General features: G+C 67.7%; 62 protein-coding genes and 1 pseudogene (1 of these 63 running past the window's edge). 42 read left to right on the plus strand and 21 right to left on the minus strand.

Annotation, left to right across the window (positions count from 1 at the left end; all coding sequences use genetic code 11):
• On the plus strand, nt 1-97 hold a 97-nt coding region (locus tag EAT49_RS20375; RefSeq protein ID WP_148078744.1), incomplete at its 5' end, for a transposase domain-containing protein.
• Nucleotides 98-142: 45 nt separating this feature from the next.
• Here the strand turns inward: EAT49_RS20375 and EAT49_RS20380 are convergent.
• From EAT49_RS20380 to EAT49_RS20400, 5 genes are all read right to left on the minus strand, one after another.
• A complete protein-coding gene (locus tag EAT49_RS20380) occupies nt 143-2044 on the minus strand; it encodes a hypothetical protein (protein ID WP_123644154.1) in 1902 nt (633 codons plus the stop codon).
• 41 nt (nt 2045-2085) lie between these two features.
• Nucleotides 2086-2283, minus strand: coding sequence for a hypothetical protein (locus EAT49_RS20385; RefSeq protein ID WP_221181484.1), 198 nt, complete (start codon nt 2281-2283; stop codon nt 2086-2088).
• 229 nt (nt 2284-2512) lie between these two features.
• Nucleotides 2513-2905, minus strand: coding sequence for a hypothetical protein (locus tag EAT49_RS20390; protein WP_123644156.1), 393 nt, complete (start codon nt 2903-2905; stop codon nt 2513-2515).
• Entirely contained in the window at nt 2902-4227 is a 1326-nt protein-coding gene (locus EAT49_RS20395) for a recombinase family protein (RefSeq protein ID WP_123644157.1), read from the minus strand. Before EAT49_RS20395 ends, EAT49_RS20390 begins: the two co-directional genes overlap by 4 nt.
• Entirely contained in the window at nt 4224-4679 is a 456-nt protein-coding gene (locus EAT49_RS20400; protein WP_123644158.1) for a DUF2924 domain-containing protein, read from the minus strand. Before EAT49_RS20400 ends, EAT49_RS20395 begins: the two co-directional genes overlap by 4 nt.
• Nucleotides 4680-5070: 391 nt before the next feature.
• Between EAT49_RS20400 and EAT49_RS20410 the strand changes: the two genes are divergently transcribed.
• The 18 genes and pseudogenes from EAT49_RS20410 to EAT49_RS20490 all read left to right on the plus strand — a co-directional run bounded on the left by EAT49_RS20410 (nt 5071) and on the right by EAT49_RS20490 (nt 20481).
• Nucleotides 5071-7266: a hypothetical protein gene (locus EAT49_RS20410; protein WP_123644160.1), complete on the plus strand. Its 2196-nt coding sequence runs from the start codon at nt 5071-5073 to the stop codon at nt 7264-7266.
• An 84-nt stretch (nt 7267-7350) separates the two neighbouring features.
• Entirely contained in the window at nt 7351-7596 is a 246-nt protein-coding gene (locus tag EAT49_RS20415; RefSeq protein WP_123644161.1) for a hypothetical protein, read from the plus strand.
• A 99-nt stretch (nt 7597-7695) separates the two neighbouring features.
• The gene (locus tag EAT49_RS20420) at nt 7696-8418 is read left to right on the plus strand and encodes an RNA polymerase sigma factor (RefSeq protein WP_123644162.1); all 723 of its coding nucleotides are present in this window, start codon (nt 7696-7698) and stop codon (nt 8416-8418) included.
• A gap of 84 nt (nt 8419-8502) precedes the next feature.
• Nucleotides 8503-8697 carry a hypothetical protein gene (locus tag EAT49_RS20425; RefSeq protein ID WP_018303655.1) on the plus strand — a complete coding sequence of 65 codons (195 nt, stop codon included), beginning with the start codon at nt 8503-8505 and terminating at the stop codon, nt 8695-8697.
• Nucleotides 8698-8735: 38 nt separating this feature from the next.
• The gene (locus tag EAT49_RS20430) at nt 8736-9032 is read left to right on the plus strand and encodes a hypothetical protein (protein WP_123644163.1); all 297 of its coding nucleotides are present in this window, start codon (nt 8736-8738) and stop codon (nt 9030-9032) included.
• Complete coding sequence (locus EAT49_RS20435; protein WP_123644164.1) at nt 9032-9907, plus strand: ATP-binding protein; 876 nt, start codon at nt 9032-9034, stop codon at nt 9905-9907. Before EAT49_RS20430 ends, EAT49_RS20435 begins: the two co-directional genes overlap by 1 nt.
• A gap of 101 nt (nt 9908-10008) precedes the next feature.
• The gene (locus tag EAT49_RS20440; RefSeq protein WP_123644165.1) at nt 10009-10632 is read left to right on the plus strand and encodes a hypothetical protein; all 624 of its coding nucleotides are present in this window, start codon (nt 10009-10011) and stop codon (nt 10630-10632) included.
• 13 nt (nt 10633-10645) lie between these two features.
• Nucleotides 10646-12334 (plus strand): DEAD/DEAH box helicase, encoded by a 1689-nt coding sequence (locus tag EAT49_RS20445; RefSeq protein ID WP_123644166.1) that lies wholly within the window; start codon nt 10646-10648, stop codon nt 12332-12334.
• Between the two features lie 207 nt (nt 12335-12541).
• Nucleotides 12542-12748: a DUF6511 domain-containing protein gene (locus tag EAT49_RS20450; RefSeq protein ID WP_123644183.1), complete on the plus strand. Its 207-nt coding sequence runs from the start codon at nt 12542-12544 to the stop codon at nt 12746-12748.
• Nucleotides 12745-13515, plus strand: a complete 771-nt coding sequence (locus tag EAT49_RS20455; protein WP_123644167.1) for a PD-(D/E)XK nuclease family protein — start codon at nt 12745-12747, stop codon at nt 13513-13515. Before EAT49_RS20450 ends, EAT49_RS20455 begins: the two co-directional genes overlap by 4 nt.
• Nucleotides 13512-15833 carry an AAA family ATPase gene (locus EAT49_RS20460; protein ID WP_246003931.1) on the plus strand — a complete coding sequence of 774 codons (2322 nt, stop codon included), beginning with the start codon at nt 13512-13514 and terminating at the stop codon, nt 15831-15833. The genes EAT49_RS20455 and EAT49_RS20460 overlap by 4 nt, the downstream gene beginning before the upstream one ends.
• Nucleotides 15834-16173: 340 nt before the next feature.
• The gene (locus EAT49_RS20465) at nt 16174-16713 is read left to right on the plus strand and encodes a crossover junction endodeoxyribonuclease RuvC (protein WP_228189155.1); all 540 of its coding nucleotides are present in this window, start codon (nt 16174-16176) and stop codon (nt 16711-16713) included.
• Nucleotides 16710-16910, plus strand: a complete 201-nt coding sequence (locus EAT49_RS20470; protein ID WP_071796301.1) for a hypothetical protein — start codon at nt 16710-16712, stop codon at nt 16908-16910. The genes EAT49_RS20465 and EAT49_RS20470 overlap by 4 nt, the downstream gene beginning before the upstream one ends.
• The gene (locus EAT49_RS20475) at nt 16903-17283 is read left to right on the plus strand and encodes a DUF6362 family protein (protein WP_099649490.1); all 381 of its coding nucleotides are present in this window, start codon (nt 16903-16905) and stop codon (nt 17281-17283) included. The genes EAT49_RS20470 and EAT49_RS20475 overlap by 8 nt, the downstream gene beginning before the upstream one ends.
• A gap of 416 nt (nt 17284-17699) precedes the next feature.
• Nucleotides 17700-19064 carry a site-specific DNA-methyltransferase gene (locus EAT49_RS20480; RefSeq protein ID WP_093359550.1) on the plus strand — a complete coding sequence of 455 codons (1365 nt, stop codon included), beginning with the start codon at nt 17700-17702 and terminating at the stop codon, nt 19062-19064.
• 1 nt (nt 19065) lies between these two features.
• A pseudogene (locus EAT49_RS21645) lies at nt 19066-19575 on the plus strand (DNA cytosine methyltransferase); the annotation flags it as partial.
• A gap of 202 nt (nt 19576-19777) precedes the next feature.
• Nucleotides 19778-20260 carry a hypothetical protein gene (locus EAT49_RS21650; RefSeq protein ID WP_177208252.1) on the plus strand — a complete coding sequence of 161 codons (483 nt, stop codon included), beginning with the start codon at nt 19778-19780 and terminating at the stop codon, nt 20258-20260.
• Nucleotides 20257-20481: a DUF7220 family protein gene (locus EAT49_RS20490; RefSeq protein WP_028720220.1), complete on the plus strand. Its 225-nt coding sequence runs from the start codon at nt 20257-20259 to the stop codon at nt 20479-20481. Before EAT49_RS21650 ends, EAT49_RS20490 begins: the two co-directional genes overlap by 4 nt.
• 53 nt (nt 20482-20534) lie before the next feature.
• Here EAT49_RS20490 and EAT49_RS20495 read toward each other — a convergent pair whose 3' ends face one another.
• Together EAT49_RS20495 and EAT49_RS20500 are read right to left on the minus strand one after the other, a co-directional pair.
• The gene (locus EAT49_RS20495) at nt 20535-21107 is read right to left on the minus strand and encodes a DUF3489 domain-containing protein (RefSeq protein ID WP_028720221.1); all 573 of its coding nucleotides are present in this window, start codon (nt 21105-21107) and stop codon (nt 20535-20537) included.
• 95 nt (nt 21108-21202) lie between these two features.
• Complete coding sequence (locus tag EAT49_RS20500; protein WP_028720222.1) at nt 21203-21475, minus strand: hypothetical protein; 273 nt, start codon at nt 21473-21475, stop codon at nt 21203-21205.
• A 111-nt stretch (nt 21476-21586) separates the two neighbouring features.
• Here EAT49_RS20500 and EAT49_RS20505 point away from each other — a divergent pair, with 111 nt between their 5' ends.
• The 8 genes from EAT49_RS20505 (at nt 21587) to EAT49_RS20540 (ending at nt 29321) form a co-directional block, all read left to right on the plus strand.
• On the plus strand, nt 21587-22183 hold the full coding sequence (locus tag EAT49_RS20505) for a hypothetical protein (RefSeq protein ID WP_028720223.1): 597 nt from the start codon (nt 21587-21589) through the stop codon (nt 22181-22183).
• Nucleotides 22131-24134, plus strand: a complete 2004-nt coding sequence (locus EAT49_RS20510; protein WP_123644169.1) for a phage terminase large subunit family protein — start codon at nt 22131-22133, stop codon at nt 24132-24134. The genes EAT49_RS20505 and EAT49_RS20510 overlap by 53 nt, the downstream gene beginning before the upstream one ends.
• 2 nt (nt 24135-24136) lie before the next feature.
• Nucleotides 24137-24346, plus strand: coding sequence for a phage head-tail joining protein (locus tag EAT49_RS20515; protein ID WP_177208251.1), 210 nt, complete (start codon nt 24137-24139; stop codon nt 24344-24346).
• The gene (locus tag EAT49_RS20520; RefSeq protein ID WP_123644170.1) at nt 24346-25914 is read left to right on the plus strand and encodes a phage portal protein; all 1569 of its coding nucleotides are present in this window, start codon (nt 24346-24348) and stop codon (nt 25912-25914) included. Before EAT49_RS20515 ends, EAT49_RS20520 begins: the two co-directional genes overlap by 1 nt.
• Nucleotides 25915-25919: 5 nt before the next feature.
• Entirely contained in the window at nt 25920-27974 is a 2055-nt protein-coding gene (locus tag EAT49_RS20525) for a prohead protease/major capsid protein fusion protein (RefSeq protein ID WP_062563542.1), read from the plus strand.
• Nucleotides 27975-28048: 74 nt separating this feature from the next.
• A complete protein-coding gene (locus EAT49_RS20530; protein WP_062563543.1) occupies nt 28049-28384 on the plus strand; it encodes a DUF2190 family protein in 336 nt (111 codons plus the stop codon).
• Nucleotides 28384-28695, plus strand: coding sequence for a head-tail joining protein (locus EAT49_RS20535; protein ID WP_123644171.1), 312 nt, complete (start codon nt 28384-28386; stop codon nt 28693-28695). The genes EAT49_RS20530 and EAT49_RS20535 overlap by 1 nt, the downstream gene beginning before the upstream one ends.
• Complete coding sequence (locus EAT49_RS20540; protein WP_123644172.1) at nt 28692-29321, plus strand: DUF6441 family protein; 630 nt, start codon at nt 28692-28694, stop codon at nt 29319-29321. The genes EAT49_RS20535 and EAT49_RS20540 overlap by 4 nt, the downstream gene beginning before the upstream one ends.
• 50 nt (nt 29322-29371) lie before the next feature.
• On the opposite strand, the gene merA is transcribed toward EAT49_RS20540, so the two are convergent.
• Genes merA through EAT49_RS20560 form a run of 4 tightly spaced genes read right to left on the minus strand, consistent with a single transcriptional unit; the run spans nt 29372 to nt 31752 of the window.
• Entirely contained in the window at nt 29372-30796 is a 1425-nt protein-coding gene (gene merA, locus EAT49_RS20545; RefSeq protein WP_246003932.1) for a mercury(II) reductase, read from the minus strand.
• Between the two features lie 4 nt (nt 30797-30800).
• Nucleotides 30801-31034: a mercury resistance system transport protein MerF gene (gene merF, locus EAT49_RS20550; RefSeq protein WP_123644184.1), complete on the minus strand. Its 234-nt coding sequence runs from the start codon at nt 31032-31034 to the stop codon at nt 30801-30803.
• Nucleotides 31035-31038: 4 nt separating this feature from the next.
• Nucleotides 31039-31344 (minus strand): heavy-metal-associated domain-containing protein, encoded by a 306-nt coding sequence (locus EAT49_RS20555; RefSeq protein ID WP_062563548.1) that lies wholly within the window; start codon nt 31342-31344, stop codon nt 31039-31041.
• Nucleotides 31345-31362: 18 nt separating this feature from the next.
• Nucleotides 31363-31752 (minus strand): mercuric transporter MerT family protein, encoded by a 390-nt coding sequence (locus EAT49_RS20560; RefSeq protein WP_062563549.1) that lies wholly within the window; start codon nt 31750-31752, stop codon nt 31363-31365.
• 76 nt (nt 31753-31828) lie between these two features.
• Between EAT49_RS20560 and EAT49_RS20565 the strand changes: the two genes are divergently transcribed.
• The 14 genes from EAT49_RS20565 (at nt 31829) to EAT49_RS20625 (ending at nt 45030) form a co-directional block, all read left to right on the plus strand.
• Nucleotides 31829-32254 (plus strand): MerR family transcriptional regulator, encoded by a 426-nt coding sequence (locus EAT49_RS20565; protein ID WP_062563550.1) that lies wholly within the window; start codon nt 31829-31831, stop codon nt 32252-32254.
• Nucleotides 32251-32667, plus strand: a complete 417-nt coding sequence (locus EAT49_RS20570) for an acyl-CoA transferase (RefSeq protein ID WP_083548833.1) — start codon at nt 32251-32253, stop codon at nt 32665-32667. Before EAT49_RS20565 ends, EAT49_RS20570 begins: the two co-directional genes overlap by 4 nt.
• Before the next feature lie 24 nt (nt 32668-32691).
• Nucleotides 32692-33633, plus strand: coding sequence for a phage tail tube protein (locus EAT49_RS20575; RefSeq protein WP_083548834.1), 942 nt, complete (start codon nt 32692-32694; stop codon nt 33631-33633).
• Entirely contained in the window at nt 33633-34070 is a 438-nt protein-coding gene (locus EAT49_RS20580) for a hypothetical protein (RefSeq protein ID WP_083548835.1), read from the plus strand. Before EAT49_RS20575 ends, EAT49_RS20580 begins: the two co-directional genes overlap by 1 nt.
• Before the next feature lie 68 nt (nt 34071-34138).
• Nucleotides 34139-34297, plus strand: coding sequence for a DUF7697 family protein (locus EAT49_RS21370; protein WP_419181863.1), 159 nt, complete (start codon nt 34139-34141; stop codon nt 34295-34297).
• Nucleotides 34290-36707 carry a phage tail tape measure C-terminal domain-containing protein gene (locus tag EAT49_RS20585; protein WP_123644174.1) on the plus strand — a complete coding sequence of 806 codons (2418 nt, stop codon included), beginning with the start codon at nt 34290-34292 and terminating at the stop codon, nt 36705-36707. The genes EAT49_RS21370 and EAT49_RS20585 overlap by 8 nt, the downstream gene beginning before the upstream one ends.
• Nucleotides 36707-37333: a DUF2460 domain-containing protein gene (locus EAT49_RS20590; RefSeq protein WP_083548837.1), complete on the plus strand. Its 627-nt coding sequence runs from the start codon at nt 36707-36709 to the stop codon at nt 37331-37333. The genes EAT49_RS20585 and EAT49_RS20590 overlap by 1 nt, the downstream gene beginning before the upstream one ends.
• Nucleotides 37330-38214, plus strand: a complete 885-nt coding sequence (locus EAT49_RS20595; RefSeq protein ID WP_093359545.1) for a DUF2163 domain-containing protein — start codon at nt 37330-37332, stop codon at nt 38212-38214. The genes EAT49_RS20590 and EAT49_RS20595 overlap by 4 nt, the downstream gene beginning before the upstream one ends.
• A complete protein-coding gene (locus EAT49_RS20600; RefSeq protein WP_093359544.1) occupies nt 38211-38657 on the plus strand; it encodes an NlpC/P60 family protein in 447 nt (148 codons plus the stop codon). Before EAT49_RS20595 ends, EAT49_RS20600 begins: the two co-directional genes overlap by 4 nt.
• A 9-nt stretch (nt 38658-38666) precedes the next feature.
• The gene (locus EAT49_RS20605) at nt 38667-42632 is read left to right on the plus strand and encodes a baseplate multidomain protein megatron (RefSeq protein WP_123644175.1); all 3966 of its coding nucleotides are present in this window, start codon (nt 38667-38669) and stop codon (nt 42630-42632) included.
• Nucleotides 42633-42642: 10 nt separating this feature from the next.
• Nucleotides 42643-43719 (plus strand): DUF2793 domain-containing protein, encoded by a 1077-nt coding sequence (locus EAT49_RS20610; RefSeq protein ID WP_093359542.1) that lies wholly within the window; start codon nt 42643-42645, stop codon nt 43717-43719.
• Between the two features lie 19 nt (nt 43720-43738).
• Nucleotides 43739-44026, plus strand: a complete 288-nt coding sequence (locus EAT49_RS20615) for a DUF6127 family protein (RefSeq protein ID WP_075784372.1) — start codon at nt 43739-43741, stop codon at nt 44024-44026.
• Between the two features lie 75 nt (nt 44027-44101).
• The gene (locus EAT49_RS20620) at nt 44102-44776 is read left to right on the plus strand and encodes a YcbK family protein (RefSeq protein ID WP_062563563.1); all 675 of its coding nucleotides are present in this window, start codon (nt 44102-44104) and stop codon (nt 44774-44776) included.
• On the plus strand, nt 44776-45030 hold the full coding sequence (locus EAT49_RS20625) for a hypothetical protein (protein ID WP_203561091.1): 255 nt from the start codon (nt 44776-44778) through the stop codon (nt 45028-45030). Before EAT49_RS20620 ends, EAT49_RS20625 begins: the two co-directional genes overlap by 1 nt.
• A gap of 192 nt (nt 45031-45222) precedes the next feature.
• Here the strand turns inward: EAT49_RS20625 and EAT49_RS20635 are convergent, their stop codons facing one another.
• From EAT49_RS20635 to EAT49_RS20665, 8 genes are all read right to left on the minus strand, one after another.
• Nucleotides 45223-45702, minus strand: coding sequence for a DUF411 domain-containing protein (locus tag EAT49_RS20635; RefSeq protein WP_045685040.1), 480 nt, complete (start codon nt 45700-45702; stop codon nt 45223-45225).
• A 39-nt stretch (nt 45703-45741) separates the two neighbouring features.
• Nucleotides 45742-48075, minus strand: coding sequence for a heavy metal translocating P-type ATPase (locus EAT49_RS20640; RefSeq protein WP_062563565.1), 2334 nt, complete (start codon nt 48073-48075; stop codon nt 45742-45744).
• A gap of 67 nt (nt 48076-48142) precedes the next feature.
• A complete protein-coding gene (locus tag EAT49_RS20645; protein WP_045681289.1) occupies nt 48143-49453 on the minus strand; it encodes an APC family permease in 1311 nt (436 codons plus the stop codon).
• The gene (locus tag EAT49_RS20650) at nt 49450-50124 is read right to left on the minus strand and encodes a TVP38/TMEM64 family protein (RefSeq protein WP_045681287.1); all 675 of its coding nucleotides are present in this window, start codon (nt 50122-50124) and stop codon (nt 49450-49452) included. Before EAT49_RS20650 ends, EAT49_RS20645 begins: the two co-directional genes overlap by 4 nt.
• 1 nt (nt 50125) lies before the next feature.
• On the minus strand, nt 50126-50512 hold the full coding sequence (locus tag EAT49_RS20655; protein WP_045681285.1) for a DUF302 domain-containing protein: 387 nt from the start codon (nt 50510-50512) through the stop codon (nt 50126-50128).
• Between the two features lie 16 nt (nt 50513-50528).
• Nucleotides 50529-50657 carry a hypothetical protein gene (locus EAT49_RS21755; protein ID WP_264224588.1) on the minus strand — a complete coding sequence of 43 codons (129 nt, stop codon included), beginning with the start codon at nt 50655-50657 and terminating at the stop codon, nt 50529-50531.
• A gap of 120 nt (nt 50658-50777) precedes the next feature.
• Entirely contained in the window at nt 50778-52331 is a 1554-nt protein-coding gene (locus EAT49_RS20660; RefSeq protein WP_062563567.1) for a multicopper oxidase family protein, read from the minus strand.
• A gap of 72 nt (nt 52332-52403) precedes the next feature.
• Nucleotides 52404-52802, minus strand: coding sequence for a hypothetical protein (locus EAT49_RS20665; protein ID WP_045681279.1), 399 nt, complete (start codon nt 52800-52802; stop codon nt 52404-52406).
• 81 nt (nt 52803-52883) lie between these two features.
• Here EAT49_RS20665 and EAT49_RS20670 point away from each other — a divergent pair, with 81 nt between their 5' ends.
• Complete coding sequence (locus EAT49_RS20670) at nt 52884-53345, plus strand: c-type cytochrome (RefSeq protein ID WP_082724933.1); 462 nt, start codon at nt 52884-52886, stop codon at nt 53343-53345.
• A 53-nt stretch (nt 53346-53398) separates the two neighbouring features.
• Here the strand turns inward: EAT49_RS20670 and EAT49_RS20675 are convergent, their stop codons facing one another.
• Both EAT49_RS20675 and EAT49_RS20680 read right to left on the minus strand, forming a co-directional pair.
• Nucleotides 53399-53665 carry an ion channel gene (locus EAT49_RS20675; protein WP_123193413.1) on the minus strand — a complete coding sequence of 89 codons (267 nt, stop codon included), beginning with the start codon at nt 53663-53665 and terminating at the stop codon, nt 53399-53401.
• A 230-nt stretch (nt 53666-53895) separates the two neighbouring features.
• On the minus strand, nt 53896-54800 hold the final stretch of the coding sequence (locus tag EAT49_RS20680; protein WP_208997431.1) for a heavy metal translocating P-type ATPase. It continues 1327 nt past the right edge of the window; only the last 905 of its 2232 coding nucleotides appear in the window; its start codon lies beyond the right edge, outside the window; the stop codon is at nt 53896-53898.

Here is a 54800-nt window from a genome sequence, read left to right on the forward strand (position 1 = left end):
CGCGTATCTCAAGGCCACGCTCGAAGCGATCGCCAACGGTCACCCTCAGTCCGCCATCGACGATCTGCTGCCCTGGAACTTCAAGCCGTCAAGCTGAAACGCCTCGTGGGCAGCAGACGCCGCTTACTCTCTTCTGAAAACCTCATGCCGGCGTTTCCTCGACTTCCGCGCGGCTCACGGCGATCAATTCTATCGGGCCATCGTATGGTTCATCGAACGAAACTGTCACCTTGCAGCGTTCGCCGTCCTTGACGTCAACAGTGAGCACGCCAGAACCCGGGGTGCCCGCGTCTGCAGCCGTCACGATAAGGCCCTCGGGCGCGTTCACCCCCGTGGCCTGGACCATCAATTCGATCGGTCCTGAGGCTTCCGGCGTGAAGTGAAGCTCACGGGATGTGGCTGCTCCGGAGCTGTCTGAACGGATAAGGTTACGTACCTCGCGGAGAACAACCGGCTCCCGATCTCCAGCTGTGCCACGGCCGCCTGTGCCCTGGCCGGTTCCGGAGCCGCTGCCTCCACCTTTACCGCCAGAACCCGTCCCGGTCTGGCTCCGACCGCCCTGCTCGCCTCCAGCAGGGCTCGGAGCCTTTCGAGACTTCGATTTTCGTCTTTTGGACTCGTAGGTATACCGCTCGGGATCATGCTCGGCGTTCGGATCGTCGGGTGTGTCGGTCTTGCCGGTCTCGGCGAAGAAACGGCCCAGTTCGTCCAGGACGACGGAGCCTTCATGCTTGACGCCCGTCGTTGCCTTGATGATCTCCCTAAGTTCTTTGCCGAGACGCTTCATGGCCGATGAAGCGTCTGCTCGCTTGCCGGCATCAGGCAGCCTTTCGGCGGAGAAGCCGTCATGTGCTGGGTTCTCAAGCTTCTTCAGCAGAACGCCAGCTTCAGTGTCATCCGGTTCCACGACCACGACGAAGTCGCGCGATCCGCGGAACTGTGCCAAAGGATGTCCGAAGTGCCGGAGGTTGTCCGTGATCAGCATCCCATTTCGGATGAAGCCAACGCGGCAGGGCATTCCCTCTTCGATCAGCACTCGGACCCGCATCTTACCAAGCTTTGGGATCGTGAGGACCTGCTCTTCCGCATTGTCTGAAACGAGGCAACGATAGAGCTGCCCTGCAAAGGTCAGATCGGCCTGATGCCCCGTGCGCTCTGCGGCATCGATGATGTCCTGCCTCGCGAACAGCCCCTCGAGCGTGTTGCGATTGATGTTGATCCTCCCGTCGTCTACCTCGAATACCATCTGTTCGCGGTGAACGGCGCCGAAGAAGTTCGAGACGAGCGAATAGGTCATGCGCTCAGCCCAGTCGTCAGCCGCCCGGAAGCCCATGCAGAAGATCGAAGTGCCGATTTCGGTACGCGCCATCCATTCCGGCACTAGCGCGCGGTCAGTCACAGCCCGGAACCCCTCGGGATCCCCCCAGTAGCCCGTCGCCCTCTGCTTCTTGCCGTCCGGGTCTGTATGCGAAACCAGCTTCACCTTGCCTTGAGCGGCAAAAGCTTCGCTCTCTCCGTTCTTGTAAGTCGTAGCGTAAAACACCGTCTGGAGGTCGGATACGGCAAAGGACGCATTCTTGCCGATGCCGAAGGAGCCGCCGGAGTCGACAGTATCCTTGGCCGTCACGCCCGAGGCCTTGACGAGGGAATGAAAAGGCGTTTCTTCCTCGTCAGGTGGGCCAACGAGGCCGGTCGTGCTGCGATCGGCGATCTCGAGCACGGCGATCCTATCCGCGCCGATCACTTTGGACGCGTTCGCGAAAAACTCCTTTTCCCGGTCCTGTTTGGCCTCGGCGCTGCAAGCAGCAATCGTGCTCCTCAGGATTTCATGGGAAGGAAAGTCTGCGTGGTTGAGACCGAAAACATTGAACGACATTCTAACGGGATGCTCAGGCAATCCCGTTGCGGCATCACGGCTGTTTTGCCCGGCCTCCCTGGCGCAGCTGGCATAGGGCTCGTCTCGAAAGGTTTCAATTCCGGCATCGCCGAGCCCCTCCTTCTCGCCAGCCTCGTTGGCCAAGAACCTAAGAACTGGTTCAACCATCGCCGCTAAATCTCCATTGTGCTGCCCTGTGCAAACGGCGCCTAGAGCTTGAAATCTCCGGACCCGCTGCTGTCTCCGTCGCCAAACTTCGACCGAGCAAACTCGATCTCCCGCTGCAAGGCGCGAAACATCTTCTTCACGTCCTCTTCGGTGTAGCTGTAGGCCGATTTGTTCGACAGGTTACCGATCAGTCGGATGTCCTTGAGGGCCCGGTTCACCCGGGCCTCAGCCAACCTCACAAAGCTCTCTCGCTTGTCCTTCATTTGGCTTATATAGCAACAGATCGGATATGTTGCAATATGGTGCAAATATTCTGCTGATGTTGGATGTGGCGATGGCCCGTGCCACGAATCTGAGCGGTCCAGCAGCCTTGGGCTCGTCTAGAAGATTTAGGAAGGATGCCAAGCACATGGATCGAGGAGTCGAGTCAGGACCTAGTTCCACGAGACACGGCTAGTGAGACCCCGCCTAGAGATCGGCACCTAGGTGTGCACGTTGTTCTGCCCAATCGGCAGGGATCGGCTCCAGTACGCGCGCCAACGTCACCGCCGGCCCCTGCTTCCCATCCAGGATCGCCTCCGCGATGTCGGGCGCAAGTAGCGTCAGGCGCAGAACGCGGGTCATGTAGGACGGCGCGATCCCCTCGCGGTCGGCCAGTTCGGCGATGGTGGCGAACTCGCCCAACTCCAGCATGCGCTTCCAGCGGAAGGCGCGCGCCAGCGCTTTGATAAGTGCGCTGTCGGGCCTTCGCGGCTGCGCAGCGCCCTCTGGCAGCTGCATCTCCTTCCGCCCGCCGCGCTTCACGACGCGGAACGGGACGTGGAGCGTCACCGTCTCGGGAACCGGCTTGCCGCGGGTCATGCAGCCGCCCCCATTTCTCCTGCCAGCATCTCGCGCGCGAGGCCGCCAAGGCCATCGACGCGCAGCCGCACGTTCAAGCCGTCCGCCCCGATATCGACTCGCGCGACCAGCAATCCAACGATGCGGGCCTGTTCTGCTGGGAAAAGCTCGTCCCACAGCGGATCGAGCTGCTGCAGCGCCGCGCGGGCATCAGCCTCGCTGATGTCGTCGGCATGGCCGCGTGCCGCCTTCCACGTCCCTGCCACGATCTCGGGCTGGCGAAAGACCGCGCGAAGCTGGTCGATCACCGCCGCCTCGATATCGCCCGCGGGCACGCGGCCGACCGGGCACGACCCGGCACCATGCTTCAGCACCGTCTGGCTGACATAATAACGGTATAGCCTGTCGCCCTTCCTGGTGTGCGTCGGCGAGAACGCAGCGCCATCGGGGCCAAAAAGCAGTCCCTTCAGCAGCGCCGGTGTCTCGGCGCGGGTCCGCGCGGCGCGTTTGCGGGGGCTTTCCTGAAGAATGGTGTGGACGCGGTCCCACATCTCGCGGTCGATGATGGCGTCGTGCTCGCCGGGATAGCTGTCGCCCTTGTGGACCGCCTCGCCGATGTAAGCGCGGTTGCTCAGCATGCGGTAGATGTACTTCTTGTCGATCCGGTTACCGCGCGGGGTGCAGATGCCACGTGTGCCGACCTCCCGCGCCAGTTCCGTGCAGGACCCGATCTCGAGGAAGCGCTCGAAAATCCAGCGCACATTTACAGCGCTTTCGTCGTCGACCAGCAGCTTGCGGTTCTCGACCCGATACCCGAAGGGCGGGACGCCGCCCATCCACATCCCCTTCTTGCGGCTCGCGGCGACCTTGTCGCGGATGCGTTCGGCCGTCACTTCCCGCTCGAACTGGGCGAAGCTGAGCAGGATGTTCAGCGTCAGTCGCCCCATGGAGGTGGTGGTGTTGAACGACTGCGTGACCGAGACGAACGTCACGCCGTTCCGGTCGAATACCTCGACCAGCTTGGCGAAGTCCGCCAGCGAGCGGCTGAGGCGGTCGATCTTGTAAACCACCACCACATCGACCAGCCCGTCCTCGATGTCTTCCATCAGCCGCTTCAGGCCGGGCCGGTCCAGCGTGCCGCCCGAGATGCCGCCGTCGTCATACTGATCGCGGACCAGCACCCAGCCTTCCGACCGCTGACTAGCGATGTACGCCTCGCAGGCCTCTCGCTGGGCGTGGAGGCTGTTGAACTCCTGCTCCAGCCCTTCCTCGGAGGATTTGCGTGTGTAGACCGCGCACCGCAGCTTGCGGACGACCTTCGACTTCTCGGGCGGCTTCGTCATGGCCGCCCCCTGTGGTTCTTGAGGCCGAAGAAGACCCAACCGTTCCAGCGCGTGCCGGTGATGGCGCGGGCGATGGCGGACAGCGACTTGTAGGGCCGCCCCTGCCATTCGAACCCGTCGGCGGTGACGGTGACGACCTGTTCGACGCCCTGCCATTCGCGCAGAAGGCGCGTACCGGTGATGGGGCGGTCGCGATCGGCGCGGATGCCGCGCTTCCTCTTGTCGCCGCCGTCCAGTTCCTCGCCCAGCCGCTCCAAGCGCCGGATCGTTTCGGGCTTCAGCCCGCCGTAGGCGAGTTCCTGGATGCGGTAAGCCAGGCGGGACTCGAGGTAGCGGCGGTTGAATGGTGGCGGCTCGCTGTCGAACAGGTCGCGCCACTGTTGCTTCAGGTCGGGTGTCGGCGTGCTCTTGAGCGCGGCCAGGCGCGCGGGGATGGGATCGGGCTTGTTCATGCATTTCTCCGGCGAGTTGGAGTTGCATGACGGCATCGGTCGGGCGGATAGTGTAGGCAACGTTCTCCAGTATCGTCAGATACTTCGCCCGTCTCCCGCATCCGCAACCGAAGCAGCCCGAGTGCCAGCAGGCCGCACAGCTCGGCGCGGCGCTCGGCGGCGGTCATCTGGTCGGGCGGGAGCGGATTGGGTCGTTTCATGTCTTGGTAGCCGTGATCGGTGGTGCTGTTACCGATCAAAAGCCACCCGGCCGCCCGGGACGGGACATCTCAGAAGAACGGAATGCAGAAATGCGAACAGGGAGAGAACATCAGGGGTTGCCGATCACGGATATGTCCATGATTATCGTGGGTTGAATCAATCGAGAGCAGTTGTTCATTGAGGTGAGTTCATGGCGCGGAGGAAGAGCGAATTCGGACCGAACCTCGGGAGTATCCTTCAGGGCGCCCCAGCTGCGCTGGTCCGGCAGTTTCTCGCCAGCTTCAAACGGCCCGACGACACTCTTCTCGCTCCGCCGGAAATCATTGATGGCACGACCGATGATCAAGGCAAGGCCGCGCTGAGTGCGTACCTGCGTTCGGAGGACAAGGAAATCATCGGGCTACTTGAGGGCATCGCTGGCGCTCTGCTCGACATGGGCCAGGACAAGGGAGCGACCTCACTCGACACGGTTGCGGGGCAACGGCTGCAGAATGTCGACTACGACCATTATGAGTCCCAGCCTGACCTGCTGTGCAAGAGCATCTGGATGCGCACGGTCTTCCCGATGCACTTTCACGACGCCCAGAGCTTCTATGCCGCGCGGCGCTATCGAGAACGGCGGACGTACTACACATGCTGCGAGGTGGACTTCGACCACGATTCTGTTGCCGACGCAGAGGGAATCCCTGACGAGAAGCTCTGTGACGCTGTTCAGGAAGCTCTGGGACTGAAGGGCAAGGTCACCGCGTCCGTCCTCGAATTGCCCGAGACCGCCAACTACCCGCCGTCCTTCATGGTCGCCCTGCGCCATCCCGGGCCCCTGTCAAGTATCGACAATCATCGCGAGGAAGGGGGCTGGACCGTCCACTACTACAGGCCATCACACGAGGCTGTCCTGATCTACACGCCCAAGCTGAAGAAAATCGAGGTCGCATCAGCCAGCGGCGAGGTTCGCGAAAAAACCTCGAAAGTCTTCGCGGAGGTCGTTCTAGGGCGCCCGCCTTCGGCCAAGCCGCTGACCCGCCGAGAGTTTAACCTCGAACGCTTCAGGTCCTCCTTCGATCTGGATCGCCCGGATTTCGACGATGTCGAGATCACGCTGGCGGCGGTAGTCGAGGCCGAGGTGCGCCTCGGCTCGTGGGGCCGGCGGCTGAACATCAAGGTGACCATAGAAGACACGATGGAGGACGTTGTCCGGAAATACGTCGCCAATTCAGCCACCCTGATCCGGAGTTTCGGCTTCACAAAAATCGCCATCGCAATTGGTTACACCCGTCGATCAGACGGCAAGAAGGGAACCTTCCGGGTCTCGATCTCGAATGGCAGCAGTTCGGACGTGCAGAGCATGCGCGATCCGTTCCTTCGGGACCTTGGGTTCCGACTGCTCGAACACTGGGGTCTTACGCAGAACCTGCGGACGCTCACCGATCAGGAACGGGCGCAGTGGTTCGGCTTTCTTCTGTCGCTGTACGACCTGCCCGGCGACACTGTTGCAGGTGCATTCTTCAACTCCGCGGGCGTCGATCCAGCCCGCTTGGTGAGTGCGAGATTGATTGCCCGCAAAGGGCGGCAGGTGATTGGGCTCGCCGAGGATGACGATGAGGTTGTCGAAGTTGAGCAGGAAACGGGTCCGGAGCCGGGGACGGTTCGACAAACCGGTTCCTTTGGGGAGGCGGACGGATTGCGTCTCGACACCAATGCGATCGAGTACGGGATCGATCGAGCATGGCTCGCCGAAACCATCCACCAGGCGATAGCTGGCTCTCTCGGTATCAGGAACATCGAAACCATCAACGAGTTCCTCGTCTCGCTTGGGCCGATTGCACTGGGTGAGCGAAAGGTCCCGCTTTACCTGGCGCGCCGCCTTGCCGATCTGAAAGCCCGCGAGAATGTCGAGAATGCGCTTCGGTCGCGACATACGGCGGGTCCTGGTCTCGTACTCGCCGTGTCCAATGATCCACCACGATTCCTCGGGCCGAACGTCGTGATCGCGCTACGCGACCTGTTGCTTCAGGACGGAAGCCTCGGCGATCTGGACCAGGAGGAAATGGCTCGGCGATTCGAGGCGAACCGAACGCTGGCGTCCTCCGCGCAAGTCGCCCAAGTTGTACGACACACGCCTCGCTCTGCGACGCTCATCATCCCGGGTCTCGATCCGCTAACGCTTGACGGCGCGGGCCAGATCCAACTCTTCGAAAGCCTTGTTGAAGCGGCGACCGATGGCACAGGCCAGCGGCTGACCAAGGTCCTGATGGACGGGATGGGGTCTGACAATCCCAGACAGCTGTTCTCTTCCGGCGCATGGGCGAAGGCGCATCCGACTTACATCCGGCACGGCTCGAGCAATCGCTATTGGCGTCTCGGCGAGGCGACCGACACCGCGTGATCTAGAGTTCATCTAGGGTTTCGGGCGGGACGGTCTAACAAACCGCTGATTATTGGAAGGGCTCCACATCAGAGGAGCACTTTCATGCCGACTCCCTTCCCCTCGCGCCAGGCAGCCCAGACGAGCTGGTCCGGCGCCGCGAAGACCAAGCCCACCACCTCCAACTCGGAATGGCGCTGCACGCGCTGTGAGAAGCTGCTCGGCGTCTGCCGGGACGGCCGCATGCACCTGCGCTTCGCGCGGGGGCACGAGTATCTCGTGGGCTTTCCGGTTCAGGCCACCTGCCGGGGCTGCGCCACGCTGAATAACGCAACGGCACCCGCGCGCTGACGCGCGCATTCACCCAACCCCCTGAAATCGCAGAGACGCGCGACGTCCTGACCTGGCCACGAGAAGGCGCCGGACGCCTGGCCGCAAGGCAGGCGTCCGATGTCCTTCGCGTGGCACGAGATCCGTGATCACCTCATGCAATCTTCCTCCAATCTTCACTTCCAGCGCAGTTTCGACGCCATCCGGCGCACGCAGGCCGCCCTTGCAGCGTTCCGGGATCCGGCGGCCCTGCTGGACGGGCTGCACCGCACCCCCGGCGATCAGGGCCAGAAGAACCTGATCCTCGCCGCTCTCGTGAGGGCAGCGCAGGGCGACGGGCCCGCGTCCGACAGCGCCCTGACAATGCTGTTGCTGGCGCTCTGGCCCGGCCTCGACGCCATCCGGCGCCGGTCGCTCTGGCGCAGGCTCGGCACCGCTGACGAGGTCGCGTCCGACGTGCTGGCGCGCACTACCGAGGCGGTCCGCGGCCTCGACCTCGGGCGCGTCAACTGGATCGCGGCCACGGTGCTCCGCAACGTCGAGCGCGACATGATCCGCGTGCGCCAGCGCGACACGGCGCGCGAACATCTCGCCAGCGGCGCCGACCCCGACGAGGTGGCGGACAGCGGCGACAGCGGAATCGGCGCGGATGGGTACGCCCGGCTGAACGGCGCCGTGCGGAAGCTGCTCGGCGACGACGCCGTGCTGGTGATCCGCGTGGCGATCGAGGGTTTTTCCCAAGCCGAGGCGGGAGCTGACCTGGGGCTGACCGAGGCCGCCGCCCGCAAGCGGTACCAGCGCGCGATGCGCCGGCTGCACGACGCCCTCGAGGAAATCCCCTGAACCGATGTCCCGATCCGGTCCCGCCGGTGGCTTTTTCCATTCGAGCGCCCCGAGCGCCTTCCCTCAAACCGAAAGCAGACACGCATGAACCGCACTGCCGATCTGTCGCTCGAGGATTTCAGGCGTCTTCCGGGGCTCTATCGCCGCTGGGAGCTGACCGAGGTCTGCGAGCCCAACCGCAACTATCAGATCGAGGACGCCGGCGCCCATGCCGACGGGACGCCGCTGCTGGCGATCTACGTCGCCGAGCCCGCGCCCGACGTCCGCGAGGCCGCGTGATGCGCCTCCTCGATCACATCATCTCACGGAGAACCGCCATGCCGGACCAGTCGGACGCCATCACCCGTCTTCGCAAGGTGAACTACGCCCTCGAAGATCTCCCCGAAACCATCTCCCTCCCGCAGCGTCCCGGAGACGAACCGCGCGAGCCGCTGCCGGTCGTCGAGGCGACCGTCGACGAGATCGCCTTCGCGATCGTGGAAGCGGAGCGCGAGAGCACGGCCGCCTACCGCCGCGCCGACGCGCTGAAGCGCCTCTACAAGCTCGCCCGCGAGGCGGGGTGCATCGGCGCAGATCGCGCCGCCACGGCGGTGATGAAGAAGGAGGGCCAGTGATGGCCCTTCCCATCATCGGCGCCGATGAGCGGCTCGCGCAACGCAAGGGCATCAAGGGCGTCATCTTCGGGCGGTCCGGCATCGGCAAGACCAGCCTGCTCTGGACGCTGAACGCCTCGAACACGCTCTTCCTCGATCTCGAGGCTGGGGATCTGGCGGTCGAGGGGCTGGAGATCGACACGCTCCGGCCCCGCACCTGGAAGGAATGTCGCGACTTCGCGGTGTTCATCGGCGGGCCGAACCCGGCGCTGCGCGAGGACCAGCCCTACAGCCAGGCGCATTTCGACGAGGTCTGCGGCCGCTACGGCGATCCCACGGTGATCGGGAAATACGAGACCGTCTTCATCGACTCGATCACCGTCGCGGGACGGCTCTGCTTCCAGTGGTGCCGTGGGCAGCCCGAAGCGTTCTCCGAGAAGACCGGCAAGCCCGACATCCGCGGCGCCTACGGGCTGCATGGCCGTGAGATGATCGGCTGGCTGACCCACCTGCAGCACACGCGCGGCAAGCACGTCTGGTTCGTCGGCATCCTTGACGAGCGGCTCGACGACTTCAACCGCAAGGTCTTCCAGCCGCAGATCGACGGCTCGAAGACCGGGCTCGAGCTGCCGGGGATCGTCGATCAGGTCATCACCATGGCCGACATCCCGGACCAGGGCGGCCAGCCGCAGCGCGCCTTCGTCTGCCAGACGCTGAACCCCTGGGGTTATCCGGCCAAGGACCGTTCCGGCCGCCTCGACAGGGTCGAGGCCCCGCATCTCGGCCGGCTGATGGAGAAGATCCAGCGTCCCGCGGCGCCAGCCTCCGAACGCCTGACATGGCCGCCGGTGACCCCGGCCGATCCCGCGCCCGCGCAGGAGCCCGGCCATGGCTGAGCGCCTCTCGCCACGCCCGGTGTCCCGATCCGGTCGCTGGGGTGGCTTTTCCCCTCTGACGCCACTGCGCGTCCCATCCTCCAACTGAAAGGAGCCGCGCAATGTCCGGACCCTGGAACGACTTCAACTCCGCCCAATCCAACACCAACGTCATCCCGAAGGGCACGCTCGCCAAGGTGCGGGCCTCACTGCGCCCCGGCGGCTACGACGACCCCTCGCAAGGCTGGACCGGCGGCTGGGCGCGCCGCGCCGCCACCGGCGCCGTCTATCTCGACGTCGAATACACGGTGCTCGAAGGGCCCTATGCCCGGCGCAAAATCTGGTCGCTGATCGGCCTCTACAGCCCCAAGGGTCCAGACTGGGCCAACATGGGGCGCGGCCTGATCCGCGGCATCCTCAACTCGGCGCGCGGCGTGTCGGACAAGGACAACTCGCCGGAGGCGCAGGCCCGCCGCCGCATCAACGGGTTCGGCGATCTCGACGGCGTCGAATTCATCGCCCGCATCGACATCGGCACCGACACCAACGGCGAGGACAAGAACGAGATCCGCAATGCCGTCACGCCCGACCATCGCGACTACGCCGCGCTGATGGGCACGGTCGCGCCGCAGTCCTCTGCTGCCCCGGCGCAGGGCCACGCCCCGCAGCAGCCCACCACGTCCACCCAGCCCAGCCAGCCCGCGTCCGCCCCCGGCGCCGCCGGTCGGCCGAGCTGGGCGCAGTAAGGGGAGACCGGCCATGCGCCTGCGCCCCCGCCAGAAGACCTTCGTCGAGCGCAGCGTGGCTGCGCTCGCTTCCCGCGGCAACACGCTGGGCGTGGCGCCCACCGGCGCGGGCAAGACCATCATGCTCTCGGCGGTCACCGGCGAGATGATCGACGACGGGGCCAAGGCCTGCGTGCTGGCCCATCGCGACGAGCTGACGGCGCAGAACCGCGCCAAGTTTCAGCGCGTGGTGCCAGGCGTCGCTACCTCTGTCATCGACGCAACGGAGAAGTCCTGGGGCGGTCAGGTCGCCTTCGCCATGGTGCCGACGCTGGCGCGCGCCTCGAACCTCGCCGACATGCCGCGCCTCGACCTGCTGGTCGTCGACGAGGCGCACCATGCCGTCGCCGACAGCTACCGCCGCATCATTGACCGGGTGCGCGAGGCCAATCCCGACGCCCGGATCTTCGGGGTCACGGCGACGCCGAACCGGGGCGACAGGAAGGGCCTGCGCGAGGTTTTCGACAACGTCGCCGATCAGGTGCGGCTGGGCGAATTGATCGCCTCGGGCCACCTGGTGCCGCCGCGCACCTTCGTCATCGATGTCGGTGTCCAGGACGAATTGCGGTCCGTCCGCAAGACCATGTCGGATTTCGACATGGCGGAGGTGGCGGGCATCATGGACCGCGCGCCCGTCACCGACGAGGTGATCCGCCACTGGAAGGAAAAGGCGGGCGACCGGCAGACCGTGGTGTTCTGCTCCACCGTCGCGCATGCCGAACACGTCACCGACGCCTTCAGGGCGGCGGGCGTTTCCGCCGCGCTGATCCATGGCGATCTGGCGGCCGAAACGCGCAAGGCAATCCTCGCCGACTACGCCGCGGGCGACATCCGCGTCGTGGTCAACGTGGCGGTTCTGACCGAGGGCTGGGACCATCCGCCCACCTCCTGCGTCGTGCTGCTGCGGCCCAGCTCCTACAAGTCCACGATGATCCAGATGGTCGGGCGCGGGCTGCGCACCGTCGACCCCGAGGAACACCCAGGCATCGTGAAAACCGATTGCGTCGTGCTGGACTTCGGCACCTCCAGCCTGATCCACGGCACGCTGGAACAGGACGTCGATCTCGACGGCAAGACCGAGATCGGCGAGGCGCCGACGAAGACCTGTCCTGCCTGCGAGGCGGAGATCCCGCTGGCCGCCACCGAATGCCCGCTCTGCGGCGAGGCGTTCCCGCGCGAGGATCTGGATGCGGGCGAAGGCGGGGACGCCGCGCCGCTCTCGGGCTTCATGATGACCGAGATCGACCTGCTGAAGCGCTCCAGCTTCGCGTGGGTCGACCTCTACGGCACGGACGACGCGCTGATGGCCACGGGCTTCGCAGCCTGGGGCGGCATCTTCTGGCTGGACGGGGTCTGGTACGCCATCGGCGGCGCGAAGGGCGAACGCCCCCACCTGTTGGGCGTCGGCGAGCGCACCGTCTGCCTCGCGCAGGCCGACGACTGGCTGAACACGCACGAGACCGACGAGAGCGCCTTCAAGACCCGCTCCTGGCTGCGCCAGCCGCCGACCGAGAAGCAGCTGCAGTACCTGCCGCCCGAGTGCCGCCACGACTTCGGCCTGACGCGCTACCGCGCCTCCGCGCTGATGACCTTCGGCTTCAACAAGCGCGCCATCCGCCAGCTGATCGACACGGCGGCCTCTCCCGAACGGAGGGCGGCATGACCCATGGCACCCTCAACCCCCATCACGGCCGAGGACCGGCGGCGACTCTGGCATCCGCGTGGGACGCTTTGTGCTGTCTGCCGGCAACCCACCCGTGGTTTTGGCTGGTTCGATCCGCACCGGTCGAAGCGGCCCCGGCCATCGGTCTGGTTCTGCTCGATGCCCTGCCAGTCCTTCTGGACGCGCTTCGCGCGGGAGCGTTTCGCCATGGTTGACCTGACCGAGGAGGAGCGCGCCGCGATCACCGCCACCATGAAGCGCGTCGCACTGCTGATGGACGAGATCGGCTGGACTACACCGCTCGCCGATCTGACCGAGGCGCAGGTGCGCGCGCTGATCGAGGAGGCCGTCGAGGGCTTCCGCGAGGCCATGTCCGACATCGCCCGGGCGCAGACGCCGGAGGTGCCGTTTTGACCCTCGATTACAATCACCGGCCGACTTTCGCAGAGCGGGTCAACGCCGCGGTCGATCGGGCGCTGACCGCCGATCAGGCCACGCGGCCGCCCCGCGACTACCTCGGCGGCTCGCGTCTCGGCCATGCCTGCGAGCGCGCCCTGCAGTTCGAGTTCACGGCTGCGCCGAAGGACGAGGGCCAGGACTTCAGCGGCCAGTCGCTGCGCATCTTCGCCATCGGCCATGCGCTCGAGGATCTGGCCGTCGCCTGGCTGCGCGGCGCGGGCTTCGACCTCTACACGCGCAAGGGCAACCGGCCAGATGGCGGCCAGTTCGGGTTCTCCGTTGCGGGCGGGCGCATCCGCGGTCATGTCGACGGCATCATCGCCGCAGGGCCCGAAGGCTTCGAGCTGGCCGTTCCCGCCCTCTGGGAATGCAAGACGATGAACGCGAAGAACTGGCGCGCCTGCGTCAAGGACGGCGTGACGAAGTCGAAGCCGGTCTACGCCGCCCAGATCGCGCTCTACCAAGCCTACATGGAAGGGACGGTTTCCGGCATCTCGGCCGCGCCCGCGCTCTTCACCGCGATCAACAAGGACACCGCTGAGCTTCACCATGAGCTGGTGCCCTTCGACGCCGATCTCGCGCAGCGCATGTCCGACCGGGGCGTGCGGATCCTGCAGGCGACCGATGCGGGCGAGCTTCTGCCGCGCGTCGCCACCACGTCCGATTTCTTCGAGTGCCGCTTCTGCCCGTGGGCCGAGCGCTGCTGGGGGCTGCCGGCATGAGCGACGACGGCATCCTGCATTTCAACCCGTGGATGGATTTCAACGACGGGCCGCCGTCCGAGAACCCGTTCGGCTGCGATCCCGACCCCGAGCAGATCGCCGTGTTCCTCGACACCGTGTTCAGCTGGTGCGAGGGGCTGATCCCGCTCCGGGGCTTCGTCGACAAGGGTCAGGGCCGGGACGGCAAGCCGCACAACATCTGGATCCCCGCCGACGAGACCGCGAACGAGAAGCTCGCGACCTTCGCCGCGTGGGCGAACCGGGAGGGCGCCGCCGTCTACGTCATCCCCGGCACGGTCGAGGAGCAGGGTCAGGCCCGCGCCGCCGATGTGCTGCAGATGCAGGCCATCGTGGTCGATCTCGATGCGGGCGATATCCCGGCCAAGCTCGACCATGTCACGCGCCATCTCGGCCCGCCCACGCTGATCATCGAAAGCGGCGGGCGGACGCCCGAAGGTGCGGCCAAGCTCCATGTCTGGTGGAAGCTGACCGAACCGGCCGAGGGCGAGGACCTGGTGACGCTCTGCCGCCTGCGGGGCGAGATCGCCGTGAAGGTCGGCGGCGACACGCATTTCCGCTCGGCGCATCAGCCGATCCGGGTGCCGGGCACCGTCTATCACAAGCACGGCCACCAGCGCCTCGTGCAGATCCGCGAGCATCGCGACGTCGAGGTCGACTTGGCGGATTTCGCGGAAAAGGTCGCCGAGATGCCGCCGCTGCCAGGCGTAGGCTTCGCCAGCGACGTTGCCGCGCCGACCGCGAAGCCCGGCATCGACGCAGTGCTCACCACGCCGGTGCGCGAAGGCGCGGTTGACGACTGGTCCCGCTTCCAGGGGGCCAGCGCCGCCATCGGCCATTACGTGCGCCTGGTGCACGAGGGCCGCCTCGACCCGTTCGCAGGCTGGGAGGCGATCTGCGGCTACAACGCCGCCATGCTGCGCCCATCCTGGCCGCTCGATCGGCTGATGGCCGAGTCCGAGCGCCTCTGGGCGCTGCATGTGAAGCGCAACGGTCCGCCGCTCCTGCGCGCGGACCACGCCGACGCCCCGGCCAGCCCGCTGCCGACCTTCAGCCTCGGCGCGCTGCTCGAAGACACGAGCCCGATGCCCGAGGACATCATCGGTCCCCGCGTGCTGACGCCGGGCGGGCTCCTGGTGCTTGGCGGCGCGCCCAAGGTCGGCAAGAGCGACTTCCTGATCTGCTGGCTCGTGCATATGGCCGCTGGCGTGCCGTTCCTCGGCTTCACGCCGCCCCGGCCGCTGCGCGTGTTCTACCTGCAGGCCGAGATCCAGTATCACTATCTGCGCGAGCGCATGCAGCAGATCGCGCTGCCCGCCGCCGTGATCGCCGCCGCGCGCGACACCTTCATCGCCACGCCGAAGCTGAAGCTGCTGCTCGACGCGGAAGGCGTCGCCCGCGTGGCCGAGGCGATCCGGGCCGCATTCCCCGACGCGCCGCCCGACATCATCGTCATCGACCCGATCCGCAACCTCTTCGATGGCGGCCCCGAAGGCGGGGGCGAGAACGACAACACAGCCATGATGTTCTTCCTGAAGGACCGGGTGGAGCTTCTCCGCGAGGCGGTCAATCCGGATGCGGGCGTCATCCTCGCCCACCACACCCGCAAGGCCACCAAGCATCAGGTCAAGGACGATCCCTTCCTCGCGCTCTCCGGCGCCAGCGCGCTGCGGGGTTTCTACACCTCCGGGCTGCTCATGCACCGACCCGACGAGGACAGCACCGTCCGCAGGCTGGAGATCGAGCTTCGAAACGGGCCCGCGCTGCCGGGGAAGCTGATCGACAAGGTGAAGGGGGAGTGGGTCGAGCTGAACCCGATGAACGAGCGCCTGGTGCGCAAGGAGGTCGGCGCCAGGCTCGATGCCGAACGGCTGCGCAAACACGATGTCATCCTCGGCATGCTGCTTGATGAGGCGGCGAGCGAGCGCCTCTACACCGCCATGCAGTTCGCCGAGACCTTCGAGAACCGGGGCGGTCTGGGCAGCAAGCACACGATCCGCGAGCGCCTCAGCGTGCTGGCGACCAAGGGCTTCGTGAAGTTCCTGCGCGACCCCTCGGGGTTCGGCTTCCCCGTCACCCGGTCGCGGTTCGGCTATCTCTGCGTCGAGGGCATGCAGTTCGGCGCGCACGTAGAGCATGTCGATCCAGACACCGGCGAGGTCACCACACCCGCCCGTCCGGTCCTGCCCAGCCACTTCAAATGCCCCCAATCCGGGCTCTGCCTGCAGGTCGAAAACCCCGCCGTCTGGGTCTACCCGGAGGGGCTGGAGGACGACCTAACTCATATGAGTGAGGCCTGACTCATATGACAGCGCCAACTGTGCACTCAACGAAATCAACGGGTTACGGGCAAATAAGAGTTAGGTCTCTAACTCATGCCCGAAGACTTCATGAAGTCTTATTCCGCAATGATTTCAGCCACTTGAACGCCTCGGAACAGTTAGGTGTCAAACCCCCATACTACGTATGGGAGGGCTACCCCACAGGGTTGGCCACTCCTCCCATACGTCCGGGTCAGCCGCGCGCGCCGCCGTGACGGTGTGTTGTGCTTTCCGATCCGACGACGCCGGCCCCGTACCGCCAAGCACCAGACCGCCGTCGTCTTCCACCACCACAGGCCACCGGCAAAGGAGACCCATCATGGCTCAGCCGACTCTGATCCCGAATTGCGACGGCGCAAGGTTTGAATCGCTGCCGCTCGACACACCCCGCAACCGCTGCATCCTCGCGCTCGACCTCGGCACCTCGACCGGCTGGGCGATCCGCGGCCATGACGGCCTGATTACCAGCGGGACCGTCTCGCTGCGCCCCGGCCGCTTCGATGGCGGCGGCATGCGCTACCTGCGCTTCACCAACTGGCTGACCGAGATCGACCGGCTGTCCGGGCCCGTCGCCGCCATCTGGTTCGAGGAAGTCCGCCGCCACGCAGGGACCGACGCGAGCCACATCTATGGCGGGCTGATGGCCACGCTGACTGCATGGGCCGAGCTGCGGGGCGTGCCCTATGAGGGCGTCCCGGTCGGTACGATCAAGCGCCACGCCTCGGGCAAGGGCAACGCCGACAAGGCCGCCATGGTCGCCGCCGTCCGCTCCCGCGGCTTCAGCCCCGCTGACGACAACGAGGCCGACGCCATCGCCATCCTGCTCTGGGCGATCGAGACGAAGGGAGGTGTCGCATGAGATGGCACCCCCATGGCTACGGCGGTCGGCGCCGCGATCCCGAGCAGGTCAAGCGTGAGGGCTGGCGGGAACAGGGCGTCCTCGCGGTCTCCGCCGATGACGACCGCCTCACCTGGCCCGAGCGTGAACTGGTCCGCCAGCTGGGCGAGAAGCTCTACGGCCCGCGCCCGTCCGACAGGGAGGCGCGTCATGGCTGATCGGGAATGGACCGCGGACTGCGTCGCCGATCATTTCGAGGAGGCGTTCCGCACCCTGCGCAAGCTGCCGCCGGTGAAGGCGCAGGGCTATTTCAACACCTGGCCCGACATCGTGCGGACCAGCCGCGAGATCGCGGCGATGGAACCCCAGCCGATGCGGGTCTGGCCCTCGGCCGCTGCGATCACCCGGCTCGAGGAGACCTTCGACTGGGTGCTCTGGATCGAGGAGGCGGAGCGCAAGCTGGTCTGGTCGCGTGCGGCCCGGGTGCCGTGGAAGCAGATCAGCGGCGAGCTGGGGTGCGACCGCACGACCGCCTGGCGTCGCTGGCAGCTGGCGCTGACCAAGATCGCTGCGCGCCTGAATGCGCAGTGACTCCAATATGTTGCAACACTTTTTCCTTCGACATCTGCAACATGATCATGCTATTCCGAAGGCAAGATGGGGAGAGTGCGCTGGAAAGCTCGCTCTCCCCTTTGCGTTGACGGGGCTCTTCTGGACCCCGGTATCCAGCGAGGGTCCGGCGGGGGTCCATCCCACGGCAGTTTCCGGTTCCTTCCTGGCGACATTCGTATGCTGGCGGGCGAAGCGCGGAACATCGCCAGCGACAGGGCCGGATTTTTGGGAAGCCACCCGGAAGCCGGAGCCACGCGCGCCCCGCGCAAACACCAATGAACGCTGGCCTTCCGACCGGACACCGCTGGTGGCCGCTGGACCCCGTGTGGAGTCCGGCCCGGCATCCGGAGTCCGGAAGCCACCGGCATCCACCCGACCGAGGAACCGTGCCCATCATGACGTTGAGCTTCGCCCCGGACGCGATCGAGACGTGGCCGCTGTCGCGCCTCCAGCCCTACGCGAAGAACGCGAAGGCGCATGGCGCGGATCAGGTCGCGAAGATCGCCGCCAGCATGGCCGAGTTCGGCTGGACCGTGCCCTGCCTCGTCGGCGAGGACGGCGAACTGATAGCAGGCCACGGGCGCGTGCTGGCCGCGACGCAGCTCGGGCTGACCGAGGCGCCGGTGATCGTGCTCGGGCACCTGACCGAAGCGCAGCGCCGGGCGTACCGGATTGCGGACAACAAGCTGACGGAACTCGGCACCTGGGACGAGGCGCTGCTGTCGGCGGAACTGAACGACCTGCTGGCCGAAGACTTCGACCTGTCGCTGGTCGGGTTTTCCGATGGCGAACTCGACAAGCTGCTGGCCTTCGATCTCGACGGTGGCGGCGAGGAAGAGGGCGCCGGGGGCTCCGTGCCGCCGGTGACCATCCCCGAACCCCCACGCAATCCGGCGTCGCGGACGGGCGATCTCTGGATCCTCGGCGATCACCGGCTGCTCTGCGGCGACAGCACCAGCGCGGCCGATGTGCGCCGCCTGATGAACGGTGAGCGCGCGATCCTTTTCGCGACCGATCCACCGTATCTCGTCGACTACGACGGCTCGAACCATCCGACCCGCAACAAGGACTGGTCGGCGTCCTACGGCACGACTTGGGACGACAGTTCGCAGGGCGCGGAACTCTATGACGGGTTCATCGCTGCAGCCGTGGCGGAAGCCATCGCCGAGGATGCTGCCTGGTACTGCTGGCACGCCTCGCGCCGCCAGGCGATGCTGGAAGCCTGCTGGGAGAAGGCAGGCGCCTTTGTGCATCAGCAAATCATCTGGGTGAAAGACCGGGGCGTCCTGACCCGGTCGCATTACCTCTGGAAGCACGAGCCCTGTTTCATGGGCTGGCGTCGCCCGAACCGCCCGCCGAAGGTGGCCGAGGAAACGCTGCCATCGACATGGGCGCTTCCCAGCTTCGCCAAGGATGACCGGCCTGACCATCCGACGCCGAAGCCGCTCGACGCCTTCGGGATCCCGATGCGCCAGCATGTGGCGCGGGGCGGCCTCTGCTATGAGCCGTTCTCCGGCTCCGGGTCGCAGATCATGGCGGGCGAGGCCAATGGCCGCCGCGTCTTCGCAATGGAGATCAGCGCGGCGTATGTCGATGTCGCCGTGGAGCGTTGGCAGGCCGAAACCGACAAGGACGCGATCCTCGACGGCGACGGCCGGACCTTCGCGCAGGTGAAGGCGGAGCGGCTGGGCGACGTCACCGATACGCCGGACACGGACGCCGAACCCGAACCCGCGCGAAAGCGCCAGACCGCCGCGTGACATGCATGACCTGGCTCTACCTTCCTCCGGAGACGCTTCCGGAGCCGGAGACGCATGTCTGTTCGGCCTCTCCCTCTGCTCCGGCGCGGGCGGTATCGACCTCGGGCTCACCATCGCCATCCCCGGATATCGTGCTGTGGGCCATGTCGAACGGGAAACCTTCGCCGCAGCCACTCTCGTGGCGCGGATGGAAGACGCGTCCCTGGATCAGGCTGTTGTCTGGGACGATGTTGCAACTTTCGACGGCCGCCCGTGGCGCGGCGCGGTGGACATCGTCACTGCGGGCTATCCGTGCCAGCCGTTCTCCGTCGCGGGCAAACGCCGGGGCGCCGACGACCCGCGCCACCTCTGGCCGCATGTCGCCCGCATCATCGGCGAGGTCGAACCGCCCTTCGTCTTCCTCGAGAATGTCGCCCATCATCTCCGCCTCGGCTTCCCCGAAGTCGCCGCAGGACTGGTCGGCATGGGCTACCGCCTTGCGGCAGGCCTCTTCACGGCGGCGGAAGTCGGCGCGCCCCACAAGCGCGAGCGGCTCTTCATCCTCGCCATCCGCGAAGGGGACGATCTGGCCGACCCCGCGCGCCTGCTCTGGCACCCGGTCGAGTGGCGGGAACCGGACGGAACTGCTGCGGCTCTGGCCGACGCCAAGGGCCAGCGCCAACGAGAACAGGCAGACAATACCGACGCCGTCGCAGAAAGCGGGCCAGCACGGCATGAACCTGGCGACCACGGCTGCGATGTGGCCCACGCCGCAGACCGACAGTTTCCGCAGCCGGGGCGGCGAACGACGAGACGAGAAGGGTCTGGACCGCATGGCGCGGGACTGGCCGACGCCGATGGCGAACGACGGCTGCAAGCCGAGCGCGGGCAACCGCAAGACGGCCGATCTGACCCATGCGGTGGGATTGTGGATGACGCCGACGGCGCGGGATCACAAGGACGGGGCGACGACACTCGCGAACACGCCGGTGAACGGCCTGCTTGGCCGCCAGGTCCTGGTGACGCCGATGGCTGGGAGCGATACCTCCGAGCCGCGCCGGACCTTGAACCCGCTGTTCGTCGAGGCACTGATGGGTTGGCCCACCGGGTGGACCGGCTTCGCCTCTGTGGCAACGGCGTGGTCCCCTTGGTTGCGGCGCATGCGCTGCGAACTCTCGCGGCTGAACTGCTGGCCGATGGATGAGGCAGCGGCATGAAGCAGACCCGCCTCATGTCGCTGGTCGAGTCCGTCGCCAACGTGATCGTCGGCTACGGCGTCGCGGTCGTGACGCAGATCCTGATCTTCCCGATCTTCGGGCTGCACACGACGCTGGCGCAGAACCTGAAGATGGGCGCCATTTTCACCGTCGTCTCGATCGCCCGTTCCTTCGCCTTGCGGCGGGTGTTCGAGGCGATCCGGATGCGGAGCGCCAAATGATCGACCGCCGCCCCGTAGGGACGGCGGTCATCAGCTTGTCGGGGTCCGGCGCGTCAGGCGGCGGGGAGTTTGTACACGCGCCCCCGATCCTCGACCTTCTCCGAGGTCACCTCGAGCCCGAGCTTCTTCTTCAGCGCCCCCGCCATCGCGCCGCGCACCGTGTGCGACTGCCAGCCCGTCGCGGCCATGATCTCCTCGATGGTCGCGCCGTCCGGTGCGCGCAGCATGGCGATCAGCGTGGCCTGCTTGGTGCCCTCGCGCGGTGTGCGCGTCTTGGGCGCGGTTTCGGCTACGGTGGGGGTGTCCGGCGCGGCCTCCTCGGTAGGCGCGTCCGTCGCGCCCGCAGGCGCGGGGTTCGCGTCCTCGGTCTCGATCCCGATGGCGGCAAGGCCCGCGTCGGTGGCAACCAGCGTGACGCCGTGGCCGTCTCCGGTCTCGCGCCACATAAGCTCGCCCTTGCGCGTGTCGGCGTCGACCTCCTGCAGGAAGTTCTTCGCGAGCATCGCGCCGACCACCTTGGCAGCGGCGCCGCCGCGCAGGCTCTCGGGCAGCGGCAGTGCGATGCGGTCCTCGCGCTGTGCGGCGGCGCTGAGGATGATGGCTTGGGTGTCAGAAAGCTTGGTCATGGGATCGTCTCCGTATTCGGGCCCGCGTCATGCGGCGCCTCCTACGACCCCGAGCCGCGCAGGGCGCGCGGCGGGAGTTCCGGCAGTGCCGGAGATCAGCGGGCGTGCTCGCCCTCGCCGAAGGCGCTGTCGGTGATGCGCTTCAGGAGGCTGGCGTAGTGTTCGAGGGTGCCGACATGGCCCCAGTTGATCTCGTCGGGGTGGGCGTTGAAGTGGTCGTCGCTCAGCGTCTGCAGCCGGGCGAGCATCTCGTCGATCTCGGCCTTCTTGCCGATGAAGGCCGCGAGCGCGGCTTCCTTATTCCGGCGCGCCTTCTCGGCGCGGAGTTCGTGGCGCGGGGTGGTGATCGGGTTCAGGCGCGTGGTCATCGTGATGGCTCCTTGGTGAGTTGCATCGTCCTTCTGAACGGACGTTCGCTCCGGTCGCGCTGCTTATCAACTCGATAAGAACATGATTTCGATAGATAATCGGAGCCGTCGATGCAGGGCATGAGCGAGCGCCAGTACGCCGCGCATGTCGGGCTGTCGCGGGGCGCGATCCAGAAGGCCAAGGCCGCCGAGCGGCTGGTCCTCTATCCCGACGGCAGCATCAACGCGGCCGCCAGCGACGCCAGACGTGCCGAGACGACCGACCCGTCCAAGACCCGCAAGCCGCCCACGCCGAAGCTGAAGCCCGTCCCCGAGGCGGCCGTGGCCGCTGTTGGCGACACGCTGCGTGAACAGGGGCTGGCAGTCCCGGCCGTCGGCGGCGGCACGACCTTCCTGCAGGCGAAGACCGCGAACGAGGTGCTGAAAGCGCAGGAGCGGCGCATCCGGCTCCAGAAGCTGAAGGGGGAGTTGATCGAGCGGGCCCGCGCGCTGGCGCTGGTGTTCCGGCTGGCGCGGGAGGAACGGGACGCGTGGGTGAACTGGCCTGCACGCGCGGCGGCGCTGATGGCGGCCGAACTGTCAGCCTCGTGCGCCGACGTGACCGGCCAGCAGATCACCGTGGAGCCAGCCGCGATGCAGAAGGTCCTGGAGAAACATGTACGCGCCCACCTCGACGAACTCGCCGAGGTCCGGCCCGACTTCCGGTGACGATGATGGCCTGATCGACTTCGACGGCGCGGGCGAGATCCTCCGCGCCTGGGGCAACGGGTTGCGGCCCGACCCGGAGCTGACCGTTTCGGAATGGGCGGACCGGCACCGGATGCTCTCGGGGCGGGCTTCAGCCGAACCGGGGCGGTATCGCACCGTGCGCACGCCCTACATGCGCGAGATCATGGACCGGCTGTCGCCGGGGGATCCCACGCAGCGGATCGTGTTCATGAAGGCGGCGCAGGTCGGCGCGACCGAGGCGGGCAACAACTGGATCGGGTTCGCGATCCACCAGGCGCCGGGTCCGATGCTGGCGGTCCAGCCGACCGTGGAACTGGCCAAGCGCAACTCGCGCCAGCGCATCGACCCGCTGATCGATGAAAGCCCAGAGCTGCGGGAGCGGGTGAAGCCCGCGCGATCCCGCGATGCGGGCAACACGATGCTCTCGAAGGAGTTCGCGGGCGGCATCCTGATCATGACGGGCGCGAACTCGGCGGTCGGGCTTCGGTCCACCCCGGCGCGCTACATCTTCCTCGACGAGGTCGACGCCTATCCCGCCTCGGCCGACGAGGAAGGCGATCCGGTCACGCTCGCCGAGGCGCGCTCCCTGACCTTCGCCCACCGGCGCAAGGTGCTGCTGGTCTCGACGCCCACGATCCGGGGGCTGTCGCGCATCGAGCGCGAGTACGAGGCCAGCGACCAGCGTCGGTTCTTCGTGCCGTGCCCACAATGCGGCCACGCACAATGGCTGAAGTTCGACCGGCTGCGCTGGCAAAAGGGCCGCCCGGAGACGGCCGAGTATCACTGCGAGGGCTGCGACGCGGCAATCGCGGAACACCACAAGACGGCGATGCTGGAGGGCGGCGAATGGCGGGCGACCGCCACGGCCGCCGATCCGACCACGGTCGGGTATCACCTTTCGGCGCTCTATTCGCCGATCGGCTGGCTGAGCTGGGAGCGGATCGTGCGGTCATGGGAAGCAGCCCAAGGGTCGGACGAGGCGATCAAGGCGTTCCGCAACACGATCCTCGGCGAGACATGGGTCGAGACCGGGGAAGCGCCCGACTGGCAGCGGCTCTACGACCGGCGCGAACGCTGGAAATCCGGCACGGTGCCAGCAGGCGGGTTGTTCCTGACAGCCGGAGCCGACGTGCAGAAGGACCGGATCGAGGTCGATGTCTGGGCCTGGGGTCGCGGCTTGGAAAGCTGGCTCGTCGATCACGTCGTCATCGAGGGCGGGCCCGACCGGCACGACGCCTGGTCGGAGCTGACCGCGCTGCTGGACAGGTCCTGGCCGCATGAACGCCGCGCGCATCTCAGGATCGCGCGGCTCGCCATCGACACCGGCTACGAGGCCCCGGCGGTCTATTCCTGGTCGCGGGCGCAAGGCTTCGCGCAGGTGTCGCCGGTCAAGGGCGTCGAGGGGTTCAACCGCTCGAGCCCGGTGTCGGGGCCGACCTTTGTCGACGCGACCGAGGGCGGCAAACGCCTGCGGCGCGGGGCGCGGCTCTGGACCGTGGCGGTCTCGACCTTCAAGGCCGAAACCTACCGCTTCCTGCGGCTGGCACGCCCGACCGAGGAGGAGATGGCCGACGGGGCGGCGTTCCCGCCCGGCTCGGTGCACCTGCCGCACTGGGTCGAGAACGAATGGCTGAAGCAGTTCGTGGCCGAGCAGCTGGTGACGGTGCGCACCAAGCGCGGCTTCGCCCGGCTGGAATGGCAGAAGCTGCGCGAGCGCAACGAGGCGCTGGATTGCCGGGTCTACGCCCGCGCAGCCGCCTGGATCGCGGGCGCGGACCGCTGGCCCGACGAGAAATGGCGCGACCTCGAGGATCAGCTCGGGGCCGCCCCCACCGACACCGATCCCGCCGGGCAGATCAACCGGCCGGGACAGGCCCCGCAGGGCAAGCGCCGCTCCGACTGGCTCGGGCGGCGGGAGGGATGGTTCTGAACATGATCGACTGGACGGAAACCGAGCTTTCGGCGCTGCGCCGGGCCTATGCCAGCGGCACGACGCGCGTCAGCTATGACGGCAAGTCGGTGGATTACGGCTCGGCCGAGGATCTGCTCGCCCGCATCCGGACCATCGAGCGCGCCATCGCGGGCTTCAGCCGCCCGCTGCCCGTGGCGGGGCTCGCTGGCTTCTCGCGCGGGGATCGCTGATGTCGGCGACCTGGTTCGACCACGCCATCGCCACGGTGGCGCCGCGCATGGCGGCTCGGCGCGTGATGGCGCGTCAGGCATTCGAGACGCTGACGCGTGGCTATGACGGCGCGGCGCGCGGGCGACGGACGGACGGCTGGCGCGCGCCGGGATCCTCGGCCGACACCGAAATCGGCGTCGCCGGGGCGCTGCTGCGCGACCGCATGCGCGATCTGGTGCGCAACAACCCGCATGCGGCCAAGGCCGTGGCGGTGCTGGTCAACAACATCATCGGCGCGGGCATCATGCCCCGCGCCGCTAGCGGCGACGACAAGCTGGACCGGAAGGTCGATGCGCTCTTCGAACGCTGGACGGCGGACTGCGACGCCGATGGCCAGCTTGACTTCTATGGCCTGCAGACGCTGATCTGCCGGGAGATGGTCGAGGCGGGCGAGGTTCTGGTGCGCCGCCGCCTGCGGCGCGCGAGCGACGGCCTGCCGGTGCCGCTGCAATTGCAGGTGCTGGAAGCCGACTTCCTCGACGCCACCAAGTCCGGAGCCCTCGGCGCAGGGCGCCTCGTGCAGGGGATCGAGTTCGACCCGGTCGGGAAGCGCCGGGCTTACTGGCTGCATGCCGAGCATCCGGGCGACGCCTACGGGGCCTTGCAGAACGGGTTGCAGAGCCGCCCGGTCCCCGCGACCGAGATCGCCCATGTCTACGAGAAGCAGCGCACGCAAGCGCGCGGCGTCCCCTGGGGCGCGCCGGTGATCCGGTCGTTGCGTGATCTCGACGACTATGAAGTGGCCGAACTGGTTCGCAAGAAGACCGAGGCCTGCGTCACCGCCATCGTCTTCGGCGACGACGAGGCGCAACAGGGCATCGCGCCCTCCGTGGTCGATGCCGACGGCAACCGGGTGGAACAGTTCGAGCCGGGGCTGATCGCCTATGCCCGCGGCGGCAAGGACATCCGCTTCAACCAGCCCTCGGCGACGGGCGGCTACGGCGAATACAAGCGCGCGAGCCTGCACACGATCTCGGCAGGCTTCCGCGTGCCCTACGAGCTGCTGACGGGGGACCTGTCCCAAGTGAACTACTCCTCGATCCGGGCGGGTCTCGTGGAGTTCCGCCGCCAGATCGACGCCGTCCAATGGCAGCTGTTCATCCCGATGTTCTGCGCCCCGGTGTGGCGGTGGTTCACGGAAGCCGCATGGGCGGCGGGGCAGATCCCGTCGCCGATCGTGCCTGTGGAATGGTCGCCGCCGAAGTTCGAGGCGGTCGATCCGCAGAAGGACGCGATGGCGAACCTGCTGTCCATCCGCTCGGGCACCATGACGCTGGCCGAGGTGATCGCCCGGCAGGGCCGCAACCCCGACGCCGTGCTGGCCGAGATCGCGGCGACCAACGCCAAGCTCGACGCGCTGGGGTTGGTCCTCGACAGCGACCCTCGCCGCGTCACCAAGACCGGCAGCGCACAATCCAAAGACGGGGCCAGCGATCCGGCGAACGATCCGGCCGCCGACGAACCAGACGCCGACGACCCGACCGCCGACGCGGATACAGACCCGGCGCAGGCCGACCAACAGGACTGACCTTCATGGACACGATGATCGAACTGCCGGCCATGCGCCGGTCGGCGGAGCTTGCGCCGAACACGGCCGATGCCGACAACCGCACCGTCGAGGTGGTCTGGTCGGCCGGGGCTCGCGTCCGCCGTGCCACCTTCTTCGGCGAGCCTTATGACGAGGAACTCAGCCTCGACCCGGCCCATGTCCGGCTCGACCGGCTGAACGCGGGCGCGCCGTTCCTGAAGGTGCACGAGCTCGACACGCTCGACGCGGTGATCGGCTCGGTCGTGCCGGGCTCGGCCCGGATCGAGAACGGTCGCGGCATCGCCTTGGTCCGGATCAGCGAGCGTGCCGATGTCGAGCCGATCTGGCGCGACATCCAGGCGGGGCACATCCGCGCCGTCTCCATCGGCTACCAGGTCCACCGGTTTGATATCTCGAAGCCTGATGGCGCCCGCGAGCTCTGGCGCGCGGTGGACTGGACGCCCTTCGAGGTCTCCGCCGTCGCGGTCGGAGCCGACCCAGCAGCGGGCTTCCGCGCCCAGCACCCCCTTCACGACTGCGTCCTCCACCGCCGGGACGCCCCTTCCACCACGAAAGGACCGATCCCGATGACGGACACGACCCAGACCCCGGCGAGCGACGCCGCAACCCCCGCCAACACCCAGCCGACCGCGCCGGTCGAAACCGAGGACACCCCCATGACCGAGCCGAAACCGGCTGCGCCCGACCCGAAGGTCGCGGCCAGCGAGACGCGCAGCCAGAAGACGCAGGTAACTCCCGCGCCCGATACCGAAGTGGTCGCCACCCGCGCCCGCGAGGCCGAGCGCGACCGCGTCTCCACCATTTACGATCTGGCCGGGCGGCTGAACCTCGAGCGCGGCTTCGCCGAGGATCTGGTCAAGCGCGGCGTCAGCATCGACGAGTCCCGCCGACTGATCCTCGACCAGGTCGCCGCGAAATCCGACGAGACCCGGAACTTCCCCCATGTCTCCGTCCCGCTCGGCGGCCGAGACGAGTGCATCACCCGCCGTGACGCGGTGGCGAACGCACTGCTGCACCGCTACAGCCCAACGCTGTTCCAGCTCGAGGACGCCGCGCGCCAGTATCGCGGCATGACGCTGCTGGAGCTCGCCCGCGAAAGCCTCGGCAATGCCGGGGTCAACACGCGCGGCCTGTCGCGTGACGAGGTGGCGACGCGCGCGCTGCACTCGACCTCGGACTTCCCCGAGATCCTGTCGGCCGTCACCAACAAGACGCTGCGGCAGGCCTACGAGGCCTATCCCCGCACCTTCATGCTGTTCTGTCGCCAGGTGCTGGCGACCGACTTCAAGGCGATGCATCGCGTCCAGCTCGGCGAAGCCCCGCAGCTGCTCGAGGTCGGCGAAAGCGGCGAGTTCAAGCGCGGCACGCTGGGCGAGAGCAAGGAGAGCTACAAGGTCAAGACCTATGGCCGGGTGGTCGCCATCACCCGTCAGACGCTGATCAACGACGATCTCGACGCCTTCACCCGCATCCCGGCGATGTACGGCAACTCCATCGCCCAGCTGGAGTCGGACGTGGTCTGGGGCATCATCACCGCCAACCCGGCGATGGCCGACGGCAATGCGCTCTTCCACACCACCCACAAGAACCTGGCAGGCACCGGCGCGGCGCTCGATGTCAGCAGCGTCGGAGCGGCGCGCGCGGCGATGGCCAAGCAGACCGGCCTCGACAAGAAGACGGTGCTGAACGTCCGGCCTGCCTTCCTGATCGTGCCGGCCTCACTGGAACTGAAAGCCGAACAGCTGGTGGCCCAGAACCTCGTGCCCGCCGCGACGTCCAGCGTGGTGCCGCAGTCGATCAGGACGCTGGCGCCGATCAGCGAGCCCCGGCTCGACGCCGCCAGCGAGACCGCCTGGTATCTGGCGGCCAGCCCGAACCAGATCGACACCATCGAGTACGCCTATCTCGAGGGCCAGCAGGGCGCCTATATCGAGACGCGCAACGGCTTCGACGTCGACGGGGTCGAGATCAAGTGCCGCCTCGACTTCGGAGCCAAGGCCATCGACTGGCGCGGCCTCTACAAGAACCCGGGCGCGTAAGGCGCGCTTCCTGAACCCTGACACACGGGCGGTCCTGACGGGCCGCCCTTCGTCTTTCCACGAGGATCCCCATCATGAAAACCTACGTCCAGCCCGGCAACACCATCACCCTGACCGCGCCCTATGCCGTCGCCTCCGGCGATGGCCTGCTCGTCGGCTCCATCTTCGGCATCGCCGCGGGTGCCGCCGCCATTGGCGAGCCCGTCGAGACCGCGCTCGTCGGCGTGTTCGACATCACCAAGGTCGGCTCCCAGGCGTGGACGGTTGGCGCCAAGGTCTATTGGGACGACACCAACAAGCGCACCACGACCGTCGCGACCGACAACACCCTCATCGGCGCGGCCGTCGAGGCGGTGGCGAGCGGCGCCGGCGACACCATCGGCCGGGTGCGCCTGAACGCGACGTTCTGATGTCGGCCTTCGCCGCCGCCATCGGCGCGCTCTTCGCCGATCCGAACATCGGCCGGGACGCGGTCTACATCGCCGACGGCGGTACACCCGTGCTGGTGCGTGCCGTCGCCCGTCGCGCCGACGCGGTCACCGACTTCGGCGACGCGCGGCTCTGGTCCGAAACCACCCGGATCGACCTGCGCGTGGCCGAGGTGGCGAACCCGCGTCCCGGCGACCGCATCGAGATCGACGGCGAGGCCTTCCTCATACAGGGCGAGCCGGTCCGCGACCGCGAGCGGCTGGTCTGGACCGTCGACCTGAGGCCCGCGTGAAACTGAAGCTCGACATCGATCCCGACATCGTCGCGATGATGGCGGCCGAGGTCGCGGCGGGTGAACGGGCCGTCACCGCCGCCATTCGCGAGGCCGGGACTGGGCTGAAGACGGCGTGGCGGTTGCAGATCACCGACGCGGGGCTTGGTACACGGCTCGCCAACTCGATCCGGAGCCAGAACTTCCCGAGGTCGGGCGAGAGCCTTGAGGCTGCGGCGCTGGTCTGGTCGAAGGCGCCAGTAATCGTCGGTGCGCATGACACCGGGCCGCTGATCCGATCGAAGAACGGGTTCTGGCTGGCGATCCCGCTGCCCGCGGCGGGCAAATCCCTGCGCGGCGGCCGGATCACCCCCGGTGAATGGGAGCGGCGACGCGGCCTCCGCCTGCGTTTCGTCTATCGCCGGACGGGCCCCAGCCTGCTGGTCGCCGAGGGGCGGCTGAACACGAAAGGCCAGGCGGTGGTGTCGCGGTCGAAGACCGGGCGCGGAAAGGTCACTGCGCCGATCTTCCTGCTGGTGCCGCAGGTCAAGCTGCCGAAGCGGCTGGATCTGGCGCGGGATGCAGACCGGGCGTTGGACAGCGTGCCGGGGCTGATCGTGGCGAACTGGGTGGGGGGTAGGTTGTGATCGCATCGATGCGCAATCTTGCTCGGCAGCCACGAAACCGACGGCTCGGGTTACCCCGCGCAGCACGACAGCTTCGCGACATCCTTGTCGAAGGTCTGCGCGGCGAGCTTCAGCCCCTCTACCGTGGTCAGATAGGGGAAGATCGTCTCGCCGAGCGCCTTTGTCGTCATGCCGAACTTGAGCGCCATGGCGAGCGTCTGGACACTGTCGGCTCCCTCCGGCGCCATGATCACGCCGCCCAGGAGGCGGTCGGTCGCCCGGTCCGCGACGAGCTTGATCAGGCCGCGCGTGTCGCGGGCGGCGAGCGCGCGGGGCACGTTGTCGAGCGTCAGCACACTGGTCTTGACGTCATGACCCGCGGCGCGCGCCTGCGCCTCGGTCAGCCCGACGCCGGCGACCTGCGGATCGGTGAACACCACCCACGGCATCGCGGCGTTGTCGTAGCGCTCCGCCCCGCCCAGAACGGCGTTGCGGGACGCGAGCTTGGCGCCATAGGCGGCCATGTAGACGATTTGGTCGCGGTCGGTCACATCGCCCGCCGCGAAGATGCCGGCCTTCGTGGTCTGCATGTCGTCGCCCACCCGGATCGCGCCACGCGCGTCGGTCTCGACGCCCATCTCCGCGAGGCCCAGCCCCTCGGTGTTGGCTGCGCGTCCCGTCGTCAGGACGAGGCGGTCGGCCGTCAGATCGCGGTCTGCGCCGTCCACCGTCACCGTCAGGACCGCACGGGCCCCGTCGCGCCGTGCGGCGTCGTAGGTCGCGCCATCGACAACCGCGACGCCCTCGGCGCGCAGCGTCTCCGTCAGCGCCCGGGACACCTCCGGCTCTGTGCGCGGCAGCAGGCGCGAGCGGCAGACAATGGTGACGCGGGTGCCCATCCGCGCCATCATCTGCGCCAGCTCCACGCCGATGTAGCCGCCGCCGAGGAAGATCAGGCTTTCGGGCAACCGGTCCAGCTCCAGCAGCGACGTGCTGTCGAGCGTTGGTGCGTCCTGGATCCCAGGGATGTCGGGCACGGCGGGTCGGCCACCGGTCGCGACGATCACCTTGGGAGCCGTGATCCTGCGCCCGCCGACCTCGACCCCGCCGAGGACGAGACGCGCCGGACCCTCGTCGAGATAGGTCACACCGCCGTAGCCCGGCAGCAGATCGGCGTACTTCTTCTGGCGCAGTGTCGCGACAAGATCGTCCTTGGCCGCAATCAGCGCCGACCAGTCGGCGACCTGCGCCTCGCTGTTCAGGCCCGGGAACCGATGTGCTGTCTGCGCACCGTGCAGGGCTTCCGCGGCCCGGATCATCGTCTTGGAGGGCACACAGCCCACGTTCACGCAGGTCCCGCCGATGGTGCCATGGCCGATCAGCGCGACGCGCTTGCCTCCCTCGGCGGCGGTGATCGCGGCCGAGAACCCGGCCGATCCGGCGCCGATCACGGCAAGGTCGAAATCGCCCTTGGGCGCGCAGCAATCGTCTTTCATCAAGTCATCCATCCGTTCGAGTGGTCTGGCGCCGCTGCCGTCTCCAGACCGCGTACACGGTCAGCGCGACGAAAAAGGCGAGCGCGGGCAGCAGAACGTAGTCGAGCCAACCCAGCCAGGCCGACAGGCCCACGGCACCCAGAAGCACCACCAGCACCGGAGTGAAGCAGCAGAGCGCCGCGATGACGGTGCCGACGATCCCTGTCGCGATCAGCTTGCGGTCGGACTGCTCGGTCATCTCGTCAGCCCGCGACACGCGCCGGGTAGCCTGCATTGGCCGACGCGGTCGCGATGGCGTCGGCGCTCGTCGCGGCGGTGTCGAAGATCACCGTGGCGGTGCGGGCATCGAAGTCGATCTCGACGGCGCGCACGCCCGCGACGCCCTCCATCGCACGCTTCACGGTGACTGGGCAGAGCGCGCAGGTCATGTTGTCCACCGCGAAGGTGACGGTCTGCTCGGCGGCGACGGTCTGCGCGGCAACAGGGATGGCGGTGATCGGCACAACGGCGGTCAGGCCGAACAAGGCGAGTGCAAGGATCTTCTTCATGTGGATGTCCTTTCGGGGTCAGTAGAGAAGCGGGGCCCACCAGTCGATGGTGAGGGCTGCGAGAACGAGGATCAGGGAGGCCCAGAGAGCCGACTTGGTGATGCGCGCCGATGCTGGCCTTGCGCAGTAGGAACCGGGTTCGCAGACGGTTGGCTTGCGGAAATAGACCTGCCAGAAACCCGCCGCGATGAAGCCGAGCGCGATCACGGCGAAGATCGGCTTGTAAGGCTCCAGAGCCGTCAGGTTGCCGATCCAGGCGCCCGAGATGCCGAGAGTCAGAAGCACCAGCGGCCCGATGCAGCAGGCCGAGGCGAGAAAGGCGCCCACCACACCGCCCGCCGCGAGCCAGCCCTTTCGGGCGGGGCGATCCGCGCCCGTGCTGTCCGTTCTGTCGTCTGTCAGCGCCATGTCGCGCACCTCTCGTCTGTGATTGACGATGGGTGTAGGGTCTGTAGCAACTACAGGCTCAAGAGGAAACTTGCCCATGACCGATCACGAGCGCGAGAGCGGCTTCACACGCGGCGACCTGGCCCGGGCGACCGGCTGCAACATCGAGACGATCCGCTATTACGAGAAGACCGGCCTGCTGCCCGACCCGCCCCGCACGGACGCCGGCTACCGGGTCTATTCCGCCGCACACGCCACACGCCTCCGCTTCATCCTGCGCGCCCGCGAACTCGGGTTCTCGATGGAGGACATCCGCGGGCTGATGGGGCTCGGCGACGGCGCCGCGCCGACCTGCGCCGAGGTCAAGGAACGGACGGAGCGGCACCTTGCCGATGTCCGCGCGAGGATCGCGGATCTTCGGCGTATCGAATCCGTCCTCGCTACAACTGCATCCAGGTGTTCGGGCGCCGAAGTCCCCGATTGTCCGGTGCTCGACGCGATTTCCAACTCGGCCGACCCATGACACCTCGCGAAACCATCCTCGTCGCGCTGCACGCGCGGCTCTCGGCGCTGCCCGCCACCGCTCTGCGCGGGGACGTGCTGCCCGAGCGCATGCCGGTCGAGGGCCTGATGATCCTGCGCGATGGCGAACCAGGTGCGCCCGAAGTCACGCTGTCGCCGCTGCGCTATCACTACCAGCACCGAGCCGAGATCGAGGCGGTCGTTCAGGGTGCCGATCGCGACGCCGCCTTTGACACGCTGACCGCCAGCATCGGCGCAGCGCTCGCCGCCGACCGGACGCTGGGCGGGTTCTGCGACTGGGTCGAGGCCGAAGCCCCGCGCCCGGTCGATCTGCCGGTCGAGGGCGCGGCGAGTCTGAAGGCCGCCGTTATCCCGGTCGTGCTGCACTATTCCACGGCCGACCCGCTGGCCTGACCCAACCGACCACAGGAGACGAACATGGCACGAGCCCAAGGGGCGCGAGCGCTGATGGCGCTTGCGTTCGAGACGACCTATGGAACGCCGCCCGTCAGCGGCTTCACCCGCATGCCCTTCGCCAGCACGTCGCTCGGCGCGGAGCAGCCGCTGCTGAATTCGGAGCTTCTCGGCTACGGCCGCGATCCGCTAGCGCCGATCAAGGACGCCGTGACGGCCGACGGCGACGTCGTCGTGCCGCTGGACGCCGAGGCGTTCGGCTTCTGGCTGAAGGCAGCCTTCGGCGCGCCCACGACCACGGGCGCGGAGGCCCCGTACAGCCACGAATTTCAGTCGGGGTCCTGGACGTTGCCCTCGATGTCGATCGAGACCGGCATGCCCGAGGTGCCCCGCTATGCGATGTACTCGGGCTGCGTGCTCGACCAGATCACCTGGCAGATGCAGCGCTCGGGCCTGCTCACCGCGACCGCGCGGCTGGTGGCGCAGGGCGAGACGGTCGGCACCACGACCAGTGCCGGAACGCCCGCCGCACTGGAGTTGAAGCGCTTCGGCCATTTCAACGGGGCGATCACCCGGAACGGCACCGCCCTCGGCAATGTGGTCTCGGCCGAGATCACCTACGCCAACAACCTCGACCGGATCGAGACCATCCGCTCGGACGGCCGCATCGATGGCGCGGATCCATCCATTGCCGCGCTGACGGGCCGGATCGAGGTGCGCTTCGCCGACCAGACGCTGGTGACGCAGGCGATCAACGGCGAGGCCTGCGAGATGGAATTCGCCTACGTCCTGCCTTCAGGCGAAAGCTTCTCCTTCACCGTGCACGCCGTCTACCTGCCGCGTCCACGGATCGAGATTTCCGGGCCGCAGGGCGTCCAGGCGACATTCGACTGGCAGGCCGCGCGCGACAGCGTCGTCGGCCGGATGTGCACCGCCACCCTCGTGAATGACGTGGAGACGTATTGATGCTGACGCTCGACCTGACCAACGCGCCGCGCTGGCATGACCTCGCCCCCGGCGTCCGGGTGCAACTGCGCCCGCTGACGACCGCCCTGATGGTCGCGACGCGCAGCGACCCCGCCGTCGAGGCGGTGCCCGAGGAGGCTTCCGACGAGGAGCGCGCCGTCGCCTTCGCCAAGGCGCTGGCGCGACGGGCTGTGCTCGGCTGGGAGGGCATCGGCGATGCCGACGGCAACCCGATCGATCCCACCCCCGAGGCCATCGACGCGCTGCTCGACGTCTGGCCGATCTTCGAGGCCTTCCAATTGACCTACGTGTCCAAAGGCCTGCTGCTGGAACAGGAAAAAAACGCCTCCGCGCTCTCGCCGAGTGGTCCTTCGGCGGGGGCGAGTGCTACTGCGAAGCCTGCGCGCAAGCGTGCGAAGACTGCCCGACGCGCCTGAACCGGCCGCTTACCCATGAGGGCTGGCAGGTCTGGGATCTCGTCGGCCGCCTCGGCGGTCAGTTGCGCGTGCTGCCCGGCGCGGTGGTCGGCTGGGACCTGTCCGCGGCCCTCGCTCTGGGAAATGCGCTCGGCGTCCCGCCCGCTGCTGCGGGTGAACTCTTGCCCGTCATCGAAGCGGTGATGGTGGCCAAGCTCAACGAAAAGATGGATCATTCCCATGGCTGAGAAGAGGGTCAGCGTCCGCCTCGCGGCCGTGGGCGGACGGCAGGTGCGCGCCGAACTCGAAGGCGTGGGCGAGGCCGGGTCGCGCGGCTTCGGACGGCTGAGCCGGGAGATGGAAGCCGCGAACGCCCGGCTCGCGGCCTTCTCGCGGCGGGTGCGGGTCGCGGCTGCCGCTGCCGTGGCCGCCGCAGCCGCTGCTGGCGTGGCGATGATCCGGTCCAGCCTGCAGACGGTCGATGCGCAGGCGAAGCTGGCGCAGTCGCTCGGCACCACCGTCGCCTCGATCCAGACGCTGGAGCGCGCGGGCGATCTGGCGGGCGTCTCCATGTCCGGCATCGAGCAGGCCACCAAGGATCTGACGCGCCGTCTCAGTCAGGCGGCCGCCGGGACCGGCCCTGCTGCCGACGCGCTCGACCGGCTGGGGCTTTCAGCAAATGAGCTGATCGCCTTGCCGCTGGACCAGCGCGTGGGCGCGATCAACGCGGCGATCGAGAGCTTCGTGCCTGCCGCCGAGCGCGCGGCGGTCGCGGGCCAGCTCTTCGGCGAGGAAGGCTCCATCGCGATGAGCCGGATCGACACCGCGACGCTGCGCCAGGCGACAGAGGACGTCCTCGCCTTCGGGGTTGTCGTCTCCGAGCAGGACGCCGACCAGATCGAGCGGACGAACGACGCCATCTCGCGGCTCGGGTTGGTCTGGCGCGGGCTCTCGAACCAGTTGGCGGTCGCAGCGGCACCTGCGCTGGAAGCCGTCGCCGATGCCATGGCGGCGGTGGCCAGCCGCACCGGGCCGCTCGGCATCGCGATCCGCGGTCTCTTGGACAACATCGGCCGCCTGACCACCTATGCCGCCACCTTCGCGGCGTTCCTCGCGGGACGTTGGGTCGCCGGCATGGCGGCTGCGGCGCTCTCGGTCCGGGGCCTCGCCACGGCGCTCGTTGTCCTGCGCGGGGCGCTGATCCGCACCGGCATCGGCGCGCTGATCGTCGGCGCGGGCGAGCTCGTCTACCAGTTCACCCGGCTCGTCTCCGGCGCCGGCGGTTTCGGAGAAGCGATGTCGCTCCTGAAGGACCTCGCGGTCGAGGTCTGGGAACGCATCAGTATGGGCGCGGCGGCGGCGGGCGCGGCCGCCACGGCGATGTTCTTCGACCTGAAGGCGGATGCCGCATCGGGCATGCAGAGCGCCATCGAGAGCGTGGTGGGCTTCGGCAACACGGCCGCGAACACCTTCGAAGGCGCCTACGAGGCGATCAAGGCGATCTGGGGCCTGCTGCCCGCCGCCATCGGCGATCTCGCGTTCCAGGCGGCCAACAGCCTGGTCGATGGCGTCGAGGCGATGCTGAACGGGGTGGTCTCGCGGATCAACGGCTTTATCGGCGGCATCAACCAGGGGCTCGAAGCGCTCGGGTCGGAGCGGCGCATATCGCTGGTTCCGGACCTCGACCTCGGCGAGATCGAGAACCGCTTCGAGGGAGCGGCGACTGCCGCAACCACGGCAGCTCAGGCGGCCTTCGATCGGGCCTTCGAGGACAATCCGCTCTCCGCGCCCGATCTCGGTCTGACCGAGGCGGCGAACAGGGCGCTCGAGTCCGCCAACCTTTACCGCGGCGCGGCGCGCGACCTGGCGGAGGGGGCCCGTGCGCCCCTCGAAAGCTGGCAGGCGCTGCGCGATGCCGTACGCGGCACCGACGAGGACGGCGCCGACGCACTGGCCGAGACCACCGCTGCGGCGGAGCGCCTGGAGACGTCCCTCGGCGACGCCGGGCGCGCCGCAACAGATGCAGGTGTGGCGGCCGGAGCTGCTGCTGCGGTAGCGGAGCCCGCGACCGACGCGGCCGTCACCGGCTGGCGGGCGGTCACCGCCGCGCTCTCCGACTACGCCAGCAAGGCCCGCGAGATCGGTGGCGACATCGGCCAGAGCCTCGTCGGCGCCTTCCAGTCGGCCGAGAACGCGGTGGGCCAGTTCGTGAAGACCGGCAAGCTCGACTTCCGCGATCTGGTGACGTCGCTGCTGGCCGATCTCGCCCAACTGGCGGCGCGGCGGTTCATCCTCGGGCCGATCGCCAATGCGCTCTCCGGCGTCTTCTCCGGGGCGGGCGGCATCTTCGCCAACGTCCTGCATGCGGGCGGGATGGTCGGATCGGCTGGACCCTCGCGGATGGTCCCGGCCATGGCCTTCGCCGCCGCGCCGCGGATGCATGGTGGCGGCATGGCCGGGCTTCGTCACGACGAGGTGCCCGCGATCCTGCAGCGCGGGGAACGCGTGCTGTCGCGGCGGGAGGCACAGAGCTACGGCGCGGGCGGCGGGGTCAACGTGACCATCATGGCCCGCGACGCCGAGAGCTTCCGGCAATCGCGAACGCAGGTCGCCGCGGATCTCGCCCGCGCCGTGTCGCTCGGTCGGAGGGGCATGTGATGGCGTTTCACGAGGTCCGGTTTCCCGACAACATCAGCCGAGGTGCGCGGGGCGGACCGGAGCGGCGCACGCAGATCGTCGAGCTCGCCTCGGGCGACGAGGAGCGCAACGCCAGCTGGGCCAATTCGCGCCGCCGCTACGATGTCGCCTATGGCATCCGCCGCGCCGACGATCTGGCCGCCGTCGTCGCCTTCTTCGAGGCGCGCAATGGCCGCCTGCATGGCTTCCGGTTCAAGGACTGGGGTGACCACAAGTCCTGCCTGCCTTCGGGCACGCCGTCGCCCACCGATCAGTCTATCGGCACGGGCGACGGCGCGACGACCGCCTTCCAGCTGGTCAAGCGCTACGCCTCGGGTGCGCAATCCTGGACGCGCGCCGTCGCGAAGCCGGTGACCGGAACCGCGCGCATCGCGCTCGGCGGGGTCGAGCAGCCTTCCGGCTGGTCGGTCGACACCGCCACCGGCGTCGTCACCTTCAGCACCGCGCCGGGCGCTGGCGCCGCCATCACCGCGGGCTTCGAGTTCGACGTGCCGGTCCGTTTCGACACCGACGCGCTCGACGTGACGCTCGACCTCGAGCGGCTCGGCTCGATCACCTCCATCCCGCTTCTGGAACTGCGCCGATGAAGTCCCTCGACCCCGACCTGCAGGCCCATCTCGACGAGGGAACGACGACGCTCGCCTGGTGCTGGCGGATCGTGCGCGCCGACGGCACGAGTTTCGGCTTCACCGACCACGATCGGACGCTCAGCTTCGAGGGGACGGATTTCGAGCCCGAGAGCGGGCTGACGGCCTCCGAGGTCCGTTCCGGCTCGGACCTCTCGGTCGATGCGCAGGACGCCGAGGGCGTGCTGACCTCGGACCGGATTACCGAGACCGACATCCTCGACGGCCGCTGGGATAACGCCGAGGTCGAAGTCTGGCGGGTGAACTGGGCCGACACGAACCAGCGCGTGCTGATGCGGCGCGGGGCCATCGGCCAGATCCGGCGCGGGCGGCTGGCCTTCGTCGCCGAAGTCCGCTCGCTCGCGCATGTGCTTGGCCAGACGATCGGGCGGACGTTCCAGGCGACCTGCGATGCCGCGCTCGGCGATGCGCGCTGCGGCGTCGATCTGGAGAACCCGGCGTTCAAGGGCACGAGCGTCGTGATCGACCTTCTACGCGACCGCGCCTTCACCGCTTCGGGCCTCGGCGGCTTCGCCTCCGGCTGGTTCACCTTCGGGACCATCGAATGGACCAGTGGCTCCAACGCGGGGCGTCGGGCCGAGGTTCTCGGCCATGATGTGACGGACGGCATCGCCGTGCTGACCCTTCTCGAGGCGCCGGTGCGCGAGATCTCCGAGGGCAATGCCTTCACCATCCGTGCGGGCTGCGATAAGCGGATCGAGACCTGCGGCGCCAGGTTCGCCAACACGGCCAACTTCCGGGGGTTCCCGCACATCCCCGGCCAGGATGCCGTGCTGCGCTACGCCACCAAGGATGGCGGCCACGAGGGAGGCGTGCTGTGACGCAACCTCTCGCATCGGCCGACCCCGCGCGTGTCGTCGCCGTCGCACGCTCCTGGCTCGGCACGCCGTACCACGACCAGGCCAGCCTGCGCGGCGTCGGTTGCGATTGCCTCGGGCTCGCGCGGGGGGTCTGGCGCGACGTGGTGGGGCCGGAGCCGTTCCCGATTCTGCCTTACAGCCGCGACTGGGGCGAGACCGGCCCGCGCGAGGTTCTGGCCGAAGGCGCGCGGCGCATGATGATCGAGGTGTCGCCTGCCGAGGCCGGTCCCGGCGCGCTGGTCCTCTTCTGCATGAGGCCCCGCGCCATCGCCAAGCATGTCGGGATCCTCACCGGTCCTGCCACCTTCCTCCACGCCTATGAGCGGCTCGGCGTGATCGAGGAACCGCTCACCAATGCCTGGCGGCGGCGCATCGCCTTCGCCTTCCTCTTCCCGCAACGCTGAGACCCCGACATGGCAACGCTTGTTCTCGGTGCAGCCGGCGCCGCCATCGGCGGTTCGATCGGCGGGGCGATCCTCGGCGTGAGCGCCGCGACCATCGGCGGCTTCATCGGCTCGAGCATCGGCTCGGTCGTCGACAGCTGGATCATCTCGTCGCTGGCGCCGACCCAGCGCATCGAGGGCGCGCGGCTCGACACGCTGCGCATCACCTCGGCCACCGAGGGCGCGGTGATCCCGCGGCTCTATGGCCGGATGCGGATGGGCGGCAACATCATCTGGGCGACCGATTTCCGCGAGGAGACGAAGACCACGACGCAGGGCGGCGGCAAGGGCGGCGGGGGCGGCAAGGTCAAGACCACCGAGTATCTGTACTACGCCAGCTTCGCGGTGGCCTTGTGTGAAGGCCCGATCACCGGCATTGGCCGGATCTGGGCCGACGGCAAGCCGATGGACCTCTCCGGCGTCACCTGGCGCTGGTATCCCGGCGACGAGGCGCAGACGGCGGACCCGTTCATTGCGGGGAAGATGGGCGCAGCCAACACGCCCGCCTATCGCGGCACCGCCTATGTCGTCTTCGAGGAACTGGCGCTTTCGACCTACGGCAACCGCCTGCCGCAGCTGTCCTTCGAAGTCTTCCGGCCGCTCGCCGATCCCGACACCGCCGAGGGGCTGACCCGCGCCGTCACCATGATCCCGGCCTCGGGCGAGTTCACATATGCCACGCAGGCCATCCGCAAGACCGATGGCGGCGCGACGATGCCCGAGAACCTGAACGCGCTGGCCGACTCCACCGACATGGTGGAGGCGCTCGACCGGCTGCAAGCGATGGCGCCTGCGGTCGAGAGCGTCAGCCTCGTCGTGGCCTGGTTCGGCGACGACCTGCGCGCGGGCTCCTGCAAGGTGCGGCCGGGCGTCGAGGTCTCGGCCAAGTCGACCACGCCCGCCAGTTGGTCGGTGAACGGCGTGAGCCGTGCCAACGCCTTCCTGGTCAGCCGCGACGACCAGGACCGCCCGGTCTATGGCGGCACGCCGTCCGACTTCGCCGTGGTGCAGGCGATCCAGGAGATGAAGGCGCGCGGGCTGCGCGTGACATTCTACCCATTCATCCTGATGGACGTGCCGCCCGGCAACACCCTGCCGAACCCCTATTCCGACAACGCCGCCGAGACCGGCCAGCCCGCTTTCCCCTGGCGGGGCCGGATCACCTGTTCTCCAGCGGCAGGCTACGCGGGATCGGTCGACAAGACTGCCACGGCCGCAAGCCAGGTCGCGGCGCTGTTTGGCGCGGCGACACCTGCGAGCTTCAGCGTGGCGGGTCAATCGGTTTCGTGGACAGGCACGCCCGGCGACTGGGGCCTGCGCCGCATGGTGCTGCACTATGCCCATCTCTGCGCGGCGGCGGGCGGGGTCGATGCCTTCCTGATCGGCACCGAGATGCCGGGGCTGACGACGGTCCGCTCGGGCGCGGCCACCTATCCGGCGGTGCAGGGCTATCGGGACCTCCTTGCCGATGTGCGGTCCATTCTCGGGGCCGGGACGAAGATCGGCTACGCCGCCGACTGGTCGGAATACTTCGGGCACCAGCCGGGCGACGGCTCGGGCGACGTGTTCTTCCACCTCGATCCGCTCTGGGCGGACCCGGAGATCGATTTCGTCGGCATCGACAATTACATGCCGCTGTCGGACTGGCGCGACGGGTTCGAGCACGCGGATGCGCAGGCGGGCTGGCCTGCGATCTACGACCGGGCCTATCTGCAGGGGAACATTGCGGGCGGGGAAGGCTTCGACTGGTTCTATGCCAGTGCGGCTGATCGGGTGGCACAGGTGCGCACCCCGATCAGCGATGGCGCGGCGGGCAAGCCATGGGTTTTCCGCTACAAGGATCTTCGCGCCTGGTGGTCGAACGCGCATTACGACCGCCCGGGCGGGGTGGAGAGCGGCACGCTGACGGCGTGGGCGCCGGAGTCGAAGCCGATCTGGTTCACCGAGCTCGGCTGTCCCGCCATCGACCGGGGCACGAACCAGCCGAACGTCTTCTTCGACCCGAAGTCGTCCGAGAGCTTCACGCCGCATTTCTCGCGGGGCTGGCGCGACGACGCGATCCAGCGCGCCTATCTCGAGGCGACGTACCTCTGGTGGGGCGTCCCGGCGAACAACCCGGTGTCATCGGTCTACGGCGGCCGGATGGTGCATGTGCCGGAATGCGCCGCCTGGACCTGGGACGCGCGGCCGTACCCGTTCTTTCCGGCGCTGACCGATGTCTGGACGGACGGGGCGAACTGGCGGCTGGGGCACTGGCTGACCGGACGGCTTGGCGCGGTGTCGCTGGCGGCGCTCGTGCGGCACCTCTGCCTGCGCGCCGGGCTGCCCGAGTCCCGGATCGACGTCACCGGCCTCTGGGGCGCGGTCGAAGGCTACGCCATCACGGCGCTGGAAAGCCCACGCGCCTCGATCACAACGCTGTCGCGGCATTTCGGCTTCGACGCCGTCGAGACAGAGGGGGGGATCCGCTTTGTCATGCGCGGCCGGGCCTCCGTCGCCACCCTCGCGCCCGACGATCTGGTGGCCACCCGCGAGGGCGATGTGCTGGAACTGACGCGCGGCCAGGAGACCGAACTGCCGCAGGCCCTGAAATGGCAGGTCGCCCGCGCCGACGAGGATTACGACGCGGCCCTCGTCGAGGCCCGGCGCATCACCGTGGACACGACCCGGATCGCGTCCGAGTCCTTTCCAATGGCGGTGCCGCCCGAGGAGGCCGAGAGGCGCTGCCGCCGCGCGCTGATGGAGGCGTGGGTGGGCCGCGAGACGGCGGCGTTCCGTTTGCCACCCTCGCGCCTCGCGTTCGATCCGGCCGATGCGATCCGGCTCGCGCATGACGGGCGTCTGGTCGATCTGCGGCTCGTCTCCATCGCCGACGCGGCAGCGCGCGGCATCGAGGCGGTGCGGCAGGACCGTGCGACTTACGATCTGCCGCCCGGCGATCCCCGCGCGGCGTCGCTGACGCGGGCCGTGGTGTTCGGCGCGCCGGACGCGGTGCTGATGGACCTGCCGCAGCTGACCGAGGACCAGCCCGCGCATCGACCGTTTGTCGCGGCGCACGCTCTTCCCTGGCCGGGCGAGATGGCGGTGTTCCGCAGCCCCTCGACGGACGGGTTCGAGTTGCTGACCACGTTCGGCAGCCGCGCCCGGATCGGAGCGCTGGTCTCGGACTTCTATCCGGGCCCCACCTCACGCTTCGACCACGGCAATGCGCTTGTGGTCGATCTGCTCACCGGCACGCTGGAGAGCGTCACCGACCTGACGCTGTTGGGCGGCGCCAATGCGCTGGCTATCGAGAGCGCGCCCGGCACCTGGGAGATCGTGCAGGCGGGCGCGGCCGAGCTGCTGGCGCCGGGTCGATACCGGCTGACCCGGCTCCTGCGCGGCCAGCGCGGCACCGAGGGCGCGATGGGCAATCCGGCGCCCGCTGGCGCTCTTGTCGTGGTGCTGGACGCGTCGCTGGCGTCCCTGCCGATTGCCGAGGCCGATCTCGGATTGCCGTGGAACTGGCGCATCGGTCCGGCGAGCCGCCCCGTCAGCGACGAGACCTATGTGGCGCAATCCTTCACGCCCGCGGGCGTCGGGCTGCGGCCGTTCTCCGGCGCCCATGTCGAGCAGCCGTGGCGCAGGCCGCGCACGCCCGGCGATCTGACGATCCGCTGGACGCGCCGGTCCCGAGCTCTCGCGGCCGACAGCTGGGGCGGGCTAGAAGTGCCGCTCGGAGAAGAGCTCGAAGCCTACGAGGTCGAGATCCTTGATGGCGCGACCGTTAAGCGGGTGCTGAGCACCGCCACCACCAGCGCGGTCTACACCGCCGCAGACCAGACCGCCGATTGGGGCGCGCCGCTCGGCCCCGGTGACACGCTCGACAGCCGCATCTACCAGCTCTCCGCCCTCGTCGGGCGGGGCGCGCCCAAGACCCTCACGCTGATACTCTGAAGGCCATCCCATGTCCGACGCCACGACCCATCTCCTGCTGCCCTACATCCTGGCGGCGCAGGCCCAGAAGCACGTCACCCACAACGAGGCGCTGCGGCTGCTCGACGGGCTCGTGCAGCTCTCCGTGCTCGACCGCGATCTGACAGCGCCGCCCGGCAGTCCCGCCGATGGCGATCGCTACATCGTCGCCTCGGGCGCGACGGGCGAATGGTCCGGATGGGACCTGAACGTCGCGCTCTGGACCGATGGCGCCTGGCTGCGACTTCCCCCGCGGATCGGCTGGCGCGCATGGGTCGAGGACGAGGGCCTGCTGCTGGTCTACGATGGCGCGGGCTGGCTCGGGACCACACCGGCGGCGCTGCAGAACATGGCGCTCCTCGGGGTTGGCACCACGGCGGATGCATCGAACCCGTTCTCGGCCAAGCTCAACGCCGCGCTCTGGACGGCGAGGACCGTGGCCGAGGGCGGCACCGGCGACCTGTTCTACACCATGAACAAGGAGGCGGCCGGCGACGATCTCGGTTTGACCCTCCAGACCGGCTTCGTGACCAAGGCGCTGGTGGGGCTGTTCGGGTCGGACCGCTTCCGGCTCGCGGTCTCCGCCGACGGCAGCACCTTCTTCGACGGGCTGAGCGTCGACAACGCCACCGGCATTGTCGATCAGCCCCGGCTGCCGCGGTTCAAGGCTTACACGAACTACGACAACTACGTCGGCGTCGGCACCTGGACCAAGATCGGCCTTAACAACACCGACTACAACGATCAGGGCGCGTTCGACGCCGTGAACAACCACTTCGTCGCCCCCGTGGACGGCACCTACCTCTTCGGCGCGACTCTGCTGTACAAGATCAACGCCAGCGCCACCGCCCGCATGCGCGGGCGGCTCGTCCTGAACGGCACGACCGAAATCCGCGGCTCCCTCGGCGAAATCTCCGCCACTCATGTCTCGCTCGCTACCGCGATCTGGCTTCAGACCATGGTGCCGCTGACGGCAGGCGATACCGTCGAGCTGCAGGGGTATTTCCGGGTCGCGGACGGCTACTTCGCCGCCGACCACACGTCCTTCTGGGGCTGCAAGGTCGGCTGAGCGGCGGAAGGAGGATCCGATGAACCCACCCCGATCCGAGGGCTTCGTGCGCATGCCCGACGCCGAGTTCGAGGCGATCTTGACCCGGGCGGCGGAGGAAGGCGCCAAGCGTGCGCTGGCCGATGTCGGCCTCGACGGCGACGAGGCCGCGCTCGACATCCGCGATCTGCGCTCCCTGGTCGACTGCATCCGGCTGGTCCGCCGCACCGCGATGCAGACCGCCGTCCGCATGATCACCACCGGCGTCATGCTGGCGCTGCTCGCGGGTATAGCGATCAAGCTGAAGATCTTCGGCGGCGGCCCGTAGCCGCTCAACACCCCCGTTCACCAGCCCAACCGCACCCGCCCTCGAGGCGGTTTTTTTTCGTTTCGGAGGACCCTCATGACCACGACCTTCCACCGCCATTGGCGTGATGTGCCGGAGAGCGCCTGGCGCTGGCCGAATTTCTCGCCCGCCGAGATTGCATGCCGGGGCACCGGCAAGCTGCTCGTGAACGAAACCGCGCTCGACAAGCTGCAGGCGCTGCGCGACCGGCTGGGCAAGCCGCTGATCGTCCGCTCCGCCTACCGCAGCCCAGAGCACAACCGTGCCGTGGGGGGCGCGGGCCGGTCGAAGCATCTCGACGGCGCCGCCTTCGACATCGCCATGGCGAACCACGATCCGGTGGCCTTCGAGGCTGCGGCGCGCGAGGTCGGATTCCTCGGCTTCGGCTTCTACCCGCGATCGGGGTTCATCCATGTCGATCTCGGGCCCGCGCGGCAGTGGGGCGAGCGGTTCCCGGTCCGGGCGACGGCATTTGCAGCCGAGACGCCGCCCGCGCGCGAGGTGCTGGCTGACAGCCGCACCATGAAGGGCGGCGGGGCAGCCGGTGTGGCGACGCTGGGCGCGGCGGGCGTCGAGGTGGCGCAGCAGGTGCTGGCCGAGACCCAGACCGCGATCTTGCCGCTTGTGCCGTATCTCGACACGTTGCGTTGGGTATTCATCGCCGTGGCGCTTGGCGGCATCGCGGTCACGATCTACGCGCGTCTCGATGACTGGCGCCGAGGGCAGCGGTGATGGCCCCGCTCCTGATCGGGTTCGCCGCCAGCCCATGGATGCGGGCCGCTTTGCGCTACGGCGCCATCATCCTCGCCCTGCTCCTGTTCCTGCTTTCGCTTCGGCGGTCCGGCGAGCGAGCGGGACGCCTCGCTGAACGCCTTCAGACCACGGAGAAAGCCAATGATGTCCAACGCCAGATGCTCGAGGCGACGGCTCGTCGTCCTAGGTCTCGCGACGAGCTTGCTGAGCGGCTGCGCAACGGTCGGTTCTGAGCCCGGCATCGCGACCGTCTGCCCGCCCGTGGTAGAGTACAGCCGCGAGTTCCAGGCGCGCGCAGCCGAGGAGCTCGCGCGGCTGCCGCACGGGTCGGCCATCGCCGAGATGCTGAGCGACTACGCCGTGATCCGGGATCAGGTCCGTATGTGTTCTCGCCCCTGATCAAGAGCCGAATTGGAGCCTCAAGGTCAGGCAGCAGCGTAGCTGGTAAAGACCTCGTTCGATCCGTCGCGCCGGATCAGAAACACGTCGTAGGCCTCGCGCTGGCTTTCCGGTCCCATCCCGGGCGAGCCGTAGGGCATGCCTGGCACTGCGAGGCCGACCGCGTCGGGGCGTTCCAGCAGGAGACGGCGAATGTCGGCAACAGGGACGTGACCCTCGATAATGTAACCATCCACACGACCCGTATGGCAGGAGACCATCTCCTGCGGGATGCCGTTGTCCAGCTTGTAGCGCATCAGAAGCGTCCCGGCGCTCGCCTCGGTCGTGACGGCGAAGCCGTCGTTCTCGAGGATCTCGATCCAGGCCGAGCAGCAGCCGCAGTTGGGGTCCTTCATCACGTGGATCGCCGGACCGGCGCCTTGCGCCAGAGCCCTCAAGGGCGACGCAGCCGCCAGCGCAGCTGTACCGATCAGGAGCTTGCGGCGGGAAAACATGTCTTGGGTCATCTGATGTTCCTTTCGAGGTTGGATGTGTGGGCTGGCAGATCAGAGGTCGACCCGCCTGAGCCGCAGGGCGTTGGTGATCACCGAGACCGACGACAGGCTCATCGCCGCCGCCGCGATCATCGGCGAGAGCAGAAGTCCGGTGACAGGGTAAAGCAGCCCGGCGGCGATGGGGACGCCAAGCGCGTTGTAGGCGAAGGCGAAGAACAGGTTCTGCTTGATGTTCCGCAGGGTGGCGCGGGCGAGCTTGCGCGCCCGCACGATGCCCATCAGGTCGCCGCCCAGCAGGGTGATGCCTGCGCTTTCCATCGCAACATCGGCCCCGGTGCCCATGGCGATGCCGACATCGGCGGCGGCGAGCGCGGGGGCGTCGTTCACCCCGTCGCCCGCCATGGCGATCTTGTGGCCGTCGCGGCGCAACTGGTCGATCAGGTCCTTCTTGGCCTCGGGCAGGATGCCTGCGCGCACCTCGTCGATGCCGAGCTTGCCCGCCACCGCCTGCGCCGTGCGTTCGTTGTCGCCCGTCGCCATGATCACCCTTAGCCCTTGGGCATGAAGTTCCCGAATGGCCTGCGCGGTACTCTCCTTGATCGGGTCGGCGACCGCCACGATGCCGACGAGCGCGCCGTCAAGCGCGACGAACATCGCCGTCTTGCCCTCGGCGCGCAGGGTGTCGGCCTTTGACTCGGCCTGCGCGGTGTCGAGCCCCATCTCCCGCATCATCGCCGCGTTGCCTAGCGCCACCGCGCGCCCACCGACCCGGCCCTGTACGCCCTTGCCAGTGACGGCGTCGAAGTCCGTGGCCTCCTGACGCGGCGCACCCTGCGCCTCGGCTCCCTCGACAATCGCCTCAGCCAGCGGGTGTTCCGAGCCACGCTCCAGCGCTGCGGCCAGCGACAACAGGTCGGTCTCGGTGACGTCCCCGAGCGCAACCGTATCGGTCAGCTTCGGCTTGCCCATGGTCAGCGTGCCGGTCTTGTCGACGATGAGCGTATCGACTCCTGCCATTCGCTCCAGCGCCTCGGCGTCCTTGATCAGCACGCCCGCCTGTGCGCCGCGCCCCGCCGCCGTGGTGATGGAGATCGGTGTCGCCAGCCCCAGCGCGCAGGGGCAGGCGATGATGAGGACCGACACGGCCGAGGCGATTGCGAAGACCAGCGCGGGCTCCGGGCCGAAGATCAGCCAGACCACGAAGGCGACGATGGCGATGACCACCACCGTCGGCACGAATATCGCCGACACCCGGTCGGCCAGCCCCTGGATCGGCGCGCGGGACCGCCGCGCGTTCGACACCATCGCCACGATCTGCGCCAGCACGGTATCGGACCCGACCTTGCCTGCCTCCATGACCAGAGAGCCGTTCTTGTTGATCGTGGCGCCCGTCACCTCATCCCCCGGCCCCTTTTCCACCGGCATTGACTCGCCGGTCAGCATGCTTTCGTCCAGCGACGAGCGGCCCTCGATCACCGTGCCGTCGACCGGAATGGCGTCGCCGGGACGGACCCGCAGCCGGTCGCCCTCCATGATGTTCTCCAGCGGCGCATCGTATTCAGTGCCGTCCGGCAGGATGCGCCGCGCGGTCTTCGGCGCCAGATCCAGAAGCGCGCGGATCGCATCCCCGGTGCGTTCTCGCGCTCGGAGTTCCAGCACCTGGCCCACGAAGACCAACGCGACGATCACCACCGCCGCCTCGAAATAGGTGCCGACGCCGTGGCCCATCCGGTACTGTTCCGGAAACACCCCCGGCAGGAACGTCGCGACGAGCGAGTAAAGGTAGGCCGCCGCCACGCCGATGCTGATCAGCGTCCACATGTTTGGGCTGCGGTTCACAATGGAGTCCCAGCCGCGCCGGAAGAAAGGCAAGGCGGCCCAGAGGATGATCGGCGTTGCCAGCACGAACTCGAGATAACTTGCGGTCTGATGCCCGATCCAGTCGCGCACTGGCAGCGCGACCAGTTCACCCATCGTCAGGATGATGAGCGGCACCGCCGCCGCCGCCGAAATCCACATCCGACGCGTGAAGTCGGTCAGCTCCTCGCTGGGCTCATCCGACGGCACCATCGGTTCCAGCGCCATGCCGCAGATCGGGCAGGACCCCGGCGCATCGCGGACGATCTCGGGATGCATCGGACAGGTGTACTGGACGTTGGCCGGAGCAGCCTTCTTCTGTCCGGCGGCCCGGCCCGAGGCGTAGAACCACGGATCCGCCTTGAACTTCGACTGGCATTTCTCCGAACAGAAATGAAAGGTCTCTCCCTGGAACTCGGCGTGACGCCCGTCCGGCTTGACCGCGACCGTCATCCCGCAGACCGGGTCCTTTGCGGTATTCGCCCCCGCCGGAATGTCGGGCGCCGCGTGATGGTGATCGTGCTCCATAGTCTGCCAGCCTTTCGATCTCTTGTTTCAGCTTGCCGCTTCCAGCCGTTGGAAGCTCAAGCTCTTTTCAATGGTGGTCGTGAGCGCCTTCCAGGGCGGGATTCCGTGCGAGGAAGATTCCGACGAACAGGAACACCAGCGCCATGCCGATCGCACCCAGGACGACGATCAAGGGGTCGGACTGCCATTTCATCGCGGCGAAGGCGGCCAGCACCACGGCATCAAGTGCGATTGCCGTCAGCAACACCCAGCCCCGAGCGCCGATTTCTTCGCGCAGATGCCGGAACACGCCGAAATGGATGATCATGTCCATCACCAGATAGAAGAAGGCCCCGAGCGAGGCGATGCGGCTGAGGTCGAAGAAGACCGTCAGGAAGCCTGCGATCACGACGGTGTAGACGAGTGTGTGGTCCTTGATCGTGCCTGGCATCCCGAAATGGCTGTGCGGGATCATCTTCATGTCCGTCAGCATCGCCAGCATCCGCGAGACGGCAAACACGCTGGCGATCAGGCCCGAGGCAGTTGCCACCAGCGCAAGCGCCACCGTCAGGTAGAAGCCGGTTTGCCCGAGGGCTGGTTGGGCCGCTTCAGCCAGCGCGTAGTCCTTCGCCGCCACGATGCGATCGAGCGGCAGGCTGGAGCCGACCGCGAATGCGACCAGCAGGTAGACGACGACGCAGATGGCGATGGACAGGACTATGGCCCGGCCCACGTTCCGATGCGGATTGGTCACCTCGGCGCCGCTGTTGGTGATGGTCGTGAACCCCTTGAAGGCGAGAATGGACAGCGCGACCGACGCCACGAACCCACCCGCACGAAAATCTCCGCCCGACGCTTCGAACGAAATGCCGCTGGCCCACAGACCGGCCGCCCCGAACAGCGCAATGCCGCCCACCTTGAGAATGGCCATGATAATGGACAGCAGCCCGACCGACCGGTTGCCAGAGACGTTCACGAGATAGGCGAAGACGATCAGCCCCACGCCGAGGACCGGCACGAGAATGCTGTCCGGATCGCCGCCGAAGGCTCGCAGGGTGTAGGTTCCGAAGGTGCGAGCGACGAGGCTTTCGTTGATGACCATCGACAGCGCCATCAGGAGAGCTGCGCCCGCCGCGACCGTCGTCGGTCCGTAGGCTTTCTTCAGGATCATCCCGATGCCGCCCGCAGACGGGTATGCGTTCGACATCTTGATATAGGTGTAGGCGCTGAAGGCGGTCACGATGGCGCCGACCACGAACGAGAGCGGGAAGAGAGGCCCGGCGAGTTCGGCGATCTGGCCGGTCAGCGCGAAGATGCCCGCGCCGATCATCACGCCGGTGCCCATGGCTACCGCACCGGAAAGGGTGATGCTGTTCTTCTGGTACTCGCTTCCGGTCATGGATTTCCCTTTTCAGGCTTTTGCCGCATGGCTACCCAAAGCAGTGGCAGGCCCGTCAAGAGGCCGAGGCCAAGTACTGCCCATGTCGCCCGGCCCAGATCTCCGCTCACCGCCTCGCCGCCGAAATGGGCCAGCAGGAAGCTTGCCGGAATGATCCCCGCCAGTGTTGCCAAGGCGAAACGCCAGGCGTGCAATCGGCTCAGTCCGGCCGCGTAGCTGATCATGTCGAAGGACACGAAGGGCATCAGGCGGCTGGCAAGAACCGTCGCCGTCAACGCGTTCTGCGAGCCGAGCAGCCCGGCATCGACGCGGTCCCCGAACACCCGCCGCAGGACGTCATGCCCCAGAACCCGTGCGAGACCGAAGGCGATCAGCGCCCCGAGCTCGGCGCCGATGACGACCTGCACGGTCCCCCAGAGATGTCCGTAGGCCGCTCCGGCCGCCAGTGCGATGGGTGCACTCGGGATTGGGCTGGCCACGACCGCGATGGTCATAAGCGTGACGATCAGGACCGGCCCCCAGAGACCCGCACGCGCCACCAGCGTTTCCAGACGCTCGGGCTCCAGGAGGCTGCGCGCCTCGGCGAACACCGAAGGCGCGAACTGCCAGACAGCGAGCAGTCCGATGCCGAGGATCGCAAGGCCCGCGAGAATGGTGACGCGCAGGCTCATCTCAGACCGCCGCGACGGCCTTCGCCAGGAGGTCGCGCACCTCGCCCGCCACGGCCGTCAGTTCGGCGTTCTCAATCGCCTGCATCGACGCCACAGGATCGATGGCGCTGACTTCCACGCCACCGTCGACCTCGCGCAGGATGACGTTGCATGGCAGCATCGCACCGACGCGCGGTTCGATCCCGATGGCCTGATGCGCCATCTTGGGGTTGCAGGCGCCGAGGATGCGGTAGGCGGGCATCTCGACATCTAGCTTCTTCTTCATCGTCGCCTTGACGTCGATCTCGGTCAGGATGCCGAAGCCGTGGTCGGTGAGGGCCTTCCGCGCGCGAGCGTCGACGTCGTCGATACCGGCGTCGGGGAACATTCGATTGATCGTGTAGGTCATTGCCAACTCCTTTTTTCTATTTCCGAAGATACTTGATCAGCGCTGCTATGGCCAAAACCAGCAGCACGAGGATCAGCAGGCCGAAGAGCCAGCCAAACCCCATTCCGAAACCCATTCCGGGGCCCATGTCGTTCCAGTTCATCATCTCATCCTCCTGATTTTTACCCGCAGGGTGCGTCTTTTGGCCGGCCCTCACGACAACATGGGGCAGGACAGACCAGGATCGGTGCCGGGCGGGGCGCCATGTCCGGACGACCCGCTGGGATCAGACGGACGCCGTGACCGCGAATTCGGTCATCATCCCCGTCGTAAGGTGCGGCATGTGGTGGCAATGCAGCATCCATCGGGCGGCCTCACCGACATCGAGGGCGACATCGACCATCGACATCGGTGGCACGTGAACCGTGTCGCGTAGTGCACCGGCGACCCGACGCCCGTTCAGCCCGACGACCTGGAACACATGGCCGTGCAGATGCATCGGGTGCGCCATCATCGACATGTTGTGGAACGACAGCACGACCCGCTCACCGCTGCGTGCGGTGATCGGCTGGTGCTGGCCCCAGACTGCCCCGTTTATCGTCCAGACGTACGGCTGCATCGAACCGCCCAGCATCAGCATCTGGCTGCGGTCCACGGGTCGATCCGGCAGAGCGTCCAGCGCGATGAGGCGCGCCTCCTGCGCCAGATCGGTGTCGAACGCGGGCGCTTCGGCATCCGCCATTGCATCGAGACGCCGCACTTCGGCACCCTGCGTGGCGAGGATCAGGCCGGTGCGCTCGCGCGCGCCTTCGCGCAGGGCGAGGATCGGCCAGGCGCCGCCTTCGTGCGGCAGGTCGATCTCGATGTCCAGACGCTGGCCCATTGCCAGACCGAACCGCGTGCCGGCGAGAGGTTCGACCGCGTGCCCATCTACCGCGACCAGCCGCGCCTCGGCACCGCCGGTCTCGATCCAGAATACCGTCGCCGCAGCGGCGTTGATGACCCGAAGCCGGATACGGCCACCGCGCTCGACCTGGACCACCTCCGGGTCCGACAGGGTCCGGTCATTGGCGAGATAGGCGTCCCAGTCATAGTCGTTCAGGTCCATGGCCATGCCGCCCATCTGGCCGCCCATACCCATCATCCCGCCCATTCGGGGCATGTTGCCCATCGGCATGCCGCCCGTGGCGCCATGGCCCATGGCCCCGTGATCCATGCCCTGCATCGCCCCCATGCCTCCCATGGGAGCGCCCTGATCGGGCAATGCACCGGCACCATGGCCCGCGCCGTGCCCGCCGCCATGACCTGCGCCGATCTCGGCCAGAACCTCCTCGGGGGCCTTGAAGGAGAAGTCATGAAGGAACATCACGACGTCTTGCCGGTCGGCAGCAACGTCCTCGGCCGAGCGCACGATCAGCGGCGCGGCGAGCAGCTGCATCTCCTGGGTGGGCACATGGCTGTGCATCCAGTGCGTGCCGGGCCGTGCCTCGAAGTCGTAGGATCGGGTTTCACCCGGTGCGAGGAGGGGCATCGGCATGTCCGGCACACCGTCCTGCGCGTTGGGCGGGATCTGTCCGTGCCAGTGGATGATGGTACCGACGTCCAGGTCGTTGGTCAGATCGACCCGGAACCTCTGGCCGGGGTCGAGGATCAGTCCCTGACCGCCGGGGCCGGCAAGCCCGAAGACCGTGGCAGCGCGACCGTCGATGTCGAGCGTGCGCGTCGCAGCGGAGAGGCTGATCGGCGCCACCCCTTGCGCGAAGGCGATGCGGGGCAAGTGTGCAGCGCCAATGGCGGCCGCACTTGCGGCAAGAAAGCCGCGTCGAGAAAGCATGTTCATGGTCGTCTCCTCGGGACTTCCGTCCCGTTCATCAATACCGATGGGGCGCCTCGGGCGTCTGCCCGGGCGCGCTCAGAGGAGACGGAGCTTGGGAGGTCGTTCGTTCAGTCCCGGCGCACGGCTGACGTGGATTGCCGCGGACGGGACGTCATGACTGGCGGCGCCGTAGGCGTGCCCGGCTTCCTCGCCTGCCGACGTCAGGAAGGCAGAGAGGCCTGCGCATACGAACTCGCACATCTCGGCATCGGCCGATCCACAGTGCTCTCCAGCGTCACAGTCGAAGCCCGAAATGACCGGAGAGTGCATCATGTCGGCGACATGCATCGCGTGATCCACACCGGAATTCATGCTCATGCGTGTCGCATGCGCGGAGGTCACCGTCGTCACCACGGTGATCGCGAGTATGGCAAGCATGGTGACGACACGTTCGAGCATGCTGCAAAGATAGGCATTGCTCACGAGAATGTCCATTGTCGCAGGCGCCTCGCCGCTGGCACAACGTGGTCTCGACCAAACGCGAATGTTATTCCGCAGTGATCGGCGATAGACGTCTTGAAAAAAGCTCTCCGAAATACTGTTGTGATCGGTCTGGTCGTCGGAGGTGTGATCCTCGCGGTCTTTGCTGGCTGGCGTTATGCCGGTACCGCATCCACCGCCGTGGCGTCGGCGGACATCATCGCGCAAGGACGCCAGATCTATGCGGATCAGTGCGCCGCCTGCCACGGCGCGGAACTGGAGGGCCAGCCGGGCTGGCGCTCGCCGCTTCCGTCCGGCCGGTTGCCGGCGCCACCCCACGACGCCAGCGGCCACACCTGGCACCATCCTGACGATGTCCTGTTCCGCATCGTTAGGGAAGGCACCGCCGCCGTGGTCGGCGGCGGATACGAGAGCGACATGCCCGGCTTCGCAGACGTGCTGAGCGACGCGGACATCCGCGCCGTTCTCGACTACATCAAGAGCACATGGCCAGAGCGCGAGCGCCGATACCAAGAGAGGGTGTCGGAGGCAAACTGACATTCCCCATGGTCGTCGGCTGCTACTCGCGCCAGGCCAGTTCGCAGACCGAGTTAGAGGAACGTCGCCGACCAGGTCAGCACCATGAAGCCGCCGAGCGACTGCATCATGTTGACCATCCGTATCGGCCCGGTTGCCTCGATCTGCGTGTACCCGAGCGTGGCGAAGTTGACGCCGGAGAAGTAGATCAGGCCGCTCCAGCATGGGTCGTAGCTGCCGTCGAAGCCTCCCACGCCCCAGCCCTGCAGCGCCCTGTAGACTGCGGCGAAAGCCAGGATTTCAATCGTGTGGAGCGCGAGCAGCCCGACGAACGCCACCATGATCGCCGCCTGCGGTCTCTCTTTCGAGTTCGGCTTCACGCCCCGGACGGCCAATAGCCCCGTAGTGGTGCGCGACCAGATGGCGGCCACCAGCGCGAAACCGAGCAGAAGCCCGATTCCAGTTGCAGCATGTTGAGCACTCGCGGCGGAACAGTACCCCGAGGTTTATGTTCTCAGCGCTCGGCCCTGCGGCATGGCAGCGGAACCATCGCCCTGCCGATGATCTGATCTCAGGCCTCACGTTCCGGATCAAACGCAAGAAGCCGCAGCGCGTTCAGTGTGACGAGCACCGTCGCGCCGGTATCTGCAAGGATCGCGATCCACAGCCCGGTAATGCCGAGGATCGTCGTCACCAGAAACACCGCCTTAAGGCCGAGCGCGATCGCCACATTTTGCCTGATGTTCGCCATGGCTGCGCGAGCAAGGCGAATCTTGCCGGCCACATCGGTCACGCGATTGCGCAGGATCGCGGCGTCGGCGGTTTCAAGCGCGACGTCCGTTCCGGAGCCCATGGCAACTCCGATGTGGGCGGTGGCGAGCGCAGGGGCATCGTTGATGCCGTCGCCCACCATCATCACGCGGTCTCTGGCGGTCATCTCACGGATCGCGGCGACCTTGCCTTCGGGCATCAATTCGGCGCGATGGTCAATGCCCAGCCCAGCGGAAATGGCTGCTGCCGTGCGCCGGTTGTCGCCGGTCAGCATCACAGACGCGATGCCAAGCGCCTTGAGTTGCTGCACCGCGCGGGCGGCATCCTCTCGGGGTTCGTCCCGGAGCGCTACGAGTCCGACCAACTGGCTCCGGCGGAAGACCGCGACGACTGTCTTGCCTTCATCTTCCATGCCGACCACCGCCCGGAGCGCGTGGTCGTCCAACACACCGCGCTCCCCGGCGAACCGTGGAGAGCCCACCCAGGCGGTTTCACCCTCAACGACTGCTTCGGCCCCTTTGCCCGGAAGCGCTTTGGCGGCGGTCGCGGCCAGGAACGGCGCTCCCGCAGCTTCCGCGCGGGACAGGATCGCCTCCGCCAGAGGATGGCTCGACCCCGCTTCGACGGCGGCAGCCAGCGCCAGCACCTCTGTCTCCGATCCCGAGATCGGCACCACGTCCGTGACGCGCGGCCGTCCGTGGGTCA

It is taken from the genome of Histidinibacterium lentulum (genome assembly GCF_003789055.1).
Classification (GTDB): domain Bacteria; phylum Pseudomonadota; class Alphaproteobacteria; order Rhodobacterales; family Rhodobacteraceae; genus Oceanicola; species Oceanicola lentulus.

Excerpts from the sequence above, each read along its gene's own strand:
- EAT49_RS20480 (WP_093359550.1), top strand. The coding sequence starts at position 17,700 with ATGACGTTGAGCTTCGCCCCGGACGCGATCGAGACGTGGCCGCTGTCG.
- EAT49_RS20490 (WP_028720220.1), top strand. The coding sequence starts at position 20,257 with ATGAAGCAGACCCGCCTCATGTCGCTGGTCGAGTCCGTCGCCAACGTG.
- EAT49_RS20585 (WP_123644174.1), top strand. The coding sequence starts at position 34,290 with ATGGCTGAGAAGAGGGTCAGCGTCCGCCTCGCGGCCGTGGGCGGACGG.
- EAT49_RS20415 (WP_123644161.1), top strand. The coding sequence starts at position 7,351 with ATGCCGACTCCCTTCCCCTCGCGCCAGGCAGCCCAGACGAGCTGGTCC.
- EAT49_RS20620 (WP_062563563.1), top strand. The coding sequence starts at position 44,102 with ATGACCACGACCTTCCACCGCCATTGGCGTGATGTGCCGGAGAGCGCC.
- EAT49_RS20400 (WP_123644158.1), bottom strand. The coding sequence starts at position 4,679 with ATGAACAAGCCCGATCCCATCCCCGCGCGCCTGGCCGCGCTCAAGAGC.
- EAT49_RS20590 (WP_083548837.1), top strand. The coding sequence starts at position 36,707 with ATGGCGTTTCACGAGGTCCGGTTTCCCGACAACATCAGCCGAGGTGCG.
- EAT49_RS20380 (WP_123644154.1), bottom strand. The coding sequence starts at position 2,044 with ATGGTTGAACCAGTTCTTAGGTTCTTGGCCAACGAGGCTGGCGAGAAG.
- EAT49_RS20470 (WP_071796301.1), top strand. The coding sequence starts at position 16,710 with ATGAGATGGCACCCCCATGGCTACGGCGGTCGGCGCCGCGATCCCGAG.
- EAT49_RS20395 (WP_123644157.1), bottom strand. The coding sequence starts at position 4,227 with ATGACGAAGCCGCCCGAGAAGTCGAAGGTCGTCCGCAAGCTGCGGTGC.
- EAT49_RS20555 (WP_062563548.1), bottom strand. The coding sequence starts at position 31,344 with ATGAAGAAGATCCTTGCACTCGCCTTGTTCGGCCTGACCGCCGTTGTG.
- EAT49_RS20565 (WP_062563550.1), top strand. The coding sequence starts at position 31,829 with ATGACCGATCACGAGCGCGAGAGCGGCTTCACACGCGGCGACCTGGCC.
- EAT49_RS20525 (WP_062563542.1), top strand. The coding sequence starts at position 25,920 with ATGGACACGATGATCGAACTGCCGGCCATGCGCCGGTCGGCGGAGCTT.
- EAT49_RS20580 (WP_083548835.1), top strand. The coding sequence starts at position 33,633 with ATGCTGACGCTCGACCTGACCAACGCGCCGCGCTGGCATGACCTCGCC.
- EAT49_RS20650 (WP_045681287.1), bottom strand. The coding sequence starts at position 50,124 with ATGAGCCTGCGCGTCACCATTCTCGCGGGCCTTGCGATCCTCGGCATC.
- EAT49_RS20615 (WP_075784372.1), top strand. The coding sequence starts at position 43,739 with ATGAACCCACCCCGATCCGAGGGCTTCGTGCGCATGCCCGACGCCGAG.
- EAT49_RS20435 (WP_123644164.1), top strand. The coding sequence starts at position 9,032 with ATGGCCCTTCCCATCATCGGCGCCGATGAGCGGCTCGCGCAACGCAAG.
- EAT49_RS20390 (WP_123644156.1), bottom strand. The coding sequence starts at position 2,905 with ATGACCCGCGGCAAGCCGGTTCCCGAGACGGTGACGCTCCACGTCCCG.
- EAT49_RS20665 (WP_045681279.1), bottom strand. The coding sequence starts at position 52,802 with ATGGACATTCTCGTGAGCAATGCCTATCTTTGCAGCATGCTCGAACGT.
- merA (WP_246003932.1), bottom strand. The coding sequence starts at position 30,796 with ATGAAAGACGATTGCTGCGCGCCCAAGGGCGATTTCGACCTTGCCGTG.
- EAT49_RS20425 (WP_018303655.1), top strand. The coding sequence starts at position 8,503 with ATGAACCGCACTGCCGATCTGTCGCTCGAGGATTTCAGGCGTCTTCCG.
- merF (WP_123644184.1), bottom strand. The coding sequence starts at position 31,034 with ATGACCGAGCAGTCCGACCGCAAGCTGATCGCGACAGGGATCGTCGGC.
- EAT49_RS20410 (WP_123644160.1), top strand. The coding sequence starts at position 5,071 with ATGGCGCGGAGGAAGAGCGAATTCGGACCGAACCTCGGGAGTATCCTT.
- EAT49_RS20420 (WP_123644162.1), top strand. The coding sequence starts at position 7,696 with ATGTCCTTCGCGTGGCACGAGATCCGTGATCACCTCATGCAATCTTCC.
- EAT49_RS20465 (WP_228189155.1), top strand. The coding sequence starts at position 16,174 with ATGGCTCAGCCGACTCTGATCCCGAATTGCGACGGCGCAAGGTTTGAA.
- EAT49_RS20440 (WP_123644165.1), top strand. The coding sequence starts at position 10,009 with ATGTCCGGACCCTGGAACGACTTCAACTCCGCCCAATCCAACACCAAC.
- EAT49_RS20520 (WP_123644170.1), top strand. The coding sequence starts at position 24,346 with ATGTCGGCGACCTGGTTCGACCACGCCATCGCCACGGTGGCGCCGCGC.
- EAT49_RS20450 (WP_123644183.1), top strand. The coding sequence starts at position 12,542 with ATGGTTGACCTGACCGAGGAGGAGCGCGCCGCGATCACCGCCACCATG.
- EAT49_RS20655 (WP_045681285.1), bottom strand. The coding sequence starts at position 50,512 with ATGACCTACACGATCAATCGAATGTTCCCCGACGCCGGTATCGACGAC.
- EAT49_RS20500 (WP_028720222.1), bottom strand. The coding sequence starts at position 21,475 with ATGACCACGCGCCTGAACCCGATCACCACCCCGCGCCACGAACTCCGC.
- EAT49_RS20635 (WP_045685040.1), bottom strand. The coding sequence starts at position 45,702 with ATGACCCAAGACATGTTTTCCCGCCGCAAGCTCCTGATCGGTACAGCT.
- EAT49_RS20510 (WP_123644169.1), top strand. The coding sequence starts at position 22,131 with ATGTACGCGCCCACCTCGACGAACTCGCCGAGGTCCGGCCCGACTTCC.
- EAT49_RS20595 (WP_093359545.1), top strand. The coding sequence starts at position 37,330 with ATGAAGTCCCTCGACCCCGACCTGCAGGCCCATCTCGACGAGGGAACG.
- EAT49_RS20535 (WP_123644171.1), top strand. The coding sequence starts at position 28,384 with ATGTCGGCCTTCGCCGCCGCCATCGGCGCGCTCTTCGCCGATCCGAAC.
- EAT49_RS20660 (WP_062563567.1), bottom strand. The coding sequence starts at position 52,331 with ATGAACATGCTTTCTCGACGCGGCTTTCTTGCCGCAAGTGCGGCCGCC.
- EAT49_RS20505 (WP_028720223.1), top strand. The coding sequence starts at position 21,587 with ATGCAGGGCATGAGCGAGCGCCAGTACGCCGCGCATGTCGGGCTGTCG.
- EAT49_RS20460 (WP_246003931.1), top strand. The coding sequence starts at position 13,512 with ATGAGCGACGACGGCATCCTGCATTTCAACCCGTGGATGGATTTCAAC.
- EAT49_RS20430 (WP_123644163.1), top strand. The coding sequence starts at position 8,736 with ATGCCGGACCAGTCGGACGCCATCACCCGTCTTCGCAAGGTGAACTAC.
- EAT49_RS20570 (WP_083548833.1), top strand. The coding sequence starts at position 32,251 with ATGACACCTCGCGAAACCATCCTCGTCGCGCTGCACGCGCGGCTCTCG.
- EAT49_RS20625 (WP_203561091.1), top strand. The coding sequence starts at position 44,776 with ATGGCCCCGCTCCTGATCGGGTTCGCCGCCAGCCCATGGATGCGGGCC.
- EAT49_RS20640 (WP_062563565.1), bottom strand. The coding sequence starts at position 48,075 with ATGGAGCACGATCACCATCACGCGGCGCCCGACATTCCGGCGGGGGCG.
- EAT49_RS20575 (WP_083548834.1), top strand. The coding sequence starts at position 32,692 with ATGGCACGAGCCCAAGGGGCGCGAGCGCTGATGGCGCTTGCGTTCGAG.
- EAT49_RS21650 (WP_177208252.1), top strand. The coding sequence starts at position 19,778 with ATGAACCTGGCGACCACGGCTGCGATGTGGCCCACGCCGCAGACCGAC.
- EAT49_RS20475 (WP_099649490.1), top strand. The coding sequence starts at position 16,903 with ATGGCTGATCGGGAATGGACCGCGGACTGCGTCGCCGATCATTTCGAG.
- EAT49_RS20515 (WP_177208251.1), top strand. The coding sequence starts at position 24,137 with ATGATCGACTGGACGGAAACCGAGCTTTCGGCGCTGCGCCGGGCCTAT.
- EAT49_RS20645 (WP_045681289.1), bottom strand. The coding sequence starts at position 49,453 with ATGACCGGAAGCGAGTACCAGAAGAACAGCATCACCCTTTCCGGTGCG.
- EAT49_RS20610 (WP_093359542.1), top strand. The coding sequence starts at position 42,643 with ATGTCCGACGCCACGACCCATCTCCTGCTGCCCTACATCCTGGCGGCG.
- EAT49_RS20560 (WP_062563549.1), bottom strand. The coding sequence starts at position 31,752 with ATGGCGCTGACAGACGACAGAACGGACAGCACGGGCGCGGATCGCCCC.
- EAT49_RS20530 (WP_062563543.1), top strand. The coding sequence starts at position 28,049 with ATGAAAACCTACGTCCAGCCCGGCAACACCATCACCCTGACCGCGCCC.
- EAT49_RS20605 (WP_123644175.1), top strand. The coding sequence starts at position 38,667 with ATGGCAACGCTTGTTCTCGGTGCAGCCGGCGCCGCCATCGGCGGTTCG.
- EAT49_RS20675 (WP_123193413.1), bottom strand. The coding sequence starts at position 53,665 with ATGGTGGCGTTCGTCGGGCTGCTCGCGCTCCACACGATTGAAATCCTG.
- EAT49_RS20445 (WP_123644166.1), top strand. The coding sequence starts at position 10,646 with ATGCGCCTGCGCCCCCGCCAGAAGACCTTCGTCGAGCGCAGCGTGGCT.
- EAT49_RS21755 (WP_264224588.1), bottom strand. The coding sequence starts at position 50,657 with ATGATGAACTGGAACGACATGGGCCCCGGAATGGGTTTCGGAATGGGG.
- EAT49_RS20495 (WP_028720221.1), bottom strand. The coding sequence starts at position 21,107 with ATGACCAAGCTTTCTGACACCCAAGCCATCATCCTCAGCGCCGCCGCA.